Below are 57,671 nucleotides of genomic sequence, written 5' to 3'. Positions count from 1 at the left end.
CCGAGAGCGGGATCGGCCAGGACAGCGCGCCGCTGAAGTTGCCCAGGGGCGGGGTCTGAACGTGCTTTGTCGCTAGCTGATAAAGGGCCTGCAACGCGTTCAGGGTTTTGGGCAGGGGCAAGTCGCTGCCGCTGAGGTATGTGCCCAATTTGACGATGCTGGTCGGCGCCAGATTGTGCTTTTGATAGTAGCTGGAGCCTTCACAGACCGGTATTGAGGTGCTATTCCAGTGCGACGTCAGCCTGCCTTCGAGCAGGCTTTGTTGCTCACTGGAAAGGGGGGGCGGGAAGGCGGCGTGCAGTTCTTCCAGGCTTGTGCGCAGTTTTGCCGCCAGGGTTTCCCAGTTACACCGATCGGCAAAAGCTTTTTTAAGCGCTGCCGGGTTGTCCAGGGTGCCAGGGGTTGCATCGTTGGCTGAGGCTTCAATCGAATTCGGTTGAGCGCTAGTTAACGCACCGGCGTCCTGCGGTGGGTTGAGACTGGCAGGGTTTTGAAGGGCTCGATCAGTAAGGACAGAATGGAGGGTAGTCATAGAAAACGCTTCCTTGTTTAGAGTATGTCGTCCAGTGGAAAGCACTCGGCTGTGCTTTCTGCTTCTGTGAGTGCGACGCTTCTAGAACAAGGTTCCAGCGGGAGTTTTTAGAGTTTATGTCGGTGAAAGCGCACTAGATGGTGCGCAGGGCGGGGTCAGGTGGATGCAGTAACGGTCAGCAAGGTTTCGGCCTTGTCGGCGACGATTTCCAACAGTGCATTCAACGCCGGAGCAGGTTCAGATTCCTTCAACGTCAATGCGTAAAGGACCACAGGCATCGGCGGCGATAACGGGCACGCATCCAGCCCAGCTTCCCGCGCGCCGAAGGCGGTAAACGGATCGACAATCGCCAGACCCGCTCCGGCCTCCACCATGCTGCGCATCATCTGGTAGGTCTGCACCCGTGTCTGCACCAACGGCAGTGGGCGCAGGGCTTGCAGTTTTGCGTCCAGCAGACGACTTAGCGGGTCGTGACCTTCCAGCCCGATCATTGACTGCCCGGCCAGGTCCTGCAGTGCAATGTACTTTTGCTTGGGTTTGAGCCAGCCATGGGGCGCGAGCAGTTGCAGCTTGCCTTGGGCCAGTACGGTGCTTTGGATTTGTGGGTGCTGCGGATCATGCAGGCTCAGGCCCACGTCGGCTTCGCGCAGCAGCAGGCTCCTGACGATCTCCCGGGTCGGTTGGCTCGACAGGGTGCACGGTGTGTCCTGAAAGCGCCGGCGCAGCATAGCCAGGCTTTGCGGCAACAATTGGTTAGCCAAGGGCTGCGTGCACAAGGCGCGCAAGGGCGGGGCGTGATGATGTTTGAGGCGCCCGGCCAGGCGTTGCAACGGCTCCAGCGCTTCATAGAGGTGGGCGATTTCAGCCTGCAGCTCAAGGGTTTCGCGCGTCGCTTGCAAGCGCCCGCGCACACTGGCGAACAGCATGAAGCCCAATTGCTGCTCAGCGTCCTTGAGGGTTGCGTCCACATCGCCCACGGGGAGTTGCAACCATTCGGCGGCGGTGCCGAGATGTCCGGTCTGCAAGATGGCCTGAATCACTTCGATATGACGTAAACGCATCGCCGGAGTCTATGTTCAGTGCGATGGGGTTTCAATGCCTGGGTAAAAAAGAGCACAGGCATGGGTGAGTGTTGGCTACCGTTAGTGGGTATGTCACTGTCACGGGCAGGGTATACAACGAGTGTATCAATCGAGGGAAAGGGGAGCCTCAACATGCCATCAAGTCGCTTAAGCGGAAAAATACTCACCCAGCGCGGCTTCACGCGCTGGGCGGTGCTGGTGGTGCTGGTCATTATTGGCTTGTTGGCCTTGGCGCTGGGGCCGCGCTTGTTTGGGGATGTAACGCTGACGGAAATCGCCACTGCCAAGGCGCAGGTGGCTGAGCTGGGCAAGGCTGTCGAGCAGTTCCATCAGGATACCGGCCGCTATCCTACGGATGAGGAGGGCCTGGAGGTGCTGACCGTGCAACCTGCGGCATCAGCCAATGGGAAAGGACCCTACGTCAAGGATGAGTTATTGACCGACCCTTGGGGCATTGCCTATCAGTACCACTACCCGGCGACCCAGCCCAACACCCCCTTCGACCTGTTTTCATTCGGCAAGGACCGAACCCTGGGCGGCGTCGGCGATAACAAGGATATTACCTACGGCGACCACTGAATCACCTGGCATTCCCCATCGACCTGATTAGAATGACGCATCTGATCATCAACGACCAATGCCGCTCACCCGGCACTTAAAACAACAACAGGTCTGGTCTCACATGCCTCTACCCTCGACGTTTTTCGGGGTAAGGGCCAAACAGCTGCTGGTCTTGGTGACCATTGGCTGCGTGGCTGCTTATCTCCTCAATAATCAAGACGAACGCACCCCGGAAAACCACGCCCTTGAGGCGTTTATCCGTTCCCAGGAACAGGTGAGCGAGCAGGTGGGGGCTGTGCTGGAGATTGCGCTGGTCAGGCAGGTGGTGGCGTATCCCGCTTACGGCACGCCGGGCTACAAGCGTTCGCTGTATGCCGTTGAAGGGGAGCGGGGGCGGTTGCTGGTAACGCTCAAGCAGCTGGACGGTGAGCAGGACGTGGAGGTAACGCAGATGCGCCGGCCGTGATCCCCCGGCCCAGTCAACGCCAGTAATGGCCAGGACTGAGCAGGTCGATAAGGCGGGATCTTATGACGCGAGGGTGGTTTGCGATTCGCGGACGATAATAGTCCCCGACTGGATCAATTTGAATTCATCGCCTTCCAATTTTTCTACACGGTCGCCAATGGCCAGCTTGTAGGTGGTGGTAGGCGTCGAGCCAGCCTGGCTGTCCTGCGCCGGGTTGGATTCCTGGAACTCATGCACCGAATACACGCGTCCTTCCGCGTCTCTGGCATGGAACTGTCCGACAAGTACTGCAGCCATCTGTTTAGAACCTCTGGAGATAAACACTCGATTTGCGGTTCTGTAGACCGTCATGGAGCGGGGTAGTTTACCTATGGGAAAAAAATACTATTCGTTGATGTTTTCAGACGCTTCCTACGCTGGTGAGTGCGTGGCAAACAGCTTCGGGATTATCAAAACCCGCTGGTTAACGCGTCACGAAGGCTCTATAACTAAAGGCTCCTTTAGTCAGATGTCGGGAAAACCTCAATGAGCAAGGTCTATACGATTGCCGTCCTGGTTGGCAGCCTTAGAAAAGAGTCGATCAACCGTAAGGTCGCGTTGGCATTGGCCGAACTGGCCCCTGCCAACCTCAAGTTGAACATTGTGGAAATTGGCGATTTGCCGCTCTACAACGAAGACATCGACGGTACTGCGCCGCCCGCAGCCTACAGTACTTTCCGTCAGCAAGTACGCTCATCCGACGCGGTGTTGTTTGTGACACCGGAATACAACCGCTCCGTGCCGGCCCCGTTGAAGAATGCCATTGACGTTGGGTCTCGTCCTTATGGGCAAAGTGTCTATGGGGGTAAGCCTGGGGCGATCATCAGTGTGTCGCCGGGGGCCATTGGTGGGTTTGGGGCGAACCATCATTTGCGTCAGTCGCTGGTGTTTCTGGATGTGCCGTGTATGCAGCAGCCCGAGGCGTATCTGGGTGGGGCGGGGAGCGTGTTTGATGAGGCGGGTAAGGTGTCGGAGAAGACCCGGCCGTTCTTGCAGGCGTTTATTGATGCCTATGGTAAGTGGGTTGAGAAACAGTTGGGCTGATGGCGGGGTAGGGCCGTGGTGTTTGGGTGTATATCCGTTATTTAGGTAACGGCTGCTATTGGTTCCGCTTTTACAGCGGGTCACTTTTGCAAGGACCGGAATGCCGGCCCAGTCAAAAGTAACCAAAAGGTCCTCGCCCCACCACTCGGTGCCTCGCTTGGGCTCGGCATGCCAGAACGAAGGCTTGAATCCGTGGGCCGCCGCGATGGGCCATCCTTGGCAGAGCACGGCGGCCTGAAAGCCGACCTGAGTGGTTAGATCAAAAGCGAAAGCGGATGTGCATCCACTGGAGGTCTGCTTTTCTGTGGGAGCTGGCTTGCCTGCGATGCAGACGCCTCGGAGTGTCGGGTACACCCGGTTGATGCCATCGCAGGCAAGCCAGCTCCCACCCTTGACCGAGTATGGCTCTGCAGGCCCTAACCCCCAGCCGACCCCAATCGATCAGCAAGCTTCAGCGCCATCCCCGCACTTTCAAGGCGCGACACCTGATCCACCTCCGCCCCCAAAATAGTCTTTTCCACATAAAGCGAGTGCACATCGGTCACCCCGATAAACCCCAGCCACGCCTCCATATAGGGCTTCTGAAAGTCCATCCCCTGCGCGCCAGGTGCCGAAAAATCCATCCCCCGTGCATACACATTCACCGCGATCTTGTCATGCAACAACCCCCGCACTCCATGCTCCGGGCTGAACTCAAACAGCACGTCCTTCTGTGATACCACGTCGATAAAGTGCTTGAGCTTGTAGGGAATCGCGAAATTCCACAGCGGCACCGAAAACACCAGCACATCAGCTTGATGCAGGTGAGCCGCTAGCGCTGTGAGTGTCGTCCAGGCAGCGCTTTGTTCTGCGCTTAACGGCGTACCCGCGATGCCCGCGTATTTGGCGTCCATCACCGGTCCGGCAAACTCCGGCAATTCCAGCGCCCATAAATCCAGGGTCACCACCTGGGTGTCCGGGGCGTTCTGCTGATAGCGAGCTATAAACTGACGAGCGATCTCCAGGGACGCGGAGCGTTGTTTGCGCGGCGAGCATTCGATGTGCAGGAGTGTGGTCATGGTGGCCTCGGGAAAGTTGACCTGGGCATTGCAACATAGCGAGCATTGAAATATAAATCGTATTTAAATCATCTATTGATCACAAATCAGAATATGTTCGATGCCTTGTTGCTCAAAACCTTCGTCACAGTGGTCGATGAGGGCGGTTTCAGCCGCGCCGCAGAGCGCCTGCACCTGACCCAGTCGGCCGTCAGTGGGCATTTGCGCCGCCTGGAGGAACAGGTGGGCAAACCCTTGCTCACCCGCACCACCCGGTCCCAGCAATTGACGCCCGATGGTGAACGGCTGATGGCCTATGCCCGTGGCATCCTCGCGTTGAACCGGGACGCCTGGGCCGAGCTGACGCGCTCGGCGATTAAAGGCAACCTGCGCGTAGGCGTATCGGAGGAGTTCGCGGATGCGCGCCTGTTACGTGAACTGCAAAACGTCGCGGCGCAATACCCTGGCATGCACATCAGCGTGCAAGTGGGCATTCCCGGTTCGTTGTTGAGTTTGATGAAGCAGGGTGAGCTGGAGGTGGTGGTCGGCTCGTTGTGCGAATCCAGTGAGCCAGGTTTGGCACTATGGCGTGAGCCGTTAGTGTGGGCCTGGTCCGGGCAGCCGCTCGTAGCCTTGCCGAACCCGTTGCCCCTGGCCTTGTTTCCCGAGCCTTGCCCGTATCGCGAGGCGGCGCTGACGCGTCTTGCCCAAGCGGGCATCGCCCAGCGCAGCGCCATGCAGTGCAGCAGTTACGCGGCGCTGCATGCCGCCGCAGCGGCCGGGTTTGCGATTGCACCGATGGCGCAGAGCCAGGTCGGGCCGGGCTTGGCGATACTCGGCGCCGAACACGGCTTGCCCGCGTTGCCCGATGCCGAGTTCCGCCTGTTCAGCGCCCCGGAGGCGGACCCGCGCCTGGTCGAGGTCGTCACCCAGGTGGTGGTCCGCTACGGCGCTGTTCGCTGGCACTGAGGCTCAGCGCAACCAGTTGGTGCGCGCCAGTTCGATCACTTCATCGCCACGCCCGCTCATCACCGCCTTGAGCATATACAGGCTGAACCCCTTGGCCTGTTCCAGCTTGATGGTCGGCGGCATCACCAGTTCCTGGGTAGCGGTAACCACGTCCACCAGCACCGGGCCGTCATGGGCCAGGGCGCGGCGCAAGGCCGGTTCCAGGTCTTCGGACTGCTCCACGCGAATGCCGAGGATGCCCATGGCGTTGGACATGGCGGCAAAGTCCGGGTTTTTCAGCTCGGTGCCGGTGTCCAGGTAACCGGCGGCTTTCATCTCCATGGCGACAAACCCGAGTGACGAGTTATCAAACACAATGACCTTCACCGGCAATTTCAACTGCGCCAGCGAGATGAAGTCGCCCATCAACATGGCAAAGCCACCGTCGCCGGACATCGAGATCACCTGCCGTCCAGGAAATGCTGCCTGTGCACCAATGGCTTGTGGCATGGCATTGGCCATCGAGCCGTGGTTGAACGAGCCGATCAGGCGGCGTTTGCCGTTCATCTTCAAATACCGCGCAGCCCAGACGGTGGGCGAGCCGACGTCGGCGGTGAAGATCGCATCGTCGTCGGCCAGCTCGCTGAGCAAGCGCGCCACGTACTGCGGGTGAATCGGCCGGTCGGCCTTCGATGGCTGCGCCAGGTCATCCAGGCCTTGACGGGCTTTTTCATAGTGCTTGAGCGAGGTGTCGAGGAAGCTGCGGTCGGCCTTGCGCGTCAGGCGTGGCAACAGCGCGTCAATTGTCTCGCCAACATCGGCGGCGATGCCCAGGTCCAGGGTGGCGCGACGGCCCAGCGCCTGCGGGTTGCGGTCGACCTGGATGATCCTGGCGTCGGTCGGGTAGAACTGGCGATAGGGGAAGTCGGTGCCGAGCATGATCAGCGTGTCGCAGTTGAGCATTGCGTGGTAACCGGAGCTGAAGCCGATCAGGCCGGTCATGCCCACATCAAACGGGTTGTCCCACTCCACATGCTCCTTGCCGCGCAAGGCGTGCACCACTGGCGCGCCCAAAGCATCGGCCAGGGCTACCACTTGGTCGTGAGCACCGGCGCAGCCGCTGCCGCACAGCAGGGTGACTTTCTCGCTGCTGTGCAGGATCTCGCTGAGGCGCTGCAGGTCTTGTTCCGCCGGCAAAGTGCGCGGTGCGTGCAGGGCCGGCCAGGGCTTGAGTTTGTCTTCGACTTCCAGCAGCGAGATATCGCCTGGGATCACCACCACCGCCACGCCGCGGTTGAGGATCGCTGAACGCATGGCGCGGTGCAGCACCTGGGGCATCTGCGCAGGGTTGGTGACCAGCTCGATAAAGTGGCTGCACTCTTTGAACAGTTCCTGCGGGTGGGTTTCCTGAAAGTAGTTCAAGCCGATCTCGGAGGAGGGGATTTGCGCCGCGATAGCCAGCACCGGCACATGGTTGCGATGGCAGTCGAACAGGCCATTGATCAAGTGCAGGTTGCCCGGCCCGCAGCTGCCGGCGCATACCGTCAGCTCGCCGGTGGCGGCTGCTTCGGCGCCGGCGGCGAAGGCGGCCACTTCTTCGTGGCGCACGTGCATCCACTCGATGCTGTCCATGGTGCGCAGGGCGTCGGTGAGGCCATTGAGGCTGTCGCCGGTCAGGCCCCAGATGCGCTTGATGCCCGCCTGTTCAAGGGTGGTCGCCAACTGCTGGGCCAGGTTGATTTTCGCCATGAAGAACTCCAATCGTCAGTGAGGTTAAAGGCTGCTGATCAGTAGAGGACAGTTCGAACACCGCGGATGTTCACCCTTAAATGTGAAGATTGCGTCACGGGGCCGACTAAACGCCGCGCATAAAAAAACCCTGGCAAGCCAGGGTTTTTCACAGCAGCAGGCTCAGCGGCGACGGAACAGCGGCAACGGTTCATCCGTGGCAGCCTGGTACGTGACCGAGAAGTCCTTGAGGCTTTCCAGCGCTTCATACGGGTCTTTGTCGGCGCGCAGGGCGAAGGCATCGAACCCGCAACGGCGCAGGTAGAACAGCTGGTCGCGCAGCACATCGCCAATCGCACGCAGTTCGCCCTTGTAACCATAACGGTCACGCAGCAGGCGCGCGTTGGAATAGTTGCGCCCGTCGGTGAAGGCCGGGAAGTTCAGGGCGATGACCTGGAAGTGCTGCACGTCGTCGCCGATCTCTTCGGCTTCCTCGTCGGCGTCCAGCCACACACCCAGGCCGCCGTCGCGGGCCTTGAGGGCGTGCCCGTGTTCACGCCACAGGGCCAGCGGCACGATCAGGTCGTCACAGTTGGAGATGCCGTCGAAGCTCGCGTCCTTGGGCAGCAGGTGCCAGGTTTCGTCGAGGACTTCGTTGTTCTTAATGATTCGCTGCATAGACGCGCTCCTTGAACAGGTCGATGCCAATGCGCTGGTAGGTGTCGATGAAACGCTCATCTTCGGTACGCTGTTCGATGTACACGTCGATCAGCTTGCCGATCACCTCGGGCATGGCTTCCTGGGCGAAGGACGGGCCGAGGATCTTGCCCAGGCTCGCATCGCGGCTGGCGCTGCCACCCAGGGACACTTGGTAGAATTCTTCGCCTTTCTTGTCCACGCCCAGGATGCCGATGTGGCCGACGTGGTGGTGACCACAGGCGTTCATGCAACCGGAGATGTTCAGGTCCAGCTCGCCGATGTCGAACAGGTAGTCCAGGTCGTCGAAACGGCGCTGGATCGATTCGGCAATCGGGATCGACTTGGCGTTGGCCAGGGAGCAAAAGTCGCCACCCGGGCAGCAGATGATGTCGGTCAGCAGGCCGATGTTCGGCGTGGCAAAACCGCCTTCGCGCAGTTCGCCCCACAGGGTGAACAGTTGGCTCTGCTCGACGTCCGCGAGGATGATGTTCTGCTCGTGGGAAGTGCGCAGTTGGCCGAAGCTGTAGCGTTCGGCCAGATCGGCGACGGCGTCCAGCTGTTTGTCGGTGATATCGCCCGGGGCAACACCGGTTGGCTTGAGCGACAGGGTCACGGCCACATAGCCCGGCTTTTTGTGCGCCAGGGTGTTGCGCGTGCGCCAGCGGGCGAAACCTGGGTGTTGCTGGTCGAGGGCAGCCAGTTCGGCGTCCTGATTGCTCAGGGCTTTGTACTCAGGGTCGACGAAGTGCTTGGCTACACGGTGTACTTCGGCTTCGGTCAGGGTGGTCTGGCCGCCGCGCAGGTGTTCCATCTCGGCGTCGACCTTCTGGGCAAATACCTCAGGGGTCAGCGCTTTGACCAGGATCTTGATCCGGGCCTTGTACTTGTTGTCACGACGGCCATAGCGGTTGTAGACCCGCAGGATGGCGTCGAGGTAACTCAACAGGTCCTGCCACGGCAGGAACTCATTGATGAACGCACCGACTACTGGTGTACGGCCCAGGCCGCCACCGACCAGCACACGGAAACCCAACTCGCCGGCGGCGTTGTGCACGGGCTCAAGGCCAATATCATGCACTTCGATCGCTGCGCGGTCCGAGGTCGAGCCATTGATGGCGATCTTGAACTTGCGCGGCAGGTAGGCGAATTCCGGGTGGAAGGTGGTCCACTGGCGCACGATTTCGCACCACGGGCGTGGGTCGATCAGCTCGTCAGCGGCAACGCCGGCAAATTGGTCGGTGGTCACGTTGCGCAGGCAGTTACCACTGGTCTGAATGGCGTGCATCTGCACGGTGGCCAGCTCAGCCAGGATGTCCGGCACGTCTTCCAGTGCCGGCCAGTTGAACTGTACGTTCTGGCGGGTACTGATGTGGGCGTAGCCTTTGTCGAAGTCGCGGGCAATCTTGGCCATCATGCGCGTCTGGCGCGAAGTCAGTTGGCCATAAGGCACGGCAACCCGCAGCATCGGCGCAAAGCGCTGAACATAAAGGCCATTTTGCAGGCGCAGAGGGCGGAACTCTTCTTCGCTCAGTTCACCTGCTAGGTAGCGTCGGGTCTGATCACGGAACTGCTTGACGCGGTCCTCGATGATGCGCTGATCGTATTCGTCGTATACGTACATATAGGTCCTGTTCTCGGCAAATCTGCGCGCACGGCCGCGCACTCCCAACGGAGCCGGCGCACGATACCAGTTTGCGTTTATGCGCAAAAGTGATGTTTGAGTATATGTAAATAACCAAATTGACTAATGAGAACCGTTATCGCGATACCCACATTTGTCATGCGGGCAATCATGATCTTTACTGTCGTCGAGTCTTAGTGCAATCACCTATAAAACCGACAAGAGGCGATGCGATGAGCAATTCAACCAAAGCACGTAAACCTGACAGTACCGTTGATGCCTGGGCCATTCTGTTTCTGATAATTTTAGTGGTTGGAACCGCCGTATTCTGGGTTAGCCACCAATAAAGAAGGTTGATTGAACCTCGATTGACTGTCTCATTGCCATTATGATGGCGATCAACATTCGAGGCACAAACAACCATGCTGAAGGTTCTGATTGCGTGTGTGGGGTTGCTGGGCGTGGCCTATGGGGCGATGGCCCAGGCAACCTCAGTGGTGTTTCTCAACCCGGGCACGTCCGCTGAAAGCTTCTGGGTCAGCTATGCGCAATTTATGCAGGCCGCTGCCAAGGACCTCGGCCTGGATTTGCGCGTGCGTTATTCCGAGCGCAGCGCCGCTAACACCTTGGCCCAGGCCCGCGAAGCACTGCAAGGCAGCGAGCGGCCCGATTACCTGGTGTTGGTCAACGAGCAATACGTCGCCCCGCAGATATTGCGCTTGGCCCAGGGCAGTGGGGTCAAGTTGCTGATCGTGAATAACGCACTGACCGCCGATCAGGTGCAATTGCTCGATGCGCATAAAGATGCCCGCTGGATCGGCAGCCTGGTGGCCGACGACGAGCAAGCCGGTTACCTGATGCTCACCGATTTGTTGCGCAACCACGGCCCGGTGACGCCGGGCACTTCGTTGGACCTGCTGGCGTTTTCCGGCGCCAAGAACACGCCAGCCGCACAGTTGCGTGAACAAGGGTTGCACCGCGCCTTGGCCGAACACCCCGAAGTGCGCCTGCGCCAGTTGGTCTACGGCGAGTGGAGCCGCCAGCGCGCCTTTGAACAAGCCACGCAACTGTTCAAACGCTACCCACAGACGGCGCTGGTGTGGTCGGCCAATGATGAGATGGCATTGGGCGCCATGCAGGCGCTGCAAGACAGCGGTCGTGTGCCGGGCAAGGACGCGCTGTTCAGCGCGATCAATAGCTCGCCCGACATCCTCAAGGCACGCCTGGATGGGCGCCTGAGTACTTTGGTCGCAGGGCATTTCACCCTGGGTGGCTGGGCGATGGTGCTGATCAATGATGACGCCAAAGGGCTTGATATTGGCGCCTACGGCGGGCGTGACCGTAAAGAGGCGTTATTCCAGCTGATTGATGCCAACCAATCAAAACGTTTGTCAGGGCCAATGCCAGCGGTGGATTTCCGCGCACTGTCAGCCGTGGGTAAGCCCGCGTCCTACCGTTACCCGTTCAGCCTGCAACTGCTGTTGCATTAAACCCCGGCCAGGTGCAGTACCAGCTTGACGATGCCAAATAACGTCAGCGCAAACACCGCCGTAAACACAATACCCAGTACGACAAAATGACTGGGTTTGCCATGGGTGAAATCTCGAGCGCGGTTTTTGCCGCTTTGTACACCGAAGGCCGCCGCCATGATGCTGTGCAGCATCTGCCAGAAGGTCGGCGGCTTGTTGTTGGCTGGATCGTTCATAAATCCCTCGTCCGCAAGGCTGTCCTACAGAGCATAGACAATCGGGCAGCCCGCGACTGGCTTGTATCATCCCTCTGGACTCTGCCTTTTGATCGTTCCCACGGGAGGGAACGATCAGAACAACCTTACACTTCCAGGATCAAGAACAGTTTCTGATCCAGCGGCGCCTCAATCAGGGCCTTGTCCAGGTTGATCACGGCGCGGTTGTTTGCCCTGGCTTGATCAATCAGTTCCTTGCGGGTAAAGCGCCGCTCCGCCGGGGTCTTCAAGTGGCCGAAGTCAGGTTTTGATGCCGGCGACTCGACGGATCGGTAATGGAAATGCGCGAACCATAGGTCCGCATCTTCCGACCGTTGCCCGGGCTTGATTTTGCGCTTGTCGCGTATGACATATTCGGTGAGGTAGTCGCCGGCCTTCAGCGGCACGCGTTTTTTCACCAGGTTGATGTCGACAAAACCATGAGTGTGCAGATAGTCGACCTTAGCGGCTTTGGGGCGTTGCAGCAGGTAACCTTCGGCGCACAGCTGCCGAGCCTGGGCTGTTGCGGCTCTGGCCTCTTCGCGGTAGCTATTCCTCAAGTCAATGGCGGGTTCGTCGGTCGCGCTTTTGAGTTCCTCGGCAAGTGCTTCGAATTTGGCCGCGTGCTGGCTCAACATTACATCCCAATCATGGGGATCGACTTCCTCACGTTGACTGGGCTCCAACAGTTTGCGCTGCTGGAAGCGAATGCTGGCATCAATGCCTGCGCGCTGAGCCTTGATGGCTTGGGCATCTGCCCTGATTCTTCTCAATGGGCGAGCCGCGGGCGTGGGCGCTTTGGTCGGCACGCTTGCGGGCTCGACGATTTTCCACACGCCTTCGCTGGCGTGTTCGTGGTACGTAGCGACGATGGCGCCGGTAAGCGTGTCGACAATGTCGACGTAATTGCCCGGTTCATCAGCCTGGCCGGTACGCACGTCGCCGACCAGGCTTTTCTTGTCGGCGGTTTTGATGACCCGTCGGCTGGCCGGTTTTTGTCGCTTGGCTTTGTCGCGGGCGGGCCTGGGGGCCAGCCGTTCTTCAACCAGGATCAAGTTGGCCAATTGCGCTTCGAGGCTGGTGCGGGCCTCGCTCAGTTGCTGCACAAATGGCGCGCGGTACTGCTCTCGCAGCAGCGCACAGCCCATGTCCGTCAGCGAGAGAACGGCGTTTTCCAGGCTTTCATAGCGCTGCAGCACATCCTTGAGTACGTTGATTTGCTCAGTCTCGGAGTAACCGGCAGTCGTGCGCATTTCCGTGTGTGCGTTGACAGTAGCGTAGATCTGGCGGTCGGCGAGGAGTTCCAGGAACGGACGCTCTTGGGGTTTATCGGCGTCAAGCGCGCGATTGAGCAGCACCTCGACCAGCGATAACAGGATGTGCTGCTTGATGACGAGCGAGGAAATGTTTTGGAATTCCGGATGCTCTTTCAACAAGCTTTCACGCAGTGCCGGGCTGGCTTGTTGCATGATGGCTTCGCATTTTTCTGCGCTCTCGAGCAGTTCATTGAGCGCCTCCAGTCGCTGCGTTGCGGCGCTGATATATTCGTCATAGCCATCAGTGATGTTGTTGGGCAGTTCCCTGTCGATACGTTTGAGCAACGCTGAAAAGCTTTCGCCGCGCTGGGTCTCCAGCGTGTCGGCGATTTTTTGATGCTGGTTCGCATAAGTCGCCAACCAGTGCTTGTAAATATTCGACGTCGCGTTATCGCGTGCCTCTTTGTATGTCGGCTCTGTTCTGTCCAGCGCCATCATTTCCGTCGCCATGGCTTCGCTCTGTTGCAGCCCGGTTAGAAGCCCCTGCGCATTTGTGCGGTAATTGTCGACGGCGATATCCCATTGAACTCTGGCGCGCGCCGTGGAGCGTTGGCGTTGCGCATGGCGCTCGGCGATCCGGGGTTGCAATGCCGGCAACAGTCCGGGGTTGTTGAGCATTTCCCAGTCCTTTCTGAGGGCGAGTTTCTGTTCAGCCAATTGAGTGCGCGCCATGCTCACGGCTTGAAGAAGCTGCTGCAGATGGTTCGCCATCGGCGTTAATTCACGGCTATGAACTTCCAGCATTGGGTTCAGTTGTGCCAGCCGTTGTTTCTTGCGATCGATTAACGCAGCCACTCTTTGTCTGGGCATGCCGCCCTCCAGCCTGGCACGCCGGTCCAGCCGCCAATGCCCTTGCCCATCGCTGAGCAACCTGAAGCCGGGGCGCTGCGGGTGCTGCGGATGCACCAGGTAGACCTCGTTGAAACCCGGTACCACGCTCACCTGGAACAGCAGGCCGCCGACGCTGGCGTGCCAGGCTCCGTCAATGCGGTACAGCCCTTTAAGCGCACCGCTGAGCTGCACGGGCGGCAACGTTTCAGGCCATGGCACCCGTACTTCCAGTAACGCGTTGAGCAGCTTGGCGCTGGCCCGGGGGCTGGCAATCGAGCGGCTGAAGTCCAGAGCCGTGTGGCCAGTGGCGGGTGGCTCGCCGGGCAGCGCCACGGCGCCATGGCGCACCTGTGGCGCCGCTTGCGCCGGTGGCCGTCCCGCCGCGCGGCGCCAGGCTTCCAGTTGCAGGGCGTGCTCCTGCGCGGAGGGTTGGGACAAGGGCTGTTGGGACCGATTGGCGGGCGCGGCCGCATGCAGCAGCACCATCGCGGTGTTGAGCAACAGATCGATCAGTGCCAGCTCGCGGGTGGTGGGGTTATCGCTGTCCAGGCCGGCCAAATCCTGCTCCAGGCTGCTGACCAGCACCAGGAACCAGCCGGCCAGCATGGCCGGGCCCTGCACCAGCGGTAACAGCAGGGTATTGAACAGCAGCCATGCGCCTTCCATCACCACGGCCCAGCGGCTTTCATGGTTGGACACCGACTCGCGGTCCGCCAGGTCGACCAAGGCCCGTGCCGTGCTGCCGAACAGATGATTGAGCAGTTGACCGTTGACTTGCGATTGCAGCCATTCGCCTGCCCCTTCATCCACGGCCAGGGTCGCAGGTGCCGGATTTTCAGGGAGGCTGAATTCGTCCCCAGGCAGGAAGCGAATGATGTGCGGTTCCTTGATGCCGCCATGCTCGTAGATGGGGCGGACCTTGTCGCTCAGCCACGCCAGCACTGTGTCTTGCAGCGCGCCGGATGCGGCCAGTGCGTCGAGCAGGGCCTGGCGGGTCGGGTATTCATGCAGGGCGTCGGCATACAGCGGCTGGTACAGCAGGTGCGGGCCGACACTCGTATCACGCGGCTCGATAATGAACGCATTATTGACCTCATCTGGCGCAGCGCCGGGTTTGCGGCACAGGGCCAATGGGCGCAGGACAATCTCCTGTTCGTCGACGACCCTGTCCGAGGGCATCTCGCCCATCAGCGCCTTCACGTAGCGATAACCGGTGACGGTGACGCCATGCTGCCCGCGGATCTTGTATTCCAGCGCCTGCATCGGCAGCTTGACCTTGAGTTCACGGGTAAACAGGGTTTCCCGGCGCCGTGCGTCAACCGTGTCGGACAACAAGGTGTTTTTGATTGTTTGTGGGTACATGGTGCCGATATCGACGCGCTGGATCAGCCCGGTACTGCCCAACAGATAGTCCGCGTTGAGCCAGCTTGGAAGAGGCGTTGCATTTTTGGAAAACAGCGTGAGTGTGCCTTTTGGCTTGCCGGCGAGGTTCTTCAGCGCCAGTTCCGTCAGCGACATGCGCACATGCTCGATAATGCCAGCGCCGCCTGGGTAGCCGGCAGCCACGGCAAAGTCCAGCACCACCTCATCGGGGTCGCAGTCGCCATGATCGGTTTGCATCTGCTTGCGCAACGCATCGCGACTGAAGCTGTAGATGTTTTCTATGCCCTCATTGAACGCCTGACCCTGGTTTTGCCGCATCACCTGTGCCATGTCTTGCAGGTGGCGATGGTAGGCAAAGCGGTCAGCGTCGTTGGCTTGAGCGAGCCACGGTGGCAGGTGCTCATCGACCTTTTGCAAGGTCGCCGTTGCGGCTGTCGGCACCTGGGTAAACAGCAGCGCCGGATCGGTGAGTTTTTCCAGGCGTCGCCCAAGGGTTACTTCGTCCTGGCCCTGAAACTTCAACGTCGCCAGGTCTTCCAGTTGCTGATTGAGGATCAGGCCGGCCTGTTGCTCGAACACGTTGCCATCGGGTTCATTGCGTCGCCAGGTGAGGCTGTCGAACTGGAACCGCGTCTGCATGCTGGTTGCCCAGGCTTGGCCGAATTCATCCAGGCCGTCAAACACCTGAATATCCCCGGCCACGCTGTACAGCAGCACCTGCTTGTCGCGCACCAGCAGCAGGTCGGGTGTCAGCAGGCGAACTTCCTGGTCGGCATTGACGAGTGTGTTCTCAACAAAATAAACATAAGTGGCGGGCGAAGATTTGGGGAGACGCTCGGTCTGTGTCGGCCAGGTGGCGACGACCCTGAGCATGTCCTGCTGGGTCGGGTTCAAGCTCGATCCGCTCGTGGCACTCGCGGTCATCCGGCCGTTGAGAAACTCGCCCAGCCACTGCCAGCGGCTGCTGCCATGGCTGTCGGTTTCGCTCCAATAGTCGGCCAGCGCCGCCTGGAAATACAGGTGAATCGATTCGGGCAGGTCATCAATGATGCTTGCGATTGCCTGCATGTCGATCAGCGTCGGGGCATCAGGCTTGAGGATCGTGGGGATCTGTTGCGTCAGATAGTACGCCAGTTCGCGTTTGGGCCGCAGGTCGAGCAACTGCGGGTTGAGCACATGGGTGATGGCGACTTCCATCAGCGGTCGGTAGGTGTACACACCCTCCGGGTGTGGAATAGCCAGCTTAAGCGTGGACAGGTCCAGTTTGAGTGTCGGATAGCGTTCCAGGATGCGGCTGCGCAGCGCATTGAACACCACGGAATACAAGGCCGGGCGCGTAGCGAAATGCGCATGGATGGCCTGGGCGGGTAGCTGGCTCAGGGCCGTGGAGGAACTCGGGGTGGGCATGATGAAATCCTTTTGCCTGTTTGATGGGGAAGCAACAGGAAATCGGATTTGGTCGCGGTGAAGGCGTTACAGGAGTACCACCGACGCGCTGTACCACCCTAGGCGAGCGGCACATCCTGGCATACACCAGTCATCTACCGCTCGGACGCCAATAGCCACCAGCTGGACTATGAAGCGCTCGGGCGGTTCGAGTCGAAAAGCTTATGGCCCGCAAACAGAAATTGATGGAGGTATGCCGCACGGCGCATCAGCGTCTGGCAGGCAGTCAGCCGGGGGGCTGGTGCAATGTCCGCTTTCACCTCAACCGGTCGGTCATCACGTCCCTGAGATGACCATTACCTGGGTCGAATGGTATGCCCGCTGATTGACCTCAGTTGTCATACCCCAGGTTCGGCGCCAGCCAGCGCTCCGTCACGCTGAGGTCCTGGCCTTTGCGTGCGGTGTAGCTGGCGACCTGGTCTTTGTCGATCTTGCCCACGGCAAAGTATTGCGCCTGCGGGTGGGCGAAGTACCAGCCGCTGACGGCCGCCGCCGGGAACATGGCGTAGTGCTCGGTAAGGAATACACCACTGCGCCCGGCGTGCATTTCCTGGGCCTCGGGGTCCAACAGTTGGAACAGTTGGGCTTTCTCGGTGTGGTCCGGGCATGCCGGGTAGCCGGGGGCAGGGCGGATACCGGTGTATTGCTCTTTGATCAGTGCCTCGTTATCGAGCTGTTCGTCCCGGGCGTAACCCCAGTGTTCTTTACGCACTTGCTGGTGCAGCCATTCGGCGCAGGCCTCGGCCAGGCGATCGGCCAGGGCTTTGACCATGATCGAGTTGTAGTCGTCGCCAGCGTCCTGATAGGCCTTGGCGACTTCTTCGGCGCCGATGCCTGCGGTGGTGATAAAACCACCGATGTAGTCGGTCACGCCGCTGTCTTTAGGCGCGACGAAGTCGGCCAGGGAGAAGTTCGGCTTGCCGTCGGTCTTGATGATCTGCTGGCGCAGGTGGTGCAGCCTGGCAATCGGCTGGCCATCGTCGCCATACACCTCCAAGTCATCGTCCTGCACCTGGTTGGTCGGCCAGAAACCGAATACGGCGCGGGCGCTGATGAGCTTTTCGTCGATCAGCTTGTTGAGCATTTCCTGGGCATCGGCATACAGCGCAGTAGCGGCTTCACCGACCACTTCGTCTTCGAGGATGCGCGGGAATTTGCCGGCCAGGTCCCAGGAGATAAAGAACGGCGTCCAGTCGATGTATTCGGCCAGCACCTTGAGGTCGATATTGTCCAGCACCCTGGAGCCGGTGAAGGTCGGTTTGACCGGCGTGTAGCTGCTCCAGTCGAACTGCGGCTTCTTGGCGATGGCGGCCGGATAGCTCAGGCGCTCGGTGCGCGCGCTGCGGTTGGCAGTACGTTCGCGCACGTCGATGTATTCCAGGCGGGTCTTTTCGACAAAACCGGCCTTCAGCTCCTTGGACAGCAACTGCGTGGCCACACCCACGGCGCGCGAGGCGTCGGTGACGTAGATCACCGCATCGTTGCTGTACTTGGGCTCGATTTTCACCGCCGTGTGCGCCTTGGAAGTGGTGGCGCCGCCGATCATCAAGGGCAGGTGGAAGTCCTGGCGCTGCATCTCACGGGCCACATGCACCATTTCATCCAGCGACGGCGTGATCAGGCCGGACAGGCCGATGATGTCGCACTTCTGCTCCTTGGCCACCTGCAGGATCTTCTCCGCCGGCACCATCACACCCAGGTCCACGATGTCATAGCCGTTGCAACCGAGCACCACGCCGACGATGTTCTTGCCGATGTCATGCACGTCGCCCTTGACCGTGGCCATCAGGATCTTGCCCTTGGCCTCCGGCTTGTCGCCTTTTTCCAGCTCGATAAACGGAATCAAGTGCGCCACGGCCTGCTTCATCACCCGGGCTGATTTAACCACTTGAGGCAGGAACATCTTGCCGGCGCCAAACAGGTCGCCGACGATGTTCATGCCGGACATCAACGGGCCTTCGATCACTTCGATCGGGCGTGCGAACGACTGGCGCGATTCTTCGGTGTCTTCGACGATATGCGTGGTGATGCCCTTGACCAGCGCGTGTTCCAGGCGCTTGTTGACGTCCCAGCCGCGCCATTCCTCGGTCTCGGCTTCCTTGACGCTGCCGTCGCCCTTGTACTTGTCGGCAATCGCCAGCAGGGCGTCGGTGCCTTCCGGCGTGCGGTTAAGCACCACGTCTTCCACCGCGTCACGCAGCTCGGCCGGGATCTGGTCGTAGATCTCCAGCTGGCCGGCGTTGACGATGCCCATGGTCAGGCCGTTGCGAATCGCATACAGCAGGAACACCGAGTGGATCGCCTCACGCACCGGGTTGTTGCCCCGGAACGAGAACGACACGTTGGACACGCCGCCGGAGGTCAGTGCATACGGCAGCTCGTCACGGATGTAGGCACAGGCGTTGATGAAATCGACGGCGTAGTTGTTGTGTTCTTCGATACCGGTAGCGACCGCGAAGATGTTCGGGTCGAAAATGATGTCTTCCGGCGGAAAGCCGACTTCATTCACCAGAATGTCGTAGGAACGTTTGCAGATCTCTTTTTTGCGCGCTTCGGTGTCGGCCTGGCCGGCTTCGTCGAAGGCCATCACCACCACCGCTGCGCCATACCGCTTGCACAGCTTGGCGTGGTGGATGAACTGCTCGACGCCTTCTTTCATGCTGATCGAGTTGACGATGCCCTTGCCCTGGATGCACTTGAGGCCGGCTTCGATCACGTCCCACTTGGAGGAGTCGATCATGATCGGCACACGGGAGATGTCCGGCTCGCCGGCAATCAGGTTGAGGAAGGTCACCATGGCCTTCTTCGAATCGAGCATGCCCTCGTCCATGTTGATGTCGATCACCTGCGCGCCGGCTTCCACCTGTTGCAAGGCGACTTCCAGGGCTTCGGTGTAGTTGTCTTCACGGATCAGCCGGGCGAACTTGGCGGAACCGGTGATGTTGGTACGCTCGCCGACGTTGACGAACAACGAGCTGCGATCAATGGTGAACGGCTCCAGGCCCGACAGGCGGCAGGCCTTGGGAATATCCGGGATGACACGTGGCGCATAACCGGCCACCGCCTTGGCGATGGCCTCAATGTGGCCCGGCGTGGTGCCGCAGCAGCCGCCGACAATGTTGAGGAAACCGCTCTGGGCGAATTCTTCGATGACTTTTGCGGTTTGCGACGGCAGTTCGTCGTACTCGCCGAACTCGTTGGGCAGGCCGGCGTTCGGGTGCGCCGACACATGGGTGTTGGCCTTGTTCGACAGCTCTTCCAGGTACGGGCGCAGTTCGCTGGCGCCCAGGGCGCAGTTGAGGCCGACCGAAATCGGCTTGGCGTGCGCCACCGAGTTCCAGAACGCTTCGGTGGTCTGGCCCGACAGGGTACGGCCGGAGGCGTCGGTGATGGTGCCGGAAATCATGATCGGCAGTTCGACATTCAATTCCTCGAACACGCCTTGCACGGCGAAGATCGCGGCCTTGGCGTTGAGCGTGTCGAAGATGGTCTCGATCAGGATCAGGTCGGCGCCGCCTTCGATCAGGCCTTTGGTGGCCTCGGTGTAGTTTTCCACCAGTTCATCGAAGGTCACGTTGCGGTAGCCGGGGTTGTTCACATCCGGCGACAGCGAGCAGGTGCGGCTGGTCGGGCCAAGCACGCCGGCGACAAAACGCGGCTTGGCCGGGTTCTCCAGGGTCTTGGCATCGGCGATCTTGCGCGCCAGGCGTGCGCCTTCTACGTTCAGTTCATAGGCCAGTTCTTCCATGCCGTAGTCGGCCATGGAAATACGCGTGGCGTTGAAGGTGTTGGTTTCCAGAATGTCGGCGCCGGCATCCAGGTAAGCCTTTTCGATACCGCCAATTACGTCCGGGCGGGTAAGTACCAGCAGGTCGTTGTTGCCCTTGACGTCACTCGGCCAGTCGGCGAAGCGTTTGCCGCGATAATCCTGCTCTTCGAGCTTGTAGCTCTGGATCATCGTGCCCATACCGCCGTCGAGGATCAGGATTCGGTCCTTGAGGGCTTGATGAAGGGCTTGCAGACGAACGCTACGGTCGGACATGGGGCTACTCTGGTCAGGCATTTCGGAGGGCGTGAATCATAACAAACCTGTGCCGATTTAGAGCATGTCCTGGTTTTGCATGAATATCGTTCATGTTGGTGCGGGTCTTGGCCCGGTAGAATTGCCGGCACTTATAGCGCACGCATTGAATCGGGACCGGATACATGTCACTTCGTCTACTCACCAGCGCCGTCCTGGCACTGGTCGCCTGCGTTGCACAGGCCAACGGACCCGCACCGGCGATTTCCTATACCCGCGACATTCAGCCGATCTTCACCGAAAAGTGCGTGGCCTGCCATGCCTGCTACGACTCCGCGTGCCAATTAAACCTGGGCAGCGCCGAGGGTGCGTCCCGTGGCGCGAGCAAAACCCCTGTGTATGACGGCGAGCGCAGCCAGGCCACGCCGACCACGCGTTTGTTCTACGACGCATTCGGCAAACAGGCCTGGCAACAAAAAGGCTTCTATTCGGTACTCGACGCCCAAGGCAGCCAGGCCGCATTGATGGCGCGCATGCTGGAGCTGGGGCATAACGCGCCGCTGCAACCCAATGCCAAGTTGCCCGATGAGATTGTGTTGGGCCTCAACCGCCAAAACATGTGCGCCATGCCCGGCGAGTTCAATGCCTACGCTGGCAGCCATCCCAAGGAAGGCATGCCGCTGGCGGTCACCGGTTTGACCGGCCAGCAATACCAAACCTTGCAGCGCTGGCTCGCCTCCGGTGCGCCGATTGACGAGCAAGGCCTGGCGCCAAGTGCCAGGGAAGCCCTGCAAGTACAGCAGTGGGAAAACCTGTTCAACCAGCCTGGCGCCCGTGAAAGCCTGGTGGCGCGCTGGCTGTACGAGCATTTGTACCTGGCGCATATTTATTTCGAAAACGGTGAGCCGGGGCATTTCTTCCAATGGGTGCGTTCGCGCACGCCAAGTGGCCAGCCCATCGACCTGATCGCCACCCGTCGACCCAACGATGACCCGGGCACCCAGGTGTATTACCGCCTGTGGCCGGTGCAGGGCGTGATCGTGCATAAAACCCACATCACTTACCCGTTCAGCGCGGCGAAAATGGCGCGGATCAAAGACCTGTTCTATTCCGGCGACTGGCAGGTGAGTGCCTTGCCGGGCTATGGCCCCGGTCGTCGTGCCAACCCGTTCGAAACCTTTGAAGCCATCCCGGCCAAGGCGCGCTACCAGTTCATGCTCGATAACGCCGAGTATTTTGTACGCACCTTCATTCGCGGGCCGGTCTGTCGTGGTCAGATCGCCACGGACGTGATTCGCGATAACTTCTGGACCCTGTTCCAGGACCCGGACCACGACCTGTACATCACCGATGCACGCTATCGCGGCCAGGCTACTCCGCTGCTGGCGATGCCGGGGCAGAACGATGACGTGGGCAGTGTGCTGAGCCTGTGGCTGGCCTATCGCGACAAGCGCAACCAATACGAAGCCTTGCGCCGTGACAGCTACGCGGACGTGCCGCCGCCGAGCTGGTCGACCTTGTGGGCGGGTAATGACAACGCCTTGCTGACGATTTTCCGGCATTTCGACAGTGCTTCGGTGACCAAAGGCTTGATTGGCGAAGTACCGCAGACGATGTGGTTGTTCGACTATCCGCTGCTGGAGCGCACCTATTACCAGTTGGCGGTGAATTTCGATGTGTTCGGCAATGTGTCGCACCAGGCCCAGACCCGGCTGTATTTCGACCTGATCCGCAACGGCGCCGAGCAGAACTTCCTGCGCCTGATGCCGGCCGATACCCGCGATGACTTTATGGATGATTGGTACCAGAACAGCGGCAAGCTCAAGCTGTGGCTGGACTACGAGGCGATTGACGACGACAAGCCAAGCGGCTTGCATCTGGATGAAAAAGACCCGAAACGTGACTTTGCCAACCAGTTATTGACGCGTTACGGCGATTTGAATGCCAGCCCGGATCCGATCAACCGTTGCACAGGTGCTTATTGCTCGCGCGATGGCATCGACCCGGCGTTGCAGGACGCGGAGCAGGCATTAAGCCGGCTGACATCACGCCCGGCGGCGGGGCTCAAGGTGATTGATCAGTTGCCTGAGGCGACCATGCTGCGTATCGAGACCGCCAGCGGCAAGCGCGTGGTTTACAGCCTGCTGCGTAACCGCGCGCACAGTAATGTGGCGTTCCTGCTGGGCGAGGCTTATCGCTATCAGCCGGGGTTGGATACGGTGACGATCTATCCGGGTGTGCTTAGCAGTTATCCGAACTTCATCTTCAACGTCCCGGCGCAGGAAGTGCCGGCGTTTGTGGCGGCTATGGAAAACGCCAAGGATGCCAAGCGGTTCGAGAAAATTGTTGATCGGTGGGGTGTGCGGCGCAGTCATCCGCTGTTCTGGCAATACTTTCACGACCTGTCGCAGTACATCCGCGAGACTGCGCCGTTGGAAGACGGGGTGCTGGATATGAATCGGTATGAGAATCTCTGATGAGTTGGTTGGGCCTTTTCCGACAAAATTACTCGGACTTTGTACCTGCGTAATATTTTGGCGTAAACTGCCGGCAAGCCTGTGAGGAGTTTCCATGACTGCCATAACCATTACCGACGCCGCCCACGATTACCTGGCTGACCTGCTGTCCAAGCAGAACACCCCAGGCATCGGCATCCGCGTCTTTATCACCCAGCCCGGCACCCAGTACGCCGAGACTTGCATCGCCTACTGCAAGCCCGGGGAAGAGAAACCTGAAGACACCGCCCTGGGGCTCAAAAGCTTCACTGCGTACATCGACAACTTCAGCGAAGCCTTCCTCGATGACGCCGTGGTCGACTACGCCACCGATCGCATGGGCGGCCAGTTGACCATCAAGGCGCCCAACGCCAAGGTACCGAACGTCAACGCCGACAGCCCGGTCAACGAGCGCATCAACTACTACCTGCAAACCGAGATCAACCCTGGGCTGGCCAGCCACGGCGGTCAGGTCAGCTTGATCGATGTGGTCGAAGACGGTATTGCCGTGCTCAAGTTCGGCGGCGGCTGCCAAGGCTGCGGCCAGGCCGACGTGACCTTGCGTGAAGGCATCGAGCGCACCTTGCTCGAACGTATCCCGGAGCTCAAGGGTGTGCGTGACGTGACCGACCACACGCAGAAAGAAAACGCCTACTACTGAGTAAGGTGTTCACTGCGAATAAAAAAACGGCGCCCCGTGAGCGCCGTTTTTTATGCTTAAAATTCAGTGCGTTACGCAGTCTACTTAACAAAGTAGATCAGCTGTGGGAGCTGGCTTGCCTGCGATGACGGCCTATCAGCCAACAAGTCCAGTGGCAGACACACCGCTATCGCAGGCAAGCCAGCTCCCACACTTCAGGGGCGATATAGGTGCGCATGCCCCGCCCGATACAGCGACGATTCGCTGAAACCATCACTGGCCAGCACCCGACCCACCACAATCAACGCCGTACGCCGAAACCCTTTGGCCGCTACTTTCTCGGCAATATCCGCCAACGTGCCCAGCACCCAATCCTGATCCGGCCACGTTGCGCGGTGTACCACGGCAATCGGGCAGTCCGCGCCGTAGTGCGGCAGCAGTTCGGCGACGATTTTCTCCAGGTGGTTGACCCCCAGGTGAATCGCCATCGTTGTGCCATGCTGCGCCAAGCTGTCGAATACCTCACCCGCCGGCATGCTGGTTTTATCGGCATAACGGGTCAGGATCACACTCTGGGCGATGTCCGGCAGGGTCAGCTCTGTTTCCAGCAACGCGGCGCAAGCCGACACTGCAGTCACCCCAGGGATGATCTGGAACGGTATGCCCAACTCACGCAAATAACGGATTTGCTCGCCAATCGCGCCATACAGGCTCGGGTCGCCGGAGTGAACGCGGGCCACATCCTGGCCGTTGGCGTGGGCTGCCTTGATCAGCTCAATGATCTGTTCCAGGTGCAATTCGGCGCTGTTGACCACCTGTTCAGCCTGATGACCTTGCAATACCGCCGCCGGCACCAGGGAGCCGGCATAGATGATCACCGGGCAGCTGCGGATCAGCCGCTGGCCCTTGACGGTGATCAATTCCGGGTCGCCGGGGCCTGCGCCGATAAAGTAGACGGTCATGGGAATTCCTGTTGAAAAACGGGCGAGCATGAAAGTTGCTCATGATCGAGGAGGGCAATTATCGGGATTTTAGTCGGCGCACGCCAATGCAAAGGTGGCCTGGGCGGTTTTTTTGCGCGTGATCAACAGGCGGGCAGGGCGCTGGGAGAGCTGTTCAGCCAGGGCCAGGGCGGCGCTTTCGGCGATGCCATAGCAACCTGTATGCGCAAAAGCGACGGCTGACTTGTGGCTCAAGCGCTGTTCATAACCGGCCAATTGTGCAGCACTGAAACACTGCAAGGGCAGCTCCAGCAGTCGGGCCAGGGCCAGCAGGCCGGGTTCAGCCTGTTTGCGATCAATGCTCGCCAACGCGGTGATGCGTTGGCGTTCAATGCCGCCGTCGGCGAGGGCTGCGTCAAACAGGCCGAGCAGGGTGTGAACATCACAGCCGCGCTGGCAGCCCAGGCCGACCACCAGTGTCATGCCGAGTATTGACTGTCGCGGTTGCGGCGAAACAGCCATGCGCTGATCCAGCCCAAGGCCAGCCAGAAGGCCACGTTAGTCAGGTGCGAGGCGATTTTGAACTGTGCTTCCAGGGCTTCGGGTGCCAGCATCGAATGCACTTGCGGTTGCGGCGCGCCGATCACGTGGGGCACGACCAGGATCGCCACGCCCAACACCTTGAGCAGCCAGCTACGACCAAACACCAGCAGTGCGATACCGGCGGCGGTGGAGGCCGCGGTGCCGATCCACCAGATCTGCCGTTGCGCCAGGTCGGCGGCAGCCGTGCCCGGCAACTCCGGCGGCAGCCCCAGGGTGGGCGCCAGTACAAACGTCGCGTAACCGGCCAAGCCCCAGAGCAACCCTTGAGCCGTGCGGGTCGGCGCGCGCAAGGTGTAGAGACCGGCCAGCATCAGCGCGAAACCGACCGCTACCACCAGGTTGCCGCCAGTGGTCGACAACACACGCTGCCAGCCATTTTCCGGCTCCCAGGCTTCGGCGTCGTGGGTGTGGGCTGCGGCGCCAGCGGCGTGTTCGTGCGCCACTTCGGCGGCCGGGGCATTTTCAAAGGTTTCCGCCTGCAGAATCAGCGGGGCGACCCAAAAGCTTTGCAGCAGGGTCAGCAACAGGGCGGCCAGCAGGCCAGTGAAACCTGCGGTTTGGGCAATACGCTTGATCATGTCGGCAGGCCTCAGTGGCACGGGAACGCGGCGCTGTGGCGGGTATCGTGGGCGGCGTTGTGCACCGCTTCGATATGCGAGAAACCGGCGAAGTACACCAGGCACGCGCCGAGGATCGACGCGCCGATGGCGGCGCCCAGGCGCTGGCTCAAGGTAGTGGTGCTGCTGGCGGTGTGCGAAGTGCTGCTGATGATCGACATGGCGCGTCCCTTCAGGGGTTCAGGGTGACGCAGGCGCATGAAAACCCCGCGAGGCAGGCACGCAGGGTTCCGAACAGCGCCCGCCCACCGCGGGTTTGTTATCTGATTTTTTCGGGCCGGTCTCCGGGCTTGCGAGGGGCGCTCTTGGGAAAAGAGGTGGGCCGTATCAAGCATCTCCTTCCCATGCACAGGCACAGTGGATTTGATGCTTCGCTCGCTTACCGTTGCGGGGGCAGCACCGGACTCGTCATCACGCTATGACTCACCGGTTTCCCGTTTCACCCTGTGAAGGGCACCCGAAACAAGATGTGTAGGAGAGCATGGGCGGGCGACGGTAGTCAAATCGCGCGAGCCCCTGTAGCCTTGCACCTTCGAGGTTCTTCGGCCCACGCCGAAGCTAAGAAGGGAACGCGGTCCAAGCCGCGGCTGCCCCCGCAACTGTGAAGGGTTCAACTGCCTGCCACGCCACTGCCATAACGGCGGGAAGGCGCAGCCAGCGCGGGTCGTAAGACCTGCAAGCCCCAAGCCAGGAGACCTGCCTCGCAACCGATTTTCTACTTAACCGGGCGGGGTGATCCGGTGACGAAATCCGCTGCTGCGCGCCGTCGCAGGGTCTATCGTCCCGTCTGCCCGCCCCCAAGGGCATCCGATGAAAACACTGGCCAAACTCCCCGTCACCATCGTTACCGGCTTCCTCGGTTCGGGTAAAACCACCTTGCTGCGCCATATGCTCGACAACGCTCAAGGCCGTCGCATCGCCGTGATCGTCAACGAATTCGGCGAACTGGGCATCGACGGTGAAATCCTCAAGCAGTGCTCCATCGGTTGCACCGAAGAAGAAGCCAACGGCCGCGTTTACGAATTGGCCAACGGCTGCCTGTGCTGCACCGTGCAGGAAGAGTTCTTCCCGGTGATGCGCGAGCTGGTGGCACGTCGCGGCGACCTCGACCATATCCTTATCGAAACCTCGGGCCTGGCCCTGCCAAAACCGCTGGTGCAAGCCTTCCAGTGGCCGGAGATTCGCAGCGCCTGCACGGTTGACGCGGTAATCACCGTGGTCGACAGCCCGGCCGTGGCTGCCGGCACCTTCGCCGCCTTCCCGGACCAGGTTGACGCCCAGCGCAAACTCGACCCGAACCTGGACCACGAATCGCCGCTGCACGAGCTGTTTGCCGACCAGTTGGCCAGCGCCGACCTGGTGATCCTCAACAAATCCGACCTGATCAGCGCCGAAGACCTGGCCCGCGTGCGCCTGGAAGTCGCCGAAGAACTGCCGCCGGCCGTAAAAATCATCGAAGCCAGCAGCGGTCGCCTGCCATTGGACGTGCTGATCGGCCTGGGCGCGGGTTCCGAAGAACACATCGACGGCCGCCACAGCCATCACGATCATCACCATGAAGGTGAAGACGATCACGACCACGATGCGTTCGACTCCATCTCCATCGACCTGCCGCAAGCGGACGAAGCGCTGCTGCTCGACGCCCTGACCCAGTTGGTGGTGCAACACGGCATCCTGCGCGTCAAAGGCTTCGCGGCGATCCCGAACAAGCCGATGCGCCTGCTGATCCAGGGTGTGGGCACGCGTTTTGACAAACATTTCGACCGTGCCTGGGGCGCCGACGAAGCGCGCATCACGCGCCTGGTGCTGATCGGCCAGGAGCTGGATGCGGCGGGCCTCGAAGCGCAGCTGCGCGCAGCGCTCAGCGTTTAACCCATGCACCTGCTCAGGACTCAGCCGGGTGGTTTTGTTTCGGACGACAATATTGCCGACCTAGGGCAAACCCCTGCCGAGCTGGTGATCCTGTGCAGCGGTGATTCCAGCCTTGCACTGTTGGCCGAGGCCGGCCAGCAGTTACCCGTCGACTACCCCAGCTTTCGCCTGGCCAACCCCATGCAGGTGCAAAACCACGCCTCGGTCGACCTCTACGTCGACGAGGTGCTGCGCCACGCCAAGGTCATCCTGATTTCGCTGCACGGTGGCATCGGTTATTGGCGCTACGGCATCGAGCGCCTGGTGGAGTTGGCCGAGCGCGGCGTGCAGTTGATTCTGGTGCCGGGCGATGATCGCCCCGACCCGGAACTCAGCGGCTTAAGCACCGTTGGCATGGCTGAGCGCGACCGCCTCTGGCACTTCTTGCGCCAGGGCGGTTTGGGCAATGCGCTGGATTTCTACCGTTGCCTGGCCAGCAGCCACCTGGGCCGCGACTACGCCTGGGACGAGCCGCAAACCCTGGCGCGCACGGCGATTTATCACCCGCATAAACCCCACCCACGGCTGAACGACTGGCAGGCCGATTGGCACGCCGACTGGCCGGTGGCGGCGGTGTTGTTCTACCGCTCGCACTTGCAGGCGGCCAATACCGGTTTTATCGATGTGTTCTGCCAACGCTTGCAGGCGGCGGGTCTTAACCCGCTGCCGATGGCGGTGGCCAGTTTGAAAGAACCCGGCTGCCTGACGGTGGTCGAGGACTTGCTGGATGCAGTGCAGGCGGCGGTGATTTTGAACACCACCGGTTTTGCCCAATCCAGCCCGGAAGCCCCGCACCTGCGGCCATTCCGCCGCAATATCCCGGTGATCCAGGCGATCTGCGCCCAGGACAACCAGCCCGGCTGGGAGGCCAGTGAACAAGGCCTTGGCCCGCGTGACCTGGCCATGCACATCGCCTTGCCGGAGCTGGACGGGCGCATTATCAGCCGGCCCATCAGCTTTAAAGATTTAGCCTGGCGCAGCGAGCGCAGCCAATCCGACGTGGTGTGCTACCGCGCAGCGCCGGAACGCATGGATTTTGTCGCTGAACTGGCGCGGCGCTGGGTCGAACTGGCGCGAGTACCCAATGCCGACAAACGCATTGCGCTGATCCTGGCCAATTACCCGACCCGCGACGGCCGCATCGGCAATGGCGTGGGCCTGGATACGCCGGCAGCGGCGCTGAATATCCTGCGTGCGCTGCAAGCCGAAGGTTACCCGGTGCCGAGTGAGTTGCCCGCCAGCGGCACTGCCTTGATCCATGAATTGCTCGGCGGCGTCACCAACGACCTCGACAGCCTCGACCTGCGCCCGTGCCATCAAAGCCTGAGCCTGGACGCCTACGAGGCGATGTTCCAGCGCTTGCCCGAAGCCAATCGCCAGGCCGTGTTGGAGCGCTGGGGCGCGCCGCACAACGACCCAATGTGCCGCGACGGGCGCATGATGATCGCCGGCCTGCGCCTGGGCCTGACCTTCGTCGGCATTCAGCCGGCACGCGGTTATCAGGTGGACCACAGCGCGGTGTACCACGACCCCGACCTGGTGCCGCCCCACGGCTACCTGGCGTTCTACTTCTGGTTGCGCCACACCTACGGCGCCCATGGCGTGATCCATGTGGGCAAGCATGGCAACCTTGAATGGCTGCCGGGCAAGGGTGTCGGGCTGTCGCAACATTGCTGGCCGGATGCGCTGCTCGGGCCATTGCCGAATATCTACCCGTTTATCGTCAATGACCCAGGCGAGGGCGCCCAGGCCAAGCGCCGCACCCAGGCGGTGATCATCGACCACCTGATGCCGCCGCTGACCCGCGCCGAAACCTATGGCCCGCTGCGTAACCTGGAGCTGTTGGCAGACGAATATTACGAAGCGCAGTTACTTGACCCACGCCGTGCCCTCGAGCTGCAAAAAGACATTCTCAAGCTGGTGCGCGAAACCCGAATCGACCAGGAACTTGAGCTGGATAACGACGCCGACGCGGCGGTCTGGCTGCCGCGCCTGGACACCTACCTGTGCGACTTGAAGGAGTCGCAGATCCGCGACGGCCTGCATATCTTTGGCGAGTCGCCCGAAGGCCGCCTGCGCATCGACACCTTGCTGGCCTTGCTGCGCATTCCCCGTGGCGATGGCCGTGGCCCGCAATCGAGCCTGCTGCGGGTGTTGGCCAAAGCCTTCGACCTGGGTTTCGACCCGCTCGATTGTGCCCTGTCCGAGCCCTGGACCGGGCGCCGTCCCGAGGTGTTACAGAAGATCGACGCGCAGCTGTGGCGTACCGCCGGTGACACCCGCGAACGTCTGGAACTGTATGCCGCGCGACTGATCGAGCAGGCACTGGAAGGGCCGCTCGAACAGCTCGAAGAACCCGGTTGGGAGGACGTGAAGTCGGTCATCGAAGGCCTGCGTATTGTTGTCGCGCCGCGCCTGGACGCCTGCGGCCCCGCCGAAATGCGCGGCCTGCTGGATGCCCTGAGTGGCCGTTTCGTACCTGCTGGCCCCAGCGGTGCGCCAAGTCGCGGGCGCCTCGACGTGCTGCCTACCGGGCGTAATTTCTTCAGCGTGGATGTGCGCAACCTGCCCACTACCACGGCCTGGCGCATCGGCTTTCAATCCGCCAACCTGATCCTTGAGCGGCACTTGCAAGACCACGGCGACCATCTGCGCCAGCTCGGTCTCTCTGTATGGGGCACCGCCACCATGCGCACTGGCGGCGACGATATCGCCCAGGCCATGGCGCTGATGGGCGTGCGCCCGGTATGGGCCACCGGCAGCCAGCGTGTGGATGACTTTGAAATCCTGCCGATCAGCTTGTTGGATCGCCCACGGGTGGATGTGACGCTACGCGTGTCCGGGTTCTTCCGCGATGCGTTCGCCAACCTGATCCGCCTGTTCGATGCGGCGGTGCAGGCGGTGGCGGCGCTGGATGAGCCAGACGACATGAACCCGCTGGCGGCCAAGGTGCGCAGTGAGCGTGAAGCGTTGCTCGAGTCGGGCCTGGATGAAGCGGCCGCGGCAAAGCAGGCCGGCTGGCGCATCTTTGGCGCTAAACCCGGTGCCTATGGCGCGGGTGTGCAGGGCGCGATTGACGGTCGCCTGTGGCAAAGCCGCGAAGACCTGGCCGAGGTCTACCTGAACTGGGGCGGCTACGCCTATGGGGGTGCCGACGAAGGCACCGCCGCCCGCGACCAATTCGCCCAGCGCCTGAGCCAGGTACAGGCGGTGTTGCACAACCAGGACAACCGCGAACACGACCTGCTCGATTCCAACGATTACTACCAATTCCAGGGCGGCATGCTCGCCGCCGTGGAAACCCTGAGTGGCGACAAGGCCGCCAGCTACCATGGCGACCACAGCCAGCCGGACCTGCCGAAGATCCGCACCTTGAAGGAAGAGCTCAACCGGGTGATCCGCTCCCGTGCCGCCAACCCCAAGTGGATCGACGGGGTGAAACGCCACGGTTATAAAGGCGCATTCGAGATGGCGGCCACGGTGGACAATTTGTTCGCATTCGACGCCACCACTGCACTGATCGACGATCACCAATACGCCTTGCTTGCCGACGCTTACCTGCTCGACGCCGACACCCGCGCCTTTGTGCAGCAGCACAACCCGGCGGCATTGCGCGACATGACCGAACGCATGCTCGAAGCCCAGCAACGCGGCATGTGGCAGGAGCCGGGTGCGTATCGCGAGGCGTTGGAAAACCTGTTGCTGGACATAGAAGAAGACAGCTGATGACCGATATTCCCACACTGTGGCGAGCGGGCTTGCCCCGCGTTGGGCCGCGTAGCGGCCCCAATAAGGTCAACCTGGTTTTCCTGAAAGAACGCGGCGTTTGGATTTAGGGCTGCTTCGCAGCCCAACGCGGGGCAAGCCCGCTCGCCACAAGAAATAGCAGAATTTAAAGAGAGCAGGTATGACTGATATTCCCCATTTCCCGCTGTCCGCCGTGATCGGCGCCGATGAGCTGAAACTGGCGCTGTGCCTGACCGCCATCGACCCGAAAATCGGCGGTGTGCTGATCGAAGGCCCGCGCGGCATGGCCAAGTCGACCCTGGCGCGTGGCCTGGCGGATCTGTTGGCCAGCGGCCAGTTCGTCACCTTGCCGCTGGGCGCCACCGAAGAGCGCCTGGTCGGCACTCTGGACCTGGACGCCGCGCTGGGCGAGGGCCGGGCGCAGTTTTCCCCCGGCGTATTGGCCAAGGCCGATGGTGGTGTGTTGTATGTCGATGAAGTCAACTTGCTGCCCGATCACCTGGTCGACCTGCTGTTGGACGTGGCCGCCAGCGGCACCAACCTGATTGAGCGCGATGGCATCTCACATCGCCATTCGGCGCGTTTTGTGCTGATCGGCACCATGAACCCGGAGGAGGGCGAGTTGCGCCCGCAACTGCTCGACCGTTTCGGCTTTAATGTGGCGCTGAGCGGGCAGACTTTGCCGAGCGAGCGCGGGCAGATCATCCGGCGCCGCCTGGATTTCGACAGCAACCCGGCGGCGTTCTGCCGCCAATGGGCCGAACCGCAGGCGGCGTTGCGTGAGCGTTGCACCCAGGCGCGCCAGCGGCTCGACAGTATTGAACTGGACGACCAGGCCCTGGCGCAGATCACCGAGCGGTGCTTTGCCGCTGGCGTCGATGGCTTGCGCGCCGACCTGGTCTGGTTGCGTGGCGCGCGCGCCCATGCTGCCTGGCGCGGCGCGAGTGCCATCGCCGAGGAAGATATAGAAGCGGTGGCCGAGTTCGCCTTGCGTCATCGCCGCCAACCGCAAACGCCGTCGACAAGCCCGCCCGATCCAGGCCAGGCTGCAAAACCGTCTGACCCATCACCCGGCCAGGGCCAGTGGGGCGATATGCCCGCGCCCGCATTGCCCACGGGCGCCCGCCGGGAAGTACCCACCTGGCCAAAAAAGCCCTAGGCATTCGCCCTCGACCTGACGCGGGGGCGGATGCCCGGCCCAAGGCAGGGCGACTGGAACATGGCAGGCACGGCAAGGCACGCAGCGCCCAGCGTGGCGCGATCAATTGGCCGGGCACCTTGCTCGGTGGCCGGCCGCAGTGCCGTGAGGATCTGCTTTATCACCTGCGCAGCCGCGCGGCCCATGAGTTGTGGCTGGTGATTGTCGATGCCTCGGCGTCCACCCGCCGCCATGGCGCGCTGAGCGACGCCAAAGGCCTGCTCGCCCAGCTGTTTGACGACGCCTACCGGCAGCGCGCGCGCATGGCGTTATTGACCGCCAGCGGGCACTCGCCTAAATGGCAGGTGCAGGGGCTCAAGGCCGCCAAAGGCTTGAGTGGCTGGCTGGCGCAGCTGGGCGCCGGTGGCGGCACACCGTTGCTGGCGGCGTTGTCCGAAGCTGGCCAATGGCTGCACGCGCGCCGCCGGCGTTACCCGGCCGAGCAGCAGCGGCTGCTGGTGATTACCGATGGGCGGCTCAAGGCTATCGCTGGGTTGCCCGTGCTCGATTGTCCTGGGCTACTGGTGGATATCGAGCGCGGCCCGATCAGGCTGGGCCGCGCAAAACAGCTGGCGCTTGAGCTGCATCTGGACTATCGGCCTATCGATAGTTTGTAGGCTTGATAAAATTGAACGCTGCCTGATTCCCGCTTGTCCCCGCTTCCCATGTCACCCCCTGCCTGCCAAATCCCTTAATTTTCCAAGCCTGCCGGACGCCACTCCAGGCCCTCGGCTGTGCCCGCGATTTTTTCCCGGCGCCAGCACACCCGCTTCAAACGGCAGCTGAATACGGACGTTCTACTCAACCGTGACTTATCAGGCAGGTTACCCCATGCAGTTCAGTGAATTATTGGCAGCGATTTCCACCCATGCGATCCGTCTTCAATTGGAAGAAGGCGACCTGATTATTCTCGGCGATGACGAAGCCCTGGATGACGATCTGTGGGATCAACTGATCGCGCACAAACCTCAATTGCTTGCCTTCGTGGCTGAACACGGCGGTGACTGGCTAAGCCCGGCTTACCGCATTACCCCCGACATGCTGGCACTGGTCACGCTCGACCAGCCGGCCATCGACCGCATTGTCGCCGCCATCCCCGGTGGCGCGGCGAATGTGCAGGATATTTACCCGCTGGCGCCGCTGCAGGAAGGCATGCTGTACCACCACCTTTCGGCGCAGCAAGGTGACCCCTACGTGCTGCACGCGCAGTTTGTGTTCGACAGCCGCGCGCGCCTTGACGCGTTTGCCGAGGCGCTGCAATGGGTGATCGACCGCCACGATATCCTGCGCACGTCTATGGCCTGGGAGCGTCTGGACGAACCGCTGCAAGTGGTGTGGCGCAAGGCGACCCTGGCCTGCGAAGAAGCCCATTTTGTCGACGGCGACCGCCTGGCGCAGTTGCTCGCGCGCTATGACGCCCGCACCTATCGCATGGACCTGGGCCAGGCACCGTTACTGCGCCTGGTGTTTGCCAATGACCCGGCCAACCAGCGCGTGGTGGCGATGCTGTTGTTCCATCACACCATCCTCGACCACACCGCCCTGGATGTGGTGCGCCATGAGATCCAACTGTATCTGGCCGGAGAGCACGCCCAGGCGGCCGAGCCGGTGGCGTTTCGCAGCTATATCGCCCAGGTGCGCCACGGCGTCAGCGAACAGGCGCATGAGGCGTTCTTCCGCGACATGCTGGCGGATATCGATGCGCCGACTTTGCCCTTCGGCCTGCAGGATGTACAAGGCGACGGGCACGGCATCGATGAAGTGCGTGTGCCCGTCGACAGCAGCCTGAGCCGCCGCCTGCGTGGCCTGGCACGGCCACTGGGCGTCAGCGTGGCGAGCATCATGCACCTGGCCCTGGCGCGCGTGCTGGGCGTGGTGTCCGGGCGCGATGCCGTGGTGTTCGGCACGGTGATGCTTGGCCGCATGGGCGCCGGCGATGGCGGTGAACGCGCGCTGGGTATGTTTATCAACACCTTGCCGTTGCGCGTGGACGTGGGCGAGCAGGGCGTGCGCACCGCGGTCAAGGCCACCCACGAACGCCTCACCACCTTGCTCAATCACGAGCATGCGTCCCTGGCGTTGGCCCAGCGTTGCAGCGGTGTGGCGGCGCCGACGCCGCTGTTCAGTGCGATGCTCAACTACCGTCACAGTGCCGCCACCGACATGGCGGCGGTGATCGAGGTGGCCGAAGGCATCCAGGTTCTGGGCGCCGAAGAGCGCACCAACTACCCGCTGACAGTCAACGTCGACGACCTGGGTGAAGACTTTGCGCTGACGGTCATGGTTGATGCGTCCATCGGCGCGCAACGGGTCGCCGGTTACCTGCACACGGCCCTGCACAGCCTGGCCGAGGCCCTGGAGCAGCGACCGGATATGCCGCTCTGCGGCCTGAATATCCTGCCCGATACCGAACGTCACCATCTGCTGCACCGCCTCAATCAAAGCCCCGCGCACTACAGCGACACGGCCCTGATCCACGCGCAAGTCGAAGCCCACGCCGCCGCTCAACCCAATGCCATCGCCCTGCGTTTCGACACCCAGCGCATCACCTACCGCCAACTCAACGAACGTGCCAACCAGGTCGCCCACCGCCTGCTGGCCGAGGGCATTCGCCCTGATGATCGCGTGGCGATCTGCGTCGAGCGTGGCCCGGAGATGATTATTGGTCTGCTGGGTATCCTCAAGGCTGGCGCCGGTTATGTGCCCATCGACCCGGCTTACCCGCTGGAGCGCATCGCCTATACCCTGGCCGATAGCGCGCCCGTGGCCGTGTTGGTACAAGCCGACACGCAGCATCTGGTCGGTGATTTGACCCGCATCGACCTCAACAGCCTGCGTGCAGAATCCATCGTCAACCCGCGCGTTGCGCTCAGCCCGGCCCACCTGGCCTATGTGATCTACACCTCCGGCTCCACCGGGCTGCCCAAAGGCGTGATGATCGAACACCGCCACGTGGCGCGGCTGTTCACCGCCACCGAGCATTGGTTTGGCTTCAACGCCAATGATGTGTGGGCGCTGTTCCATTCCTTCGCGTTCGACTTCTCGGTCTGGGAGATCTGGGGCGCGCTGATGCACGGCGGCCAGTTGCTGATCGTGCCGCAACTGGTCAGCCGCTCGCCGGATGAGTGCTACGCGCTGATCTGTGACGCGGGTGTGAGCATCCTCAACCAGACGCCCAGCGCATTTCGCCAGTTGATCGCGGCCCAGAGCGCCCAGGCGCATTCACTGCGCCAGGTTATTTTCGGCGGCGAAGCCCTGGAACCGGGCATGCTCAAACCGTGGTACGCCCGCGCCATCAACGCTGGCACCCAATTGGTCAACATGTACGGCATCACCGAAACCACCGTGCACGTGACCTACCGCGCCCTGGAAGCGGCGGATGCGCAGTTGGTTGGCGTCAGCCCGATTGGTGTGCGCATTCCCGACCTGCAGCTGTATGTGCTGGATGCGCGTCGCGAGCCGTTGCCGATGGGTGTGGTCGGCGAGTTGTATGTCGGCGGCGCCGGTGTGGCGCGCGGTTACCTCAACCGTGACCAACTGAATGCCGAACGTTTCCTGGCCGACCCGGCCACCGGCCTGCGCATGTACAAGACCGGTGACCTCGGCCGCCTGCTGGCCGATGGCAGCGTCGAATACCTGGGCCGTAACGATGACCAGGTGAAGATCCGCGGCTTCCGCATTGAACTGGGCGAAATCGAAGCCACTCTGGCCAGCGCCAACGGCGTGCGTGACGCGGTGGTTATCGCCCGTGAAGACGAGCCCGGTGACAAACGCCTGGTGGCCTACGTGATCGCCGAGCGCGAACTCGGTGCCGCTGAACTGCGCGACCATCTGCTGCTGAGCCTGGCCGAATACATGGTGCCCAGCGCCTTCGTGCTGCTGGACCAATTCCCGCTGACCACCAACGGCAAGCTCGACCGCAAAGCCTTGCCCGCGCCGGATGCCGACGCCCTCGCGCGGCGAGACTACGCCGCCCCGCAAGGCGCTGTGGAAAGCACCATCGCCGGCATCTGGCAGTCGCTGTTGAAACTCGACAACGTCGGGCGCGACGACAACTTCTTCGAGCTGGGCGGCCACTCGCTGCTGGCGGTCAAGCTGATCGAACGCATGCGCCAGGTGGAGTTGAGCTGCGACGTGCGCGTGCTGTTCGGCCAACCCACCTTGCGCGCACTCGCCGCGGCGGTGGGCGGGCAGCAGGAAGTCCAAGTGCCGGCCAATCGGATCACGGCGAGCAGCGCACACATCAGCCCCGACATGCTGCCGCTGGTGGCGCTGGACCAGGCCGCCATCGACCACATCCTCCAGCATGTGCCCGGTGGCATCGCCAACGTGCAAGACATCTACGGCCTGGCGCCGTTGCAGGCCGGCATTCTGTATCACCACCTGGCAACCACCGAGGGCGACCCCTACGTGTTGCAGGTACAGTTCAGTTTTGCTGACCAAGCGGCGGTGGACGCGTTTACCCGCGCCTTGCACTGTGTGATCGAGCGTAACGACATCCTGCGCACCGGCATTCTGTGGGAAGGCCTGGATGAGCCGGTGCAAGTGGTGTTGCGCCAGGCGCCGCTGCACGTCGAGCGCCTCGACGTGCCGGCCGATGATGCGCTGGCGCAGCTGCAACAGCGCTTTGACCCACGCCATTTCCGCCTCGACCTGAGCCGCGCGTCGCTGATGCATTTCGGTTATGCGCAACAACAGGATGGCTTTGCAGGCATCCTGCTGCTGCACCATATCCTGCTCGACCACACCGCCCTGCAGGTGTTGGTGGAGGAGATGAGCGCCAGCCTGGCCGGCCACAGCACGCAACTGCCGCCGGCGGTGCAATACCGCAATTACGTGGCCCAGGCGCGTTTGGGCGTGACCCAGGCGCAACACGAAGCCTTCTTCAGCGACATGCTGGGTGATATTGACGAGCCCACGCTGGCGTTCGGTTTGCAGGATGTCAACGGCGACGGCAGCGGCATCGTCGAGGCGCATTTGCCGCTGGCCCCGGCGCTCAGCCAGGGCCTGCGCGAACAGGCGCGACAGCTGGGTGTCAGCAGCGCCAGCCTGGTGCACCTGGCCTGGGCGCAGGTGCTGGCCCAGGTTTCCGGCCAGCAGGATGTGGTGTTTGGCACCGTACTGCTGGGGCGCATGCAAGGCGGCGAGGGCGCCGACCGGGCGCTGGGCATGTTCATCAACACCTTGCCGCTGCGCGTCAGCCTGGGCGCCACCAGCGTGCAGGCCGGCGTGCGCGCCACCCATGCGCGCCTGGCGCAGTTGCTTGGGCACGAGCACGCTTCGCTGTCCCTGGCCCAGCGTTGCAGTGGTGTACCGGGTTCGTTGCCGCTGTTCAGTACCTTGCTCAACTTCCGTCACAGCGCCCCGGACGAGGCACCGGGAGACAGCCCGTTTGCCACCCACGGTATCGAGATTCTCAGTTCCCAGGAGCGCAGCAACTACCCGTTGGTGCTCAACGTCGATGACCTCGGCACCGGCTTTGCGCTGACCGTACAAGGCGTGGCCAGTCTGGATGTGCAGCGCGTGGGCGACTACATGCTCACCGCGCTCAGCCACCTGGTGACCGCGCTGCAACAAGCGCCGACCACCGCGTTGCAGGCGGTGTCGATTTTGCCGGCGGCCGAGCGTCACCAGCTGTTGGTCGAGTTCAACGCCACCGCGCGCCAATACCCGTCGCAGCTCACTGTGCACCAGCTGTTCGAAGCTCAGGCACTGGCGCGGCCCGAAGCCGTGGCGGCGGTGCAGGGGGCGTTGTCCTTGAGCTATCGTGACCTCAACCGCCGTGCCAACCGCCTGGCCCATCACCTGATCAACCAGGGCGTGCAACCGGGTGAGTGCGTGGCGATTGCGTTGCCACGCTCGCTGGATTTGCTGGTGAGCCAACTGGCGATCCTCAAGTGCGCAGCGGTGTATGTGCCGCTGGACATCAACGCGCCGCTCGAACGCCAGGCCTTTATGGTGCAGGACAGCGGAGCGCGGCATGTACTCCATACCCTGACCGACCTGAACCTGGATAGCCTGTCGCCGCGCAACCCGGAGCTTGCGCAGTCTTCGGACGAGGTGGCGTACATCATGTACACCTCCGGTTCCACTGGCGCGCCCAAAGGCGTGCAAGTGCCGCACCGCGCCGTCTCGCGGCTGGTACTCAACAACGGCTATGCCGATTTCAACGAGCGCGACCGCGTGGCCTTCGCCTCCAACCCGGCGTTCGACGCCAGCACCCTGGATGTGTGGGCGCCGTTGCTCAATGGCGGTTGCGTGGTGGTGGTCGAGCATGCGGTGCTGCTGTCCCAGGCCGCATTTGCCGAGCTGTTGCAGGAACAGGCCGTGAGCGTGCTGTGGATGACGGCAGGCTTGTTCCATCAATACGCCGACGCGTTGCTGCCGGTGCTGCGCCAGTTGCGCTACCTGATCGTCGGCGGCGATGTGCTTGACCCGCTGGTGATCGGCCGGGTGCTCAAGCACGGCAAGCCGCAACACCTGTTAAACGGCTACGGGCCGACCGAAGCCACCACCTTCTCGACCACGTTTGAAATCACCACGCCGGGCGCGGGCGCTGTGCCTATCGGCCGACCTATCGCAAATGCACAGGCCTATGTGCTGGATGCGCGCCAGCAGCCGCTGGCGTTGGGTGTGGTCGGCGAGCTGTACATCGGCGGTGCAGGCGTGGCCAAGGGGTACTTGAACCAGCCGCAACTGACGGCCGAAAAATTCATCCCCAACCCGTTCGGTGAAGGCCTGTTGTACCGCACCGGCGACCTTGCCAGCTGGCAGGCCGACGGTACCTTGCTGTACCAGGGGCGCAATGATTTGCAGGTGAAGATCCGTGGTTTCCGCATCGAGCCCGGCGAAATCGAGAGCTGCCTGGCGACCTTCCCAGACGTGCGCGATGTTGTGGTAGTGGCCCGCGAAGACGAGCCCGGCGACAAACGCCTGGTGGCGTACTACACCGCCTCGGCAGCGTTGCCAATCGAAGCCCTGCGCGGCCATCTGCAAGGCCAGCTACCGGATTACATGGTGCCGTCGGCTTATATGTGGCTTGAGCTGTTACCGCTTACCGCCAATGGCAAGCTGGACCGCAAAGGCCTGCCGGTGCCGGATCAAAGTGCGCTGCTCAGCCGTGGCTACGAAGCCCCGGAAGGTGAAGTGGAAACCGTGCTGGCGCAGATCTGGCAGGACGTGCTCAAGCTCGAACGCGTCGGGCGCCATGATCATTTCTTCGAGTTGGGCGGGCATTCGTTGCTGGCGGTCAGCCTGATCGAACGCATGCGCCAGGTCGGCCTGAGCGCGGACGTGCGCGTGCTGTTCAGCCAGCCGAGCCTGGCGGCACTCGCGGCGGCAGTCGGCAGTGGGCGTGAAATTGTGGTGCCGGCCAATGGCATTGTGCCGGGCTGCACACAGATCACGCCGTCGATGCTGACCCTGGTGCAGCTTGATCAACCGGCAATCGAGCGCATCGTCGCCAACGTGCCCGGTGGTGCGGCCAATGTGCAGGATATCTACCCGCTGGCGCCGTTGCAGGAAGGCATTCTTTATCACCATATCAGCGCCGAACAGGGCGACCCGTACCTGCTGCAATCGCGCATGGCGTTCGATAGCCTGGAGCGTTTGCACGGATTTATGGGCGCGCTGCAACAGGTAGTAGCGCGTCACGACATCCTGCGCACCGGCGTGGTCTGGGAAGGGTTGGACAGCCCGGTGCAAGTGGTCTGGCGCGACGCGCAACTGAGTGTGCAGGAGGTGATCCTGGACCCGGCCGAGGGCGGCATCATCGAGCAATTGCACGCACGTTTCGATGCCCGTCACTACCGCCTGGACATTACCCAGGCGCCATTGCTGCGGATGGTTTACGCCCAGGACCCGGCGAATAACCGAGTCGCAGCGATCCTGCTGTTCCACCACCTGGCGCTGGACCATACGGCCATGGAAGTGGTGGGCCAGGAGATGCGCGCGTTTCTGTTCAACCAGGCGGACGCGCTGCCCGTGGCGGCGCCGTTTCGCAACTACGTGGCCCAGGCACGCCTGGGCGTGAGCGTGGCCGAGCATGAACAGTTCTTCGGCGCCATGCTCGCCGATGTGGACGAACCGACCTTGCCGTTTGGCGTGCAGGACGTGCAGGGTGATGGCCGTGATATCGAAGAGGCCGAGCAGCACCTGGACGCGGCGCTGGCCATGCGCGTGCGTGAGCAGGCGCGCCTGTTGGGCGTAAGTGCGGCGAGCCTGATGCACCTGGCCTGGGCGCAAGTGCTGGGCCTGGTGTCCGGGCGTGATGACGTGGTGTTTGGCACTGTATTGATGGGGCGCATGCAGGCAGGTGAGGGCGCCGATCGGGCGCTGGGCATGTTTATCAACACCTTGCCGCTGCGGGTGAATGTCGCGGCGGGCGCCGCCGTGGCGGTCAAGGCCACCCATTCGCGCTTGAGCGCCTTGCTCGGGCACGAACACGCGTCCCTGGCGCTGGCCCAGCGTTGCAGCGGCGTGCCGACCAGCGTGCCGCTGTTCAGCGCCTTGCTCAATTTCCGCCACAGCCGCCCCGACGAAATGGCCCGCGATGGCCACGGCATCTGGGAAGGCGTGCAACTGCTGGGCGGTGAAGAGCGCAGCAACTACCCGCTGACCTTGAGCGTGGATGATTTTGGTGCAGGCTTTGGCCTCAGCGTGCTGGCGCTGCCGCAGATCGGCGCCCAGCGGCTGTGCGGCTATATGCATAACGCCGTGGAGCAACTGGTCGAGGCCTTGGAAAACGCCGTCGATACCGCGCTCAACCGCCTGCCGATACTGCCGTCGGCCGAACGCGACACCCTGCTGCACGAATTCAACACAACGGCTGCAGATTTCCCCACCGGGCACACCCTGCACGGTGCCTTTGAAGCCCAGGTCGAGCGCCAGCCCCACGCAATTGCGGTGCAGCAGGGCGAACGGTCGCTGACCTACCAGCAACTCAATCAACGCGCCAACCAACTGGCCCATCACCTGCTCGCGCTCGGCGTACGGCCGGACGATCGCGTGGCGATCTGCTGCCGTCGTGGCCCGCAGATGCTGATCGGGCTGCTGGGCATACTCAAGGCCGGCGCCGGTTATGTGCCGATCGACCCGGCCTATCCTGCCGAGCGCATTGCTTATCTGTTGCAGGACAGTGCGCCGGTGGCCGTGCTGGCTGAGTCCAGTACTCAAGCGTTGCTGGGGGCGTTCGCCACAGTCGACCTGCTGGGCGAAAGCTGGCAGCACCACGCGGTCAGCAATCCGCAGCTCGCAGCGCTGACCCCGGCGCACCTGGCCTACGTGATCTACACCTCCGGCTCCACCGGCCAACCCAAAGGCGTGATGGTGGAGCATCGCAATGTGGAAAACCTGGTGCACTGGCACTGCGAAGCCTTCGGCCTGGACGCGCGCAGCCATACCAGCAGTGTCGCCGGTTTTGGCTTCGACGCTATGGCCTGGGAAGTCTGGCCGGCGCTGTGTGCCGGTGCGACCCTGCACTTGCCGCCTGCCACGGTGGGCAATGAAAACATCGACGAACTGCTGGCCTGGTGGCTGGCGCAGCCGCTGGACGTCAGCTTCCTGCCCACGCCAGTGGCCGAATACGCCTTCAGCCAGCACCTGCAACACCCGACCTTGCGCATCCTGCTGATTGGCGGCGACCGCCTGCGGCAGTTCACCCAGGAGCGACGTTTTGCGCTGATCAACAACTACGGACCGACCGAGGCCACGGTGGTCGCCACCTCCGGCCGTGTCCGCGCCGGGCAGGTGCTGCATATCGGCCGGCCGGTGGCGAATGCCAGCACCTACTTGCTCGATGCACAGCTGCGCCCGGTGCCGGTGGGCGTGGCCGGTGAGCTGTATGTGGGCGGCAGCGGCGTGGCGCGCGGTTACCTGAACCGTGCGGACCTGACCGCCGAACGCTTCCTGCAAGACCCGTTCAACCCGGGGCGCATGTACCGCACTGGCGACCTGGCGCGCTGGTTGCCCGACGGTAATATCGAGTACCTGGGCCGCAATGATGATCAGGTCAAAGTGCGTGGCGTACGCGTGGAGCTGGGCGAGATCGAAAGTCGCCTGGCGGCAGTGGAAGGCGTTGGCGAGGCCGTGGTGCTGGTGCGCGAAGGCCGTTTGCTGGCCTGGTTCACGGAAAACTACCCGCTGGCGATTGAAACCCTGCGTTCGCAGCTACAAGCACAACTGCCCGACGCGCTGGTGCCGGTGGCCTACATCAAGCTCGACGCATTGCCCCTGACCGCCAACGGCAAGCTGGATCGCAAGGCCTTGCCGGAACCTGACCAGGCGGCGGTGCTCTCCCGCGACTATGAAGCGCCCCAGGGCGCAGTGGAAATCACCCTGGCGCGGATCTGGGCCGAGGTGTTGCAGGTCGAACAGGTCGGCCGTCATGACCACTTCTTCGAGCTCGGCGGCCATTCGTTGCTGGCCGTGAGCCTGATCGAACGCATGCGTCAAGCGGACCTCAGCGCGGATGTCCGTGTGCTGTTCAGCCAGCCGACCCTGGCCGCGCTGGCGGCTGCCGTGGGCAGTGGCCGCGAAGTGCAGGTGCCGGCCAACCGGATCGCAACGGATTGCGTGCGCATCACCGCTGACATGCTGCCGCTGGTTGATATCGACCAGTCGACCCTCGATCACGTCGTCAGCCGCATCCCCGGTGGCGCGGCCAACGTGCAGGATATCTACCCGCTGGCGCCGTTGCAGGAGGGCATTCTTTACCACTACCTCACCGCCGAACAGGGCGACCCGTACCTGCTGCAATCGCACCTGGCCTTCGACAGCCTCGAGCGCCTGCAGGCCTTCGCCTATGCGCTGCAACAGGTGATCAACCGCCATGACATCCTGCGCACGGGTGTGGTCTGGGAAGGCCTTGCGCAACCGCTGCAAGTGGTGTGGCGCCAGGCCCGATTGCCGCTTGAAGAGCTGCAGTTGCAGGGCGATGTACTCGCCGGCCTGCACGCGCGTTTTGATGCGCGGCGTTATCGCCTGGACATCAGCCAGGCGCCGCTTATCTGCCTCAAGTACGCCAAGGACCCGGCCAACCAGCGCGTGGTGGTGGTGTTGCTCTATCACCATATTGCGCTGGACCACACCGCGTTCGACGTGGTGCTGCGTGAAATGCAAGGGCATTTGTTGGGGCACGCCGCCCCGACGGCGGCGCCGATGCCGTACCGCAACTACGTGGCCCAGGCGCGATTGGGCGTCAGTGAGCAGGAGCACGAGGCGTTCTTTCGCGAGATGCTCGCCGATGTCGATGAACCGACCTTGCCGTTCGGCTTGCAGGACGTGCGCGGCGACGGCAGCGCGATTGAGGAACACAGCCTGCACCTGGACAACGACCTCAACCGCCGCCTGCGGGCCCAGGCACGTATACTCGGTGTGAGCACGGCGAGCCTGTTCCACCTGGCCTGGGGCCAAGTGTTGGCGGCCACTTCGGGGCGCCACAGCGTGGTGTTCGGCACCGTGCTGGTCGGCCGATTGCAAGGCGGTGAGGGCGCTGATCGTGCGCTCGGGGTGTTTATCAATACCTTGCCGCTGCGCCTGGATATCGACGCGCAAGGCGCACGCGATGCCGTGCGTGCCACCCACACGCGGCTCACCGCGTTGCTCGGCCATGAGCACGCGTCCCTGGCCCTGGCCCAGCGTTGCAGCGGGGTGGCGGCCCCGGCGCCGTTGTTCAGCTCGATGCTCAACTATCGCCATCGCGGCGCCGCGACGCGTTCTGCCGAGGCGCAACACGCCTGGGAAGGCATGCAGACGCTGGTCAACGATGGCCGCACCAACTACCCGCTGACCCTCAACGTGGATGACTTGGGCGATGGTTACGATATCACCGCGCTGGCGCAGGTTGACGCGCAACGGGTGTGTGGTTACCTGCAGAACGCCCTGGCCGGGCTGGTCGAAGCCTTGGAGCAGGCACCGCACCAGGCGCTCAATCGCCTGCCGATCCTGGGCGCCGAGGAACGCCAAAAACTGCTGGTAGCGTTCAACGCCACCGAGGTCGCTTACAACCTCGACCAGACCCTGCACGGCCTGTTCGAGGCTCAGGTCGAACGCACCCCTGATGCGGTGGCGGTCAAGGCCGGTGACCAGCAGTTGACCTACCGGGCACTCAACGAACGCGCCAACCGCCTGGCCCATCACCTGCGCGAGCTCGGCGTGCAGCCGGATTCGCGCGTGGGTATTTGCGTCGAGCGTGGCCTGGACATGGTGGTCGGCCTGTTCGCGATCCTTAAGGCTGGTGGCGGTTATGTGCCGCTGGACCCGGCGTATCCACTCGAACGCATCGCTTACATGCTGCAAGACAGCGCGCCGGTGGTGGTACTGGCGCAAGGCGCAACCCGCCAGTTGTTGGGTGACGTGCCGGTGCTGGACCTGGATCACCTCACCTGGCAACACCACAGCACGAGCAACCCGCTGGTGCCAGGCCTTACCGCCCGGCACCAGGCCTATGTGATCTACACCTCCGGCTCCACCGGCCAGCCCAAAGGCGTGATCAATGAACACGCCGGCGTGGTCAACCGCTTGCTGTGGATGCAGGACGCCTATGGCCTCAAGGCCCATGACGCGGTGCTGCAGAAAACCCCGTTCAGCTTCGACGTGTCGGTGTGGGAATTCTTCTGGCCGCTGTTTACCGGCGCACGGTTGGTGATGGCCCGCCCGGGTGGGCACAAAGAGCCGGAGTACCTGTGCCAGGTGATTGAGGCTGAGCAGATCACCACCTTGCATTTCGTGCCGTCGATGCTCGATGTGTTCCTGGCCCATGGTGATGTCAGCCAGGCCATAGGGCTGGCGCGGGTGATGTGCAGCGGCGAAGCCTTGCCGGGCAGCCTGGTACGGCGCTTCAAAGCACAACTGCCGGGGGTTGGCCTGTACAACCTGTACGGCCCGACAGAAGCGGCGGTCGATGTCACCGCGTGGAACTGCGCGCGGCCCGACGTGCCGGACAATACGCCGATCGGCAAGCCGATTGCCAATACACGCATGTACGTGCTGGACGCCCAGTTGCAGCCGGTGCCATTGGGTGTAGTGGGGGAGTTGTTCATCGGCGGCGTGCAAGTGGCGCGCGGGTATTTGAACCGCCCGGAACTGACCGCCGAACGCTTCCTCAAGGACCCGTTCACCGACGGGCGCATGTACCGCACCGGCGACGTCGGCCGTTACCTGCCCGACGGCAATATCGAATACCTGGGCCGCAACGATGACCAGGTGAAGATCCGTGGCCTGCGCATCGAACTGGGTGAAATCCAGGCGCGCCTGTTGGAGCATCCGCAGGTCAACGAGGCCGCCGTGGTCGCCCGCGAGGACCGTCTGGTGGCGTACTACACCGGCGCACACACCGACATCGACCGCTTGCGCGCCCACCTGTTGCAGCACTTGCCGGACTTTATGGTGCCCGCCGTGTTTGTGCACCTCGACGCATTGCCACTGAGCCCCAACGGCAAACTCGACCGCAAGGCACTGCCGGTGCCGGGCATGGACGCGCTGAGTGTGCGCGAATACGCAGCGCCCGAAGGCGACACCGAAATCCTTATGGCAGCGCTGTGGGTTGAACTGCTCAACGTTGAGCGCGTTGGGCGCCATGACAACTTCTTTGAGCTGGGCGGGCACTCGCTGCTGGCCGTGAGCTTGATCGGACGCCTGCGCCAGGAAGGCCTGGAAGCCGATGTGCGGGCGCTGTTCGAACAGCCGAGCCTGGCCGGCTACGCCGCTATTATCGAACGAATGGAGATCGTCCTGTGAGCATTTCTGAGTTATTGAGCACGCTGAAAGCCAAGGACGTGCAACTGGCGCTCAAGGGCGAGCAGTTGTCGGTGCAAGGCAACAAACAAGCGCTGAGCGACCCTTTGATCCTGGCGGCGTTGCGCGAGCACAAAGCGGCCTTGATCGAACTGATCAAGGCCGGTGAATACTCGGCCTCCAAGGCCGGTGAAGTGCAGGTGCCGGCCAATGGCATCCCGCTAGGTGCCGAGCACATCACCCCGGCGATGCTGAGCCTGTCGACGTTGAGCCAGGACGAGATCGAGCGCATCGTGGCCACGGTCGACGGCGGTGTGGCGAATATCCAGGACATTTACCCGCTGGCGCCGTTGCAGGAAGGCATTCTGTTCCACCACGTCAGCGCCGAGCAGGGCGACCCCTATGTGATGCAGTCGCAGTTCGCGTTCGACAGCCTGGAGCGTTTCGAGGCCTTTGCCCAAGCGTTGCAGCGCGTGATGGACCGCCACGATATCCTGCGCACCGGCGTGGTCTGGGACGGTTTGCAGCAACCCTCGCAAGTGGTGTGGCGCCAGGCCCGCCTGCCGGTGCAGGCGCTGCAATTGAACCCGGCCGACGGCGATATCGCCGCCCAACTGCACGGGCTGTTCGACGCCCGCCACTATCGCCTCGACGTGACCCGGGCGCCGCTGCTGCGCCTGGTGCGGGCCGACGACCGGCTGAACCAGCGCATTGTCGCCACCTTGCTGTTCCACCATATGGCCCTCGACCACAGCGCCCTCGAAGTGGTGTGCCATGAAATGCAGGCGTGCCTGCTGGGGCAGGGCGCGGCGCTTGGCCAGGCCGTGCCGTTTCGCAATTATGTGGCGCAGGCACGCCTGGGTATCAGCGAGCCGGAACACGAAAATTTCTTCCGCCAGATGCTCGGCGATATCAGCGAGCCGACCCTGCCATACGGCTTGCAGGACGTGCAGGGCGATGCCCGTGGCATCAGCGAAGTCAGCCTGCCTTTGCCCGCAGCACTCAGCCGGCGGTTGCGCGCGCAAGCCCGGCAATTGGGCGTGAGTGCCGCCAGCCTGTTCCATATGGGCTGGGCGCAGGTGTTGGCGGTGCTGGCCGGTAAAGAGCAGGTGGTGTTCGGCACCGTATTGATGGGCCGCATGCAAGGCAGCCATGACACGGATCGGGCGCTGGGCATTTTCATCAACACCTTGCCGTTTCGCGTCGACGTGGACGCCCAGGACCTACGCACCGGGGTCAAGGCCACCCACGCGCGGCTCACCACCTTGTTGCGCCATGAACACGCGCCGCTGGCCCTGGCCCAACGCTGCAGCGGGGTGGTGGCGCCGACGCCGCTGTTCAGCGCCTTGCTCAACTATCGCCACAGCGCCCCGGCCGCCAGCGCCGAAGCCGTGTCGGCCTGGCACGGGATCGCCGCGCTCAGCGCCGAAGAACGCACCAACTACCCGCTGACCCTGAGTGTGGATGACCTGGGTGACGGCTTTGGCCTGAGCCTGCTGGCCAGCCAGCGGGTCGACCCGCAGCGGGTGTGCGGCTATCTGCAAACCGCCCTGGAGAACCTGGTGACGGCGCTGGAGCAGGCACCGCACACCGCGCTCAATCAGCTGTCGGTGCTGCCTGCCGCCGAGCAGCAACTGTTGCTTGAGCAGTTCAACGCCACCCACGCCGATTTCCCCCAGAGCAGTACCTTGCACGGGCGCGTCGAAGCCCAGGCCGCGCTCACGCCGGAGGCGATTGCCGCCGTGCAGCAGGGCCGCCAACTGACTTACGCCGAACTCAACCAGCAAGCCAACCTGCTGGCCCATCACCTGTTGGCGCTGGGGGTCAAACCCGATGACCGCGTGGCCATCGTCGCGCGGCGTGGCCTGGACACCCTGGCCGGGTTGCTGGCCATCCTCAAGGCTGGCGCCTGCTATGTGCCGGTCGACCCTTCGCACCCGGCCGAGCGCCTGAGCTACCTGCTAAGCGACAGCGCCCCGGTGGCGGTGCTGACCCAACAGGCACTGCTCGAGCGCTTGCCGGCGCTGGACGTGCCGGTGATCCAGCTGGACCGCTACACCTGGCAGCACCATTCAGCCAGCAATCCAAAAGCCGCCGTCAGCCCTTCGAACCTCGCCTATGTGATCTACACCTCCGGCTCCACCGGCCTGCCCAAAGGGGTGATGGTGGAGCACCACACGGTGGCCAACCTGGTGGACTGGCATTGCCGCGCCTTTGACTTGTGCGCCGGGCGCCACACCGCCAGTGTTGCCGGCTTTGGTTTTGATGCGATGGCCTGGGAAGTGTGGCCGGCGCTGTGTGTCGGCGCGACCCTGCACCTGCCGCCCGCCACGGACGGCGCCGAAGATATCGACGCGCTGCTGAGCTGGTGGTGCGCGCAGCCACTGGACGTGTGCTTCCTGCCCACGCCGGTGGCCGAATACGCGTTCAGCCAGCACATCGAACACCCTACATTGCGCACCTTGCTCATCGGCGGTGACCGCCTGCGCCAGTTTGCGCGGGCACAGCGATTTGAGTTGATCAACAACTACGGCCCCACCGAAGCCACGGTGGTTGCCACTTCCGGCAAGGTCGAAGCAGGCCAGCCGTTGCATATTGGCAAACCGGTGGCCAATGCCACGGTGTACCTGCTCGATGAACAACAACGGCCGGTGCCATTGGGGGTAGCCGGTGAGCTGTACGTGGGCGGCAAGGGCGTGGCGCGTGGTTACCTCAACCGCCCGGACCTGACCGCCGAGCGCTTCCTGCATGACCCGTTCAACCCGGGGCGCATGTACCGCACCGGCGACCTGGCGCGTTGGTTGCCGGACGGTACGCTTGAATACCTGGGGCGCAACGATGATCAGGTGAAGATCCGTGGCATGCGTATCGAGCTTGGCGAGATTGAAACCCAGCTCGGCCAACTGCCTGGGATCCAGGAAGCGGTGGTGCTGGTGCGCGAGGAGCGACTGGTCGCCTATTTCACCGAGAGCCCGCAACTCGACCCGCTGGCGGTCGGTGATATCCGCGCCCACCTGGTTGCGCATCTGCCGGACTACATGGTCCCGGTCGCCTATGTGAAGCTCGAGGCGTTGCCACTCACCGCCAACGGCAAGCTCGACCGCAAGGCCTTGCCAGCGCCGGACATGGCCGCGGTGTTTACCCGCGAATACGCAGCGCCCGAGGGCGAGATCGAAAGCGTGCTCGCGCAGATCTGGGCCGATGTGCTGCAGGTGCAGCGTGTCGGGCGGCACGACCATTTCTTCGAACTGGGCGGGCACTCGTTGCTGGCGATGCGCATGGTCTCGCAAGTGCGCCAGCGCCTGGGGGTGGAACTGGTGCTGGGCGACTTGTTTGCCAATGCGGAGCTGGCGGCGGTCGCCGCAGTGCTGGCGCAGTCAGGGCGCAGCACCTTGCCGGATATTCTGCCGGCCAATCGTGATGAGCTCGTGCCGTTGTCGTTCGCCCAGCAGCGCCTGTGGTTTCTGGCGCTGATGGAAGGCGCCAATACCGCCTATAACATTCCCATCGGCCTGCGTTTGCGTGGCCAGTTGCATGTCGAGGCGCTGCAACGCGCGCTGGCGCGCATTGTTGCGCGGCATGAAACCCTGCGCAGCCGCTTTGCCCAACAGGGCGACCAAGCCCAGGTACTGATCGTACCCGCCGAAGAGATGCTGCCCCTGCAAGTGCAGGATTTGCGCCGCCACCCGCAACCGCAGCAGGCGCTGGATGCCTTGATTCAGGGCGAAGCCTCGGCACCGTTCGACCTGGAGCGCGGCCCGTTGCTGCGTGGGCGCCTGGTGGTGATGGCCGACGATCACCATGTGCTACTGCTGACCCTGCACCATATCGTTTCCGATGGCTGGTCGATGGGCGTGCTCACCCGTGAGTTGATGGCGCTGTATCAAGCCTTCAGCCACGGCATGCCTGACCCATTGCCAAGCCTGCCGATTCAGTACGGCGACTTCGCCGTGTGGCAGCGTTTGTGGCTGAGCGGCGAAGTGCTGCAGCGCCAAAGTACCTATTGGCAACAGGCACTGGCCGGTGCGCCGGCCTTGCTCACGCTGCCTACCGATCGCCCACGCCCTGTGCAGCAGGACTACGCCGGCAACAGCGTCGAAGTGCGCCTGGACGAACGCCTGACCGCCGGGCTCAAGGCCTTGAGCCAACGCCATGGCACCACGCTGTACATGACCTTGATGACGGCCTGGGCCTCCCTGCTGGCGCGGCTGTCCGGGCAACACGACCTGGTGATCGGCACGCCAGTGGCCAACCGTACCCGCAGCGAGGTGGAAGGGCTGATCGGCCTGTTCGTCAACACCCTGGCGGTGCGCATCGACACCTCGGGCGAGCTGAGCACCGAGGCCTTGCTGGCACGGGTCAAGGCGCTGACGCTGGCGGCCCAGGCGCATCAGGACTTGCCATTCGAGCAGGTGGTGGAAATCACCCGGCCGGTGCGCAGCCTGGCCCACAGCCCGCTGTTCCAGACCCTGATGAGCTGGCAAGACAGCAGCGCGCCGACCCTGGCGCTGGGCGACCTGGCCCTGGAAGGCATCGTCGAGAACAGCCACTTTGCCAAGTTCGACCTGTCGTTGAACCTGGGTGAAGTGCAGGGCAGCATTCTCGGCGCGCTGGAATTTGCCGTGGCGCTGTTTGATGAGTCGACCGTGCAGCGGTACGCCGGGTATTTCACCCGCACCTTGCAGGCCATGGTCGATAACGACCAGGCGGTGTTGGAACATGCGCCGTTGTTGGATGAGTGTGAGCGTCAGCACCTGCTGGTGGATTTCAACGCCACCGCGGTGGACTACAACCTCGACCAGACACTGCACGGGATGTTTGAAGCGCAGGTGGTGCGCACGCCGAACGCGATTGCGGTGAAGGCGGGTGAGCGGCAACTGACTTACGCCGAGCTGAATGCGCAGGCTAATCAGTTGGCCCATCACCTGCTGGCGCTGGGTGTACAGCCGGATTCGCGGGTGGCGATCTGCGTCGAGCGCAGCCTGGAGATGGTCATTGGCCTGTATGCGATCCTCAAGGCCGGCGCGGCGTATGTGCCGCTGGACCCGGCTTATCCGCAAGAGCGCCTGGCCTACATGCTGCAAGACAGTGCGCCGCTGGTGGTGCTGGCCCAAGGCGCAACACGTGGCTTGCTCGGCGCAGTGGCGGTAGTCGACCTGGACCAGCCCACCTGGCAGCATCTGCCCGCAGGCAACCCTCACGTCCAGGGCGTGAGCGCCTATGTGATCTACACCTCCGGCTCTACCGGCCAGCCCAAAGGCGTGATCAACGACCACGCCGGGGTAGTCAACCGCCTGCTGTGGATGCAGGACGAATACGGCCTGAACGCGCAGGATTCGGTGCTGCAGAAAACCCCGTTCAGCTTTGACGTATCGGTGTGGGAATTCTTCTGGCCGCTGTTTACCGGCGCGCGTCTGGTGATGGCGCGCCCCGGCGGGCACAAAGAGCCCGAATACCTGTGCGACGTGATCGAGGCCGAACAGATCACTACCTTGCACTTTGTGCCGTCGATGCTCGATGTGTTCCTGGCCCACGGCGATGTCAGCCAGGCCATAGGGCTAGCGCGGGTGATGTGCAGCGGCGAAGCCTTGCCGGGCAGTCTGGTGCGGCGCTTCAAGCAACAACTGCCAGGCAGCGAGCTGCATAACCTGTATGGGCCGACCGAAGCGGCCGTCGACGTAACCGCCTGGAACTGTGCCGGTCTGGTAACCCCGGACAACACGCCGATCGGCAAACCCATCGCCAACACCCGCATGTACCTGCTTGACAGCCAATTGCAACCGGTGCCGCTGGGTGTGGTGGGCGAGTTGTTTATCGCGGGCGTACAAGTGGCGCGCGGGTATCTGAACCGGCTGGAGCTGACCGCCGAGCGTTTCCTTGACGACCCCTTCAGGCAGGGGCGCATGTATCGCACCGGTGATGTCGGGCGTTACTTGCCGGACGGCAATATCGAGTACCTGGGGCGCAATGATGACCAGGTGAAAATTCGGGGTTTGCGCATCGAGCTGGGTGAGGTCCAGGCGCGGCTGCTCGAGCATCCTCAGGTCAACGAAGCCGCTGTAATCGCCCGTGAAGAGCGGCTGGTGGCTTACTACACCGGCACGCCGAGCGACATCGACGCGCTGCGCGGTCATCTGCTGCGGCATCTGCCGGAGTTCATGGTGCCGGCGATTTTCGTGCATCTGCAGGCGTTGCCGCTCAGCCCCAACGGCAAGCTCGACCGCAAGGCGCTGCCGACGCCGGGCCTGGATTCGGTGGTGGTGCGCGAGTACGAAGCGCCCCAGGGCGATACCGAAATGGCCTTGGCCAGCCTGTGGGCCGAACTGCTCAATGTTGAGCGCGTGGGCCGTCACGACAACTTCTTTGAACTGGGCGGGCATTCGCTGCTGGCCGTCAGTCTGATGGGGCGCATGCGCCGCCTGGGCTTGTCGGCGGATGTGAAGGTGCTGTTCGGCCAGCCGACGCTCTCGGCGTTGGCGGCGGCGCTGGGCAGTGGGCGCGAAGTGGCGGTGCCGGCCAATGGCATTGCCGAAGGCTGCAGCCACATCACCCCGGCTATGTTGCCCTTGATCCAGATGGACAAGGCTGCCGTCGACCGCATCGTCGCGTGCATTCCCGGCGGTGCGGCGAATGTGCAGGATATCTACCCGCTGGCGCCGTTGCAGGCCGGCATCCTGTATCACCATCGGGCTGTGCTTGAAGGCGATGCCTACCTGTTGCGGGCGCAGTTTGCCTTCGATAGCCGTCTGCGCCTGGACGCCTTTGCCCATGCATTGCAGGCGGTGATCCAGCGGCATGACATCCTGCGTTCCTCCTTCCATTGGGAGGGCCTGGAAGAACCGGTGCAAGTGGTTTGGCGTGAGGCCTCGCTCAGCGTTGAAACCGGTGCTGTGCCGCAGCGCCTGGACCTGACGCAAGCGCCGTTGATGCGGCTGATCTATACCGAGGAGCCGCAGCGCGTGGTCGCCACGTTGCTGTTCCATCATTTGGTGATGGACCACGTCGCGCTGGACATCCTGCAGCATGAAATGCTGGCGTTCCTGCTCGGCACCCAGCACAGGCTGGGCGCGGCCGTGCCGTATCGCAACTATGTGGCCCAGACTGTGGCCCAGACCCGCCTGGGCGTTGACAATCACGAAACCTTCTTGCGCGAAATGCTCGGTGAAATCGACGAGCCAACCGACGTCCAATACCTGGGCGCCGATGAACACGCGCATCTGGCCGTCGACCCGCAGTTGAGCCAGCGTCTGCGCACCCAGGCGCGCCAGGCTGGAGTGAGTGCCGCTAGCCTGATGCACCTGGCCTGGGCGCAGGTGCTGGGCAAGGTCAGTGGCCGCGAACAGGTGGTGTTCGGCACTGTAATGCTCGGCCGCCTGCAAGGCGGCGAAGGCGCCGAGCGCGCCATGGGCGTGTTTATCAATACCTTGCCGTTGCGCGTCGACCTGGGCGAACACTCGGTACGCACCGCACTGCGTGCCACCCATGCGCGCCTGACCCAATTGCTCAGCCATGAGCACGCGCCGCTGGCATTGGCCCAGCAGTGCAGCGGCGTGCCAGTGGGTACGCCGTTGTTCAACGTGCTGTTCAACTACCGCCACAGCGCGCCGCACAGTGGTGGCGTGGCCGACGCATGGCAGGGGATTGCGCTGCTCAGTGCCGAGGAGCAGACCAATTACGGGGTGTCGGTGAGTGTCGATGACCTTGGTGAGGGTTTCAGCCTGACCGCCATGGGGCAGGGCGCCCGGCGTTTGTGTGATTACCTGAACATTGCCCTTGAGCAACTGGTTGAGGCGCTGGAGCACCACAGTGATAGGGGCATCAGCCGCTTGCCAATCCTGCCGGCGGCCGAGCGTCAACAGCTGGCAGGTTTCAATGCCACCACCCGTGTGTTCCCCCGCGAGCACACGGTGCAGCGCTTGTTCGAAGCCCAGGCCCACGCACGGCCTGACGCGGTGGCTGCGTTGCACGCTGACGCGGTAATGAGCTACGGCGAACTCAACACCCGCGCCAACCGCTTGGCCCATCACCTGATGAGCCTGGGCGTACGCCCGGCCGATAACGTCGCGATCCTGCTGCCGCGTTCCCTGGACCTGCTGGTCAGCCAGTTGGCGATCCTCAAGTGTGCAGCGGCCTATGTGCCGCTGGACATAAACGCACCCGCCGAACGCCAGGGCTTCATGTTGCAGGACAGCGGCGCGAGCTGGCTGTTGACCCGCAGTGACGCGGCGCTTGAGTTCCCGGCGCGGCGCCTGGATCTGGACACCCTGACCCTGGACCCGCAACCGAGCCACAACCCTGACCTGTCGCAGTCCTCGGACAGCGTGGCGTACATCATGTACACCTCCGGCTCCACGGGCACACCGAAGGGCGTATTGGTGCCTCATCGCGGCATCACACGGCTGGTGCTCAACAACGGTTACGCCGACTTCAACGCCGCCGACCGCGTGGCGTTTGCCTCCAACCCGGCGTTCGACGCCAGCACCATGGATGTGTGGGGCGCGCTGCTCAACGGCGGCCAGGTGCAGGTGATCGACCATTCCACGTTGCTCGACCCCGCTGCATTCGGCCGTGCGCTGCACGGTGCGACGGTGTTGTTCGTGACCACCGCGTTGTTCAACCAGTACGTGCAGATGATCCCCGAAGCCCTGGCCGGCTTGCGCATTTTGCTCTGCGGCGGCGAGCGTGCCGACCCGGCGGCGTTCCGCAGCCTGCTGGCGCAGGCGCCGGGATTGCGCCTGGTGCATTGCTACGGGCCGACTGAAACCACCACCTACGCCACCACTTACGAGGTGCAGGCGATTGCCGCCGATGCTGACAGCGTGGCGGTCGGTCGACCGATTTCCAACACGCAGATTCATGTGCTGGATGCGTACTTGCAGCCACTGCCGGTGGGCGTGATCGGCGAAATCTGCATCGGCGGTGACGGCGTGGCCAAGGGTTATTTGAACCGGCCGGAGCTGACCGCCGAGAAGTTTGTCGACGACCCGTTCAACCCAGGCGCCTTGATGTACCGCACCGGCGACCTTGGCCGCTGGACAGCGGACGGCTTGCTGGAGTGCATCGGGCGTAACGACGACCAAGTGAAGATCCGTGGTTTCCGTATCGAGTTGGGCGAGATCGAAGCGTGCCTGGCGACCTTGGCGAGCATCCAGGACGTAGTGGTACTGGCCCGTGAGGACGTGCCCGGCGACAAGCGCCTGGTGGCGTATTTCACCTGGGCTGGCGAGCCCGTAGACATCGACAGTGTGCGTGCGCACCTGCACGGCCAGTTGCCGGACTACATGCTGCCGTCGGCCTATGTGCCGCTGGCGCAGTTGCCGCTGACGGCCAATGGCAAGATCGATCGCAAAGCCTTGCCGGTTCCGGCGTTGGAGGCCTTGCTCAGCCGCGACTTCGAGGCGCCGGCCGATGCACTGGAGCAGTCGCTCGCCGGCCTGTGGGCCAAGGTGTTGAAACTGGAGCAGGTGGGGCGTCACGACAGCTTCTTTGAGCTGGGCGGGCATTCCTTGCTGGCGATTCGACTGGTCAACCTGATGGAGGCAGCGGGCTTGCAGGTGTCGCTGGCCGAGCTGTTCCAGCACGTCAGCGTGGCCTCGGTGGCGGCGATGTTGCGCCAGCGCACCGGCGAGCCGGTGCGCGACACCTCGCTGATTACCGTGCGCAGCAGCGGATCGCAGCCGCCGTTGTTTCTGGTGCACGAGTTCAGTGGCATGGACGTGTATTTCCCGGCGTTGGGTCAGCACTTGCCCGGCGACTATCCGATCTACGGCCTGCCGGGCGCGGCACTGGGCGAGCCGCACCTGAACACCATGGAAGGCTTGGCGGCGCGCATGGTCGGCCTGATCCGCGAGGTCCAGCCACACGGGCCTTACCGCGTGGCGGGCTGGTCGTTTGGCGGCGTGCTGGCCTATGAAGTGGCGATGCAATTGCTGGGGCTGGATGAACCGGTAGCGTTCCTCGGCCTGATCGACAGCTACGTGCCGCGCATGACCGACCAAGGCAAGGCGCGCTGGAGTGGGCCGGATGCGCTTAAGCGGCATTTGCTGTTGCAGTGCACGGCGTATTGGAAAGCACAGGGAGGTGTGGATGAACTGGCGAGCCTTGAACAGCTTGAGGCGGGCATTGGACAGCTGGACTTTGCGGGTTTGCTGCAACGCTGTCGCGATCAAGGTCTGCTATACGCGCAAATGGCAGCGGCTACGGACGCGGACCTCTTGAGTTTTATCGAGCGTGAAGTCGGCCACGGGCATGCGCTGGCGCACTACAGCCTGTTCCTGCTGCCGGTGCCGGTGCATCTGTTCAGTGCCCGCGAACGGCCGACCGAGCTGTCGCGGCGCAGTGAGTCGCTGGGCTGGGAAGACGCTTTGGCGCCTGGGCAATTGCGCCGGGTCGAGGTGCCGGGCGATCACCAAAGCATGATGCAGGCGCCGCATATTCAAGGCTTGGGCGCGGCGATGGCGCAGGCCTTGGCCGCGAGTGCGCCGGTGATGGAAGCGGTGCATCAACCGGTGCTGCGCATTCAGAGTGGGCGTGCGGGGTTTGCGCCGGTGTTTTGTGTGCCGGGAGCGGGTGACAGCGTCACCGGGTTTGTGGGGTTGAGCGAGGCACTCGGGCGCGACTGGCCGCTGTTCGGTTTGCAGCCGCGCGGGCTGGATGGCGAGGCGGTGCCCCATAGCCAGGTGGAAGCGGCAGCGCAGTGTTACCTGGCGGCGCTGGCGCACGAGTGTCCGCGTGGGCCGGTGCATCTGGTCGGGCATTCATTTGGTGGCTGGGTCGCGCTGGAGATGGCGCTGCGCTTGCAGGCGATGGGCCGTGAGGTGGCGTCGTTGACGGTGATCGACAGTGAATCACCGGGCGGTGCGGGCAAGCCTTATTCGACCACGGCCGCGTTGTTGCGCTTGATTGAGGCCATGCAGTTGTCGGCGGGCAAGTCGCTGGGCATTGACCGGGTGGAGTTTGCCGGGCGCGATGAGGTGGCGCAGCAGCAATGGCTGCATGCGGGGATGGTGAGCGTGGGTTTGTTGCCGGGGCGTGCCAGTGTGGATGCGATGGCGGGGCCGGCGCGTACTTATGCGGCGGCGTTGCGCACGGTGTATCGGCCGGCGCAGCGGTTCAACGGGGTGGTGCGGTTGGTGTTGGCGCAGGATCCGGCGTTGGATGCGGCGGGTAATCAGCGTGAGCAGGGGTTGATGGTGGAAGGGTGGCGGCGCCAGGGGAGTGGGTTGCAGGTTTGGTATGGCGCGGGGAATCACTTTACGTTGCTTAAGGCGCCGAATGTTTTGGGGTTGGCGCGGTGGTGGCTTGAGGG

The 57,671-nt window shown here is 62.7% G+C and carries 27 protein-coding genes and 2 riboswitches (1 of these 29 running past the window's edge); of the genes, 13 read left to right on the top strand and 14 right to left on the bottom strand.

The features are described 5' to 3' along the window. Together GIW48_RS17110 and GIW48_RS17105 are read right to left on the bottom strand one after the other, a co-directional pair. On the bottom strand, nucleotides 1–532 hold the start of the coding sequence (locus GIW48_RS17110; RefSeq protein WP_236462118.1) for a glycosyltransferase family 32 protein. It extends 3,686 nt beyond the left edge of the window; only the first 532 of its 4,218 coding nucleotides appear in the window; it begins with the start codon at nucleotides 530–532; the stop codon falls past the left edge of the window. A gap of 155 nt (nucleotides 533–687) precedes the next feature. Continuing rightward, complete coding sequence (locus tag GIW48_RS17105; protein WP_099549128.1) at nucleotides 688–1,593, bottom strand: LysR substrate-binding domain-containing protein; 906 nt, start codon at nucleotides 1,591–1,593, stop codon at nucleotides 688–690. 153 nt (nucleotides 1,594–1,746) lie between these two features. On the opposite strand from GIW48_RS17105, the gene gspG reads away from it, so the two are divergent. Next, complete coding sequence (gene gspG / locus GIW48_RS17100) at nucleotides 1,747–2,193, top strand: type II secretion system major pseudopilin GspG (RefSeq protein WP_169987670.1); 447 nt, start codon at nucleotides 1,747–1,749, stop codon at nucleotides 2,191–2,193. Nucleotides 2,194–2,296: 103 nt separating this feature from the next. Next, nucleotides 2,297–2,641, top strand: a complete 345-nt coding sequence (locus tag GIW48_RS17095; RefSeq protein WP_026013696.1) for a hypothetical protein — start codon at nucleotides 2,297–2,299, stop codon at nucleotides 2,639–2,641. Between the two features lie 60 nt (nucleotides 2,642–2,701). On the opposite strand, the gene GIW48_RS17090 is transcribed toward GIW48_RS17095, so the two are convergent. Further along, complete coding sequence (locus GIW48_RS17090) at nucleotides 2,702–2,938, bottom strand: hypothetical protein (RefSeq protein ID WP_017136925.1); 237 nt, start codon at nucleotides 2,936–2,938, stop codon at nucleotides 2,702–2,704. A gap of 228 nt (nucleotides 2,939–3,166) precedes the next feature. Between GIW48_RS17090 and GIW48_RS17085 the strand changes: the two genes are divergently transcribed. After that, a complete protein-coding gene (locus GIW48_RS17085; RefSeq protein ID WP_170040256.1) occupies nucleotides 3,167–3,724 on the top strand; it encodes an NADPH-dependent FMN reductase in 558 nt (185 codons plus the stop codon). A 416-nt stretch (nucleotides 3,725–4,140) separates the two neighbouring features. Here GIW48_RS17085 and GIW48_RS17080 read toward each other — a convergent pair whose 3' ends face one another. Further along, nucleotides 4,141–4,782 carry an FMN-dependent NADH-azoreductase gene (locus GIW48_RS17080; protein WP_169987674.1) on the bottom strand — a complete coding sequence of 214 codons (642 nt, stop codon included), beginning with the start codon at nucleotides 4,780–4,782 and terminating at the stop codon, nucleotides 4,141–4,143. Nucleotides 4,783–4,875: 93 nt separating this feature from the next. Here GIW48_RS17080 and GIW48_RS17075 point away from each other — a divergent pair, with 93 nt between their 5' ends. After that, nucleotides 4,876–5,730, top strand: coding sequence for a LysR family transcriptional regulator (locus GIW48_RS17075; protein WP_017136922.1), 855 nt, complete (start codon nucleotides 4,876–4,878; stop codon nucleotides 5,728–5,730). Between the two features lie 3 nt (nucleotides 5,731–5,733). Here the strand turns inward: GIW48_RS17075 and poxB are convergent, their stop codons facing one another. From poxB to GIW48_RS17060, 3 genes are all read right to left on the bottom strand, one after another. Continuing rightward, a complete protein-coding gene (poxB, locus tag GIW48_RS17070) occupies nucleotides 5,734–7,458 on the bottom strand; it encodes a ubiquinone-dependent pyruvate dehydrogenase (protein WP_017136921.1) in 1,725 nt (574 codons plus the stop codon). A 162-nt stretch (nucleotides 7,459–7,620) separates the two neighbouring features. Continuing rightward, complete coding sequence (locus tag GIW48_RS17065; RefSeq protein WP_017136920.1) at nucleotides 7,621–8,115, bottom strand: DUF934 domain-containing protein; 495 nt, start codon at nucleotides 8,113–8,115, stop codon at nucleotides 7,621–7,623. After that, entirely contained in the window at nucleotides 8,099–9,757 is a 1,659-nt protein-coding gene (locus tag GIW48_RS17060; protein WP_017136919.1) for a nitrite/sulfite reductase, read from the bottom strand. The genes GIW48_RS17065 and GIW48_RS17060 overlap by 17 nt, the downstream gene beginning before the upstream one ends. Nucleotides 9,758–10,179: 422 nt before the next feature. On the opposite strand from GIW48_RS17060, the gene GIW48_RS17055 reads away from it, so the two are divergent. Then, nucleotides 10,180–11,247, top strand: coding sequence for an ABC transporter substrate-binding protein (locus GIW48_RS17055; RefSeq protein WP_169987678.1), 1,068 nt, complete (start codon nucleotides 10,180–10,182; stop codon nucleotides 11,245–11,247). Here the strand turns inward: GIW48_RS17055 and GIW48_RS17050 are convergent. From GIW48_RS17050 to metH, 3 genes are all read right to left on the bottom strand, one after another. Then, nucleotides 11,244–11,462, bottom strand: coding sequence for a DUF2970 domain-containing protein (locus tag GIW48_RS17050; RefSeq protein WP_017136917.1), 219 nt, complete (start codon nucleotides 11,460–11,462; stop codon nucleotides 11,244–11,246). The two genes, GIW48_RS17055 and GIW48_RS17050, sit on opposite strands and share 4 nt — an antisense overlap. Before the next feature lie 125 nt (nucleotides 11,463–11,587). Next, nucleotides 11,588–16,417 (bottom strand): dermonecrotic toxin domain-containing protein, encoded by a 4,830-nt coding sequence (locus GIW48_RS17045; RefSeq protein WP_236461806.1) that lies wholly within the window; start codon nucleotides 16,415–16,417, stop codon nucleotides 11,588–11,590. A gap of 370 nt (nucleotides 16,418–16,787) precedes the next feature. Further along, nucleotides 16,788–20,498, bottom strand: a complete 3,711-nt coding sequence (gene metH, locus GIW48_RS17040; protein WP_170040251.1) for a methionine synthase — start codon at nucleotides 20,496–20,498, stop codon at nucleotides 16,788–16,790. 164 nt (nucleotides 20,499–20,662) lie between these two features. Between metH and GIW48_RS17035 the strand changes: the two genes are divergently transcribed. After that, entirely contained in the window at nucleotides 20,663–22,954 is a 2,292-nt protein-coding gene (locus GIW48_RS17035; protein ID WP_170040250.1) for a fatty acid cis/trans isomerase, read from the top strand. A gap of 94 nt (nucleotides 22,955–23,048) precedes the next feature. Continuing rightward, nucleotides 23,049–23,633, top strand: coding sequence for a Fe-S biogenesis protein NfuA (nfuA, locus tag GIW48_RS17030; protein ID WP_017136914.1), 585 nt, complete (start codon nucleotides 23,049–23,051; stop codon nucleotides 23,631–23,633). Nucleotides 23,634–23,827: 194 nt separating this feature from the next. On the opposite strand, the gene cobM is transcribed toward nfuA, so the two are convergent. The 4 genes from cobM to GIW48_RS17010 form a co-directional block, all read right to left on the bottom strand. Continuing rightward, entirely contained in the window at nucleotides 23,828–24,574 is a 747-nt protein-coding gene (gene cobM, locus GIW48_RS17025) for a precorrin-4 C(11)-methyltransferase (protein ID WP_236461809.1), read from the bottom strand. Between the two features lie 69 nt (nucleotides 24,575–24,643). After that, on the bottom strand, nucleotides 24,644–25,036 hold the full coding sequence (locus tag GIW48_RS17020) for a cobalamin biosynthesis protein (RefSeq protein WP_169987820.1): 393 nt from the start codon (nucleotides 25,034–25,036) through the stop codon (nucleotides 24,644–24,646). Beyond that, entirely contained in the window at nucleotides 25,033–25,734 is a 702-nt protein-coding gene (locus GIW48_RS17015) for a CbtA family protein (RefSeq protein ID WP_017136911.1), read from the bottom strand. Before GIW48_RS17015 ends, GIW48_RS17020 begins: the two co-directional genes overlap by 4 nt. 11 nt (nucleotides 25,735–25,745) lie before the next feature. Further along, nucleotides 25,746–25,934 (bottom strand): CbtB domain-containing protein, encoded by a 189-nt coding sequence (locus GIW48_RS17010; RefSeq protein ID WP_017136910.1) that lies wholly within the window; start codon nucleotides 25,932–25,934, stop codon nucleotides 25,746–25,748. Nucleotides 25,935–26,031: 97 nt separating this feature from the next. Continuing rightward, nucleotides 26,032–26,249, bottom strand: a riboswitch (cobalamin riboswitch). 42 nt (nucleotides 26,250–26,291) lie between these two features. Next, nucleotides 26,292–26,491: riboswitch (cobalamin riboswitch) on the top strand. Nucleotides 26,492–26,583: 92 nt separating this feature from the next. Here GIW48_RS17010 and cobW point away from each other — a divergent pair. From cobW to GIW48_RS16980, 6 genes are all read left to right on the top strand, one after another. Continuing rightward, the gene (gene cobW / locus GIW48_RS17005; RefSeq protein ID WP_017136909.1) at nucleotides 26,584–27,645 is read left to right on the top strand and encodes a cobalamin biosynthesis protein CobW; all 1,062 of its coding nucleotides are present in this window, start codon (nucleotides 26,584–26,586) and stop codon (nucleotides 27,643–27,645) included. 3 nt (nucleotides 27,646–27,648) lie between these two features. Continuing rightward, nucleotides 27,649–31,410: a cobaltochelatase subunit CobN gene (gene cobN / locus GIW48_RS17000; RefSeq protein WP_236461812.1), complete on the top strand. Its 3,762-nt coding sequence runs from the start codon at nucleotides 27,649–27,651 to the stop codon at nucleotides 31,408–31,410. Nucleotides 31,411–31,591: 181 nt separating this feature from the next. Beyond that, the gene (locus tag GIW48_RS16995; protein ID WP_186618260.1) at nucleotides 31,592–32,590 is read left to right on the top strand and encodes an ATP-binding protein; all 999 of its coding nucleotides are present in this window, start codon (nucleotides 31,592–31,594) and stop codon (nucleotides 32,588–32,590) included. 53 nt (nucleotides 32,591–32,643) lie between these two features. Then, nucleotides 32,644–33,246 carry a vWA domain-containing protein gene (locus GIW48_RS16990; RefSeq protein WP_099549150.1) on the top strand — a complete coding sequence of 201 codons (603 nt, stop codon included), beginning with the start codon at nucleotides 32,644–32,646 and terminating at the stop codon, nucleotides 33,244–33,246. Between the two features lie 214 nt (nucleotides 33,247–33,460). Further along, nucleotides 33,461–46,366: a non-ribosomal peptide synthetase gene (locus tag GIW48_RS16985; protein ID WP_236461924.1), complete on the top strand. Its 12,906-nt coding sequence runs from the start codon at nucleotides 33,461–33,463 to the stop codon at nucleotides 46,364–46,366. Further along, a partial coding sequence (locus GIW48_RS16980) for a non-ribosomal peptide synthetase (RefSeq protein ID WP_236490673.1) occupies nucleotides 46,363–57,671 on the top strand: 11,309 nt, incomplete at its 3' end. The genes GIW48_RS16985 and GIW48_RS16980, both read left to right, overlap by 4 nt.

The sequence above is a fragment of the Pseudomonas sp. PA-6-3C genome (assembly GCF_021605825.1).
In the GTDB taxonomy this organism is placed as follows: Bacteria; Pseudomonadota; Gammaproteobacteria; order Pseudomonadales; family Pseudomonadaceae; genus Aquipseudomonas; species Aquipseudomonas edaphica.
This window is presented reverse-complemented; position numbering and strand designations above follow the sequence as displayed.

Excerpts from the sequence above, each read along its gene's own strand:
- GIW48_RS17105 (WP_099549128.1), bottom strand. The coding sequence starts at position 1,593 with ATGCGTTTACGTCATATCGAAGTGATTCAGGCCATCTTGCAGACCGGA.
- gspG (WP_169987670.1), top strand. The coding sequence starts at position 1,747 with ATGCCATCAAGTCGCTTAAGCGGAAAAATACTCACCCAGCGCGGCTTC.
- GIW48_RS17095 (WP_026013696.1), top strand. The coding sequence starts at position 2,297 with ATGCCTCTACCCTCGACGTTTTTCGGGGTAAGGGCCAAACAGCTGCTG.
- GIW48_RS17090 (WP_017136925.1), bottom strand. The coding sequence starts at position 2,938 with ATGGCTGCAGTACTTGTCGGACAGTTCCATGCCAGAGACGCGGAAGGA.
- GIW48_RS17085 (WP_170040256.1), top strand. The coding sequence starts at position 3,167 with ATGAGCAAGGTCTATACGATTGCCGTCCTGGTTGGCAGCCTTAGAAAA.
- GIW48_RS17080 (WP_169987674.1), bottom strand. The coding sequence starts at position 4,782 with ATGACCACACTCCTGCACATCGAATGCTCGCCGCGCAAACAACGCTCC.
- GIW48_RS17075 (WP_017136922.1), top strand. The coding sequence starts at position 4,876 with ATGTTCGATGCCTTGTTGCTCAAAACCTTCGTCACAGTGGTCGATGAG.
- poxB (WP_017136921.1), bottom strand. The coding sequence starts at position 7,458 with ATGGCGAAAATCAACCTGGCCCAGCAGTTGGCGACCACCCTTGAACAG.
- GIW48_RS17065 (WP_017136920.1), bottom strand. The coding sequence starts at position 8,115 with ATGCAGCGAATCATTAAGAACAACGAAGTCCTCGACGAAACCTGGCAC.
- GIW48_RS17060 (WP_017136919.1), bottom strand. The coding sequence starts at position 9,757 with ATGTACGTATACGACGAATACGATCAGCGCATCATCGAGGACCGCGTC.
- GIW48_RS17055 (WP_169987678.1), top strand. The coding sequence starts at position 10,180 with ATGCTGAAGGTTCTGATTGCGTGTGTGGGGTTGCTGGGCGTGGCCTAT.
- GIW48_RS17050 (WP_017136917.1), bottom strand. The coding sequence starts at position 11,462 with ATGAACGATCCAGCCAACAACAAGCCGCCGACCTTCTGGCAGATGCTG.
- GIW48_RS17045 (WP_236461806.1), bottom strand. The coding sequence starts at position 16,417 with ATGCCCACCCCGAGTTCCTCCACGGCCCTGAGCCAGCTACCCGCCCAG.
- metH (WP_170040251.1), bottom strand. The coding sequence starts at position 20,498 with ATGTCCGACCGTAGCGTTCGTCTGCAAGCCCTTCATCAAGCCCTCAAG.
- GIW48_RS17035 (WP_170040250.1), top strand. The coding sequence starts at position 20,663 with ATGTCACTTCGTCTACTCACCAGCGCCGTCCTGGCACTGGTCGCCTGC.
- nfuA (WP_017136914.1), top strand. The coding sequence starts at position 23,049 with ATGACTGCCATAACCATTACCGACGCCGCCCACGATTACCTGGCTGAC.
- cobM (WP_236461809.1), bottom strand. The coding sequence starts at position 24,574 with ATGACCGTCTACTTTATCGGCGCAGGCCCCGGCGACCCGGAATTGATC.
- GIW48_RS17020 (WP_169987820.1), bottom strand. The coding sequence starts at position 25,036 with ATGACACTGGTGGTCGGCCTGGGCTGCCAGCGCGGCTGTGATGTTCAC.
- GIW48_RS17015 (WP_017136911.1), bottom strand. The coding sequence starts at position 25,734 with ATGATCAAGCGTATTGCCCAAACCGCAGGTTTCACTGGCCTGCTGGCC.
- GIW48_RS17010 (WP_017136910.1), bottom strand. The coding sequence starts at position 25,934 with ATGTCGATCATCAGCAGCACTTCGCACACCGCCAGCAGCACCACTACC.
- cobW (WP_017136909.1), top strand. The coding sequence starts at position 26,584 with ATGAAAACACTGGCCAAACTCCCCGTCACCATCGTTACCGGCTTCCTC.
- cobN (WP_236461812.1), top strand. The coding sequence starts at position 27,649 with ATGCACCTGCTCAGGACTCAGCCGGGTGGTTTTGTTTCGGACGACAAT.
- GIW48_RS16995 (WP_186618260.1), top strand. The coding sequence starts at position 31,592 with ATGACTGATATTCCCCATTTCCCGCTGTCCGCCGTGATCGGCGCCGAT.
- GIW48_RS16985 (WP_236461924.1), top strand. The coding sequence starts at position 33,461 with ATGCAGTTCAGTGAATTATTGGCAGCGATTTCCACCCATGCGATCCGT.